Annotated in this window: 55 protein-coding genes and 2 pseudogenes (2 of these 57 only partly in view); 27 read left to right on the forward strand and 30 right to left on the reverse strand. The window is 70.6% G+C overall.

Annotated elements, in window-relative coordinates:
- Positions 1-296, forward strand: partial view of a hypothetical protein gene (locus ABZ928_RS21735; RefSeq protein WP_361521249.1) — the 3' end only. 1,597 nt of this gene lie to the left of the window's left edge; the window shows 296 of its 1,893 coding nt (coding positions 1,598-1,893); its start codon lies off the left edge, out of view; its stop codon occupies positions 294-296.
- A gap of 2 nt (positions 297-298) precedes the next feature.
- Here the strand turns inward: ABZ928_RS21735 and ABZ928_RS21740 are convergent, their stop codons facing one another.
- Positions 299-700 (reverse strand): nuclear transport factor 2 family protein, encoded by a 402-nt coding sequence (locus ABZ928_RS21740; protein WP_361521252.1) that lies wholly within the window; start codon positions 698-700, stop codon positions 299-301.
- 115 nt (positions 701-815) lie between these two features.
- Between ABZ928_RS21740 and ABZ928_RS21745 the strand changes: the two genes are divergently transcribed.
- Positions 816-1,541, forward strand: a complete 726-nt coding sequence (locus tag ABZ928_RS21745) for a class I SAM-dependent methyltransferase (protein WP_361521255.1) — start codon at positions 816-818, stop codon at positions 1,539-1,541.
- A gap of 45 nt (positions 1,542-1,586) precedes the next feature.
- On the opposite strand, the gene ABZ928_RS21750 is transcribed toward ABZ928_RS21745, so the two are convergent.
- Positions 1,587-3,722, reverse strand: coding sequence for an AAA family ATPase (locus ABZ928_RS21750; RefSeq protein ID WP_361521258.1), 2,136 nt, complete (start codon positions 3,720-3,722; stop codon positions 1,587-1,589).
- Between the two features lie 106 nt (positions 3,723-3,828).
- Between ABZ928_RS21750 and ABZ928_RS21755 the strand changes: the two genes are divergently transcribed.
- Both ABZ928_RS21755 and ABZ928_RS21760 read left to right on the forward strand, forming a co-directional pair.
- Positions 3,829-4,710 (forward strand): MEDS domain-containing protein, encoded by an 882-nt coding sequence (locus ABZ928_RS21755; RefSeq protein WP_361521261.1) that lies wholly within the window; start codon positions 3,829-3,831, stop codon positions 4,708-4,710.
- The gene (locus ABZ928_RS21760; protein WP_361521264.1) at positions 4,707-5,639 is read left to right on the forward strand and encodes a sensor histidine kinase; all 933 of its coding nucleotides are present in this window, start codon (positions 4,707-4,709) and stop codon (positions 5,637-5,639) included. Before ABZ928_RS21755 ends, ABZ928_RS21760 begins: the two co-directional genes overlap by 4 nt.
- Before the next feature lie 15 nt (positions 5,640-5,654).
- Here the strand turns inward: ABZ928_RS21760 and ABZ928_RS21765 are convergent, their stop codons facing one another.
- The 5 genes from ABZ928_RS21765 to ABZ928_RS21785 all read right to left on the reverse strand — a co-directional run bounded on the left by ABZ928_RS21765 (position 5,655) and on the right by ABZ928_RS21785 (position 10,107).
- Positions 5,655-6,821 carry a serine hydrolase domain-containing protein gene (locus ABZ928_RS21765; RefSeq protein ID WP_361521266.1) on the reverse strand — a complete coding sequence of 389 codons (1,167 nt, stop codon included), beginning with the start codon at positions 6,819-6,821 and terminating at the stop codon, positions 5,655-5,657.
- A 99-nt stretch (positions 6,822-6,920) separates the two neighbouring features.
- Complete coding sequence (locus tag ABZ928_RS21770) at positions 6,921-7,889, reverse strand: acetylxylan esterase (RefSeq protein WP_361521269.1); 969 nt, start codon at positions 7,887-7,889, stop codon at positions 6,921-6,923.
- Between the two features lie 121 nt (positions 7,890-8,010).
- Positions 8,011-8,604, reverse strand: a complete 594-nt coding sequence (locus ABZ928_RS21775; RefSeq protein ID WP_361521272.1) for a hypothetical protein — start codon at positions 8,602-8,604, stop codon at positions 8,011-8,013.
- A 131-nt stretch (positions 8,605-8,735) separates the two neighbouring features.
- On the reverse strand, positions 8,736-9,494 hold the full coding sequence (locus tag ABZ928_RS21780; RefSeq protein WP_361522240.1) for a ferredoxin reductase: 759 nt from the start codon (positions 9,492-9,494) through the stop codon (positions 8,736-8,738).
- A gap of 7 nt (positions 9,495-9,501) precedes the next feature.
- Positions 9,502-10,107: a sulfite oxidase-like oxidoreductase gene (locus tag ABZ928_RS21785; protein ID WP_361521274.1), complete on the reverse strand. Its 606-nt coding sequence runs from the start codon at positions 10,105-10,107 to the stop codon at positions 9,502-9,504.
- Between the two features lie 152 nt (positions 10,108-10,259).
- Between ABZ928_RS21785 and ABZ928_RS21790 the strand changes: the two genes are divergently transcribed.
- Both ABZ928_RS21790 and ABZ928_RS21795 read left to right on the forward strand, forming a co-directional pair.
- Complete coding sequence (locus ABZ928_RS21790; protein WP_361521277.1) at positions 10,260-11,186, forward strand: NADP-dependent oxidoreductase; 927 nt, start codon at positions 10,260-10,262, stop codon at positions 11,184-11,186.
- Positions 11,183-11,965, forward strand: coding sequence for a GNAT family N-acetyltransferase (locus tag ABZ928_RS21795; RefSeq protein ID WP_361521280.1), 783 nt, complete (start codon positions 11,183-11,185; stop codon positions 11,963-11,965). The genes ABZ928_RS21790 and ABZ928_RS21795 overlap by 4 nt, the downstream gene beginning before the upstream one ends.
- Positions 11,966-11,971: 6 nt before the next feature.
- Here ABZ928_RS21795 and ABZ928_RS21800 read toward each other — a convergent pair whose 3' ends face one another.
- Entirely contained in the window at positions 11,972-12,430 is a 459-nt protein-coding gene (locus tag ABZ928_RS21800) for a MarR family winged helix-turn-helix transcriptional regulator (protein WP_361521283.1), read from the reverse strand.
- 80 nt (positions 12,431-12,510) lie between these two features.
- Between ABZ928_RS21800 and ABZ928_RS21805 the strand changes: the two genes are divergently transcribed.
- Positions 12,511-13,302, forward strand: a complete 792-nt coding sequence (locus tag ABZ928_RS21805; RefSeq protein WP_361521285.1) for a putative protein N(5)-glutamine methyltransferase — start codon at positions 12,511-12,513, stop codon at positions 13,300-13,302.
- Here ABZ928_RS21805 and ABZ928_RS21810 read toward each other — a convergent pair.
- Positions 13,292-14,005, reverse strand: coding sequence for a hypothetical protein (locus tag ABZ928_RS21810; protein ID WP_361521288.1), 714 nt, complete (start codon positions 14,003-14,005; stop codon positions 13,292-13,294). The two genes, ABZ928_RS21805 and ABZ928_RS21810, sit on opposite strands and share 11 nt — an antisense overlap.
- Positions 14,006-14,103: 98 nt before the next feature.
- Entirely contained in the window at positions 14,104-16,182 is a 2,079-nt protein-coding gene (locus tag ABZ928_RS21815; protein ID WP_361521291.1) for a SpoIIE family protein phosphatase, read from the reverse strand.
- A 249-nt stretch (positions 16,183-16,431) separates the two neighbouring features.
- Between ABZ928_RS21815 and ABZ928_RS21820 the strand changes: the two genes are divergently transcribed.
- The 4 genes from ABZ928_RS21820 to ABZ928_RS21835 all read left to right on the forward strand — a co-directional run bounded on the left by ABZ928_RS21820 (position 16,432) and on the right by ABZ928_RS21835 (position 20,473).
- A complete protein-coding gene (locus ABZ928_RS21820) occupies positions 16,432-17,304 on the forward strand; it encodes a hypothetical protein (RefSeq protein WP_361521298.1) in 873 nt (290 codons plus the stop codon).
- A gap of 105 nt (positions 17,305-17,409) precedes the next feature.
- On the forward strand, positions 17,410-17,778 hold the full coding sequence (locus ABZ928_RS21825) for a hypothetical protein (protein WP_361521300.1): 369 nt from the start codon (positions 17,410-17,412) through the stop codon (positions 17,776-17,778).
- Between the two features lie 100 nt (positions 17,779-17,878).
- Positions 17,879-19,894 carry an NADPH-dependent 2,4-dienoyl-CoA reductase gene (locus tag ABZ928_RS21830; protein WP_361521302.1) on the forward strand — a complete coding sequence of 672 codons (2,016 nt, stop codon included), beginning with the start codon at positions 17,879-17,881 and terminating at the stop codon, positions 19,892-19,894.
- Positions 19,895-19,924: 30 nt separating this feature from the next.
- A complete protein-coding gene (locus ABZ928_RS21835) occupies positions 19,925-20,473 on the forward strand; it encodes a PadR family transcriptional regulator (RefSeq protein WP_361521304.1) in 549 nt (182 codons plus the stop codon).
- A gap of 8 nt (positions 20,474-20,481) precedes the next feature.
- Here the strand turns inward: ABZ928_RS21835 and ABZ928_RS21840 are convergent, their stop codons facing one another.
- Positions 20,482-21,009 (reverse strand): hypothetical protein, encoded by a 528-nt coding sequence (locus ABZ928_RS21840; RefSeq protein ID WP_361521307.1) that lies wholly within the window; start codon positions 21,007-21,009, stop codon positions 20,482-20,484.
- Positions 21,010-21,194: 185 nt separating this feature from the next.
- Positions 21,195-22,172, reverse strand: coding sequence for a fibronectin type III domain-containing protein (locus ABZ928_RS21845; protein WP_361521310.1), 978 nt, complete (start codon positions 22,170-22,172; stop codon positions 21,195-21,197).
- Positions 22,173-22,550: 378 nt separating this feature from the next.
- On the opposite strand from ABZ928_RS21845, the gene ABZ928_RS21850 reads away from it, so the two are divergent.
- Positions 22,551-23,246, forward strand: coding sequence for a glycoside hydrolase family 75 protein (locus ABZ928_RS21850; RefSeq protein WP_361521313.1), 696 nt, complete (start codon positions 22,551-22,553; stop codon positions 23,244-23,246).
- A gap of 12 nt (positions 23,247-23,258) precedes the next feature.
- On the opposite strand, the gene ABZ928_RS21855 is transcribed toward ABZ928_RS21850, so the two are convergent.
- Entirely contained in the window at positions 23,259-24,020 is a 762-nt protein-coding gene (locus tag ABZ928_RS21855) for a glucose 1-dehydrogenase (protein WP_361521316.1), read from the reverse strand.
- 132 nt (positions 24,021-24,152) lie between these two features.
- Here ABZ928_RS21855 and ABZ928_RS21860 point away from each other — a divergent pair, with 132 nt between their 5' ends.
- A complete protein-coding gene (locus ABZ928_RS21860; protein WP_361521319.1) occupies positions 24,153-24,791 on the forward strand; it encodes a TetR/AcrR family transcriptional regulator in 639 nt (212 codons plus the stop codon).
- 48 nt (positions 24,792-24,839) lie between these two features.
- Here ABZ928_RS21860 and ABZ928_RS21865 read toward each other — a convergent pair whose 3' ends face one another.
- The 3 genes from ABZ928_RS21865 to dhaK are packed head-to-tail and all read right to left on the reverse strand — an operon-like array spanning position 24,840 to position 26,890.
- Complete coding sequence (locus tag ABZ928_RS21865) at positions 24,840-25,250, reverse strand: PTS fructose transporter subunit IIA (RefSeq protein ID WP_361521322.1); 411 nt, start codon at positions 25,248-25,250, stop codon at positions 24,840-24,842.
- A complete protein-coding gene (gene dhaL / locus ABZ928_RS21870; protein WP_361521325.1) occupies positions 25,243-25,851 on the reverse strand; it encodes a dihydroxyacetone kinase subunit DhaL in 609 nt (202 codons plus the stop codon). Before dhaL ends, ABZ928_RS21865 begins: the two co-directional genes overlap by 8 nt.
- Positions 25,852-25,897: 46 nt before the next feature.
- Positions 25,898-26,890: a dihydroxyacetone kinase subunit DhaK gene (gene dhaK, locus ABZ928_RS21875; RefSeq protein WP_361521328.1), complete on the reverse strand. Its 993-nt coding sequence runs from the start codon at positions 26,888-26,890 to the stop codon at positions 25,898-25,900.
- A 725-nt stretch (positions 26,891-27,615) separates the two neighbouring features.
- Between dhaK and ABZ928_RS21880 the strand changes: the two are divergent.
- Positions 27,616-28,181 (forward strand): annotated as a pseudogene (locus ABZ928_RS21880) (transposase family protein); the annotation flags it as partial.
- 18 nt (positions 28,182-28,199) lie between these two features.
- On the opposite strand, the pseudogene ABZ928_RS21885 reads toward ABZ928_RS21880, so the two are convergent.
- The 8 genes and pseudogenes from ABZ928_RS21885 to ABZ928_RS21920 all read right to left on the reverse strand — a co-directional run.
- Positions 28,200-28,385 (reverse strand): annotated as a pseudogene (locus tag ABZ928_RS21885) (Scr1 family TA system antitoxin-like transcriptional regulator); the annotation flags it as partial.
- A gap of 24 nt (positions 28,386-28,409) precedes the next feature.
- Positions 28,410-29,303 carry an NAD(P)-dependent oxidoreductase gene (locus tag ABZ928_RS21890; protein WP_361521331.1) on the reverse strand — a complete coding sequence of 298 codons (894 nt, stop codon included), beginning with the start codon at positions 29,301-29,303 and terminating at the stop codon, positions 28,410-28,412.
- Positions 29,304-29,621: 318 nt separating this feature from the next.
- Positions 29,622-29,921 carry a Dabb family protein gene (locus ABZ928_RS21895; protein ID WP_361521334.1) on the reverse strand — a complete coding sequence of 100 codons (300 nt, stop codon included), beginning with the start codon at positions 29,919-29,921 and terminating at the stop codon, positions 29,622-29,624.
- Positions 29,922-29,923: 2 nt separating this feature from the next.
- Complete coding sequence (locus tag ABZ928_RS21900; RefSeq protein ID WP_361521336.1) at positions 29,924-31,270, reverse strand: Xaa-Pro peptidase family protein; 1,347 nt, start codon at positions 31,268-31,270, stop codon at positions 29,924-29,926.
- A gap of 68 nt (positions 31,271-31,338) precedes the next feature.
- Positions 31,339-32,343 carry a transketolase C-terminal domain-containing protein gene (locus tag ABZ928_RS21905; protein WP_361521339.1) on the reverse strand — a complete coding sequence of 335 codons (1,005 nt, stop codon included), beginning with the start codon at positions 32,341-32,343 and terminating at the stop codon, positions 31,339-31,341.
- Positions 32,336-33,223 carry a 1-deoxy-D-xylulose-5-phosphate synthase N-terminal domain-containing protein gene (locus ABZ928_RS21910; RefSeq protein WP_361521342.1) on the reverse strand — a complete coding sequence of 296 codons (888 nt, stop codon included), beginning with the start codon at positions 33,221-33,223 and terminating at the stop codon, positions 32,336-32,338. Before ABZ928_RS21910 ends, ABZ928_RS21905 begins: the two co-directional genes overlap by 8 nt.
- Before the next feature lie 2 nt (positions 33,224-33,225).
- On the reverse strand, positions 33,226-33,801 hold the full coding sequence (locus ABZ928_RS21915; protein ID WP_361521345.1) for a flavin reductase family protein: 576 nt from the start codon (positions 33,799-33,801) through the stop codon (positions 33,226-33,228).
- Between the two features lie 59 nt (positions 33,802-33,860).
- Positions 33,861-35,093: an acyl-CoA dehydrogenase family protein gene (locus ABZ928_RS21920; protein WP_361521348.1), complete on the reverse strand. Its 1,233-nt coding sequence runs from the start codon at positions 35,091-35,093 to the stop codon at positions 33,861-33,863.
- A gap of 521 nt (positions 35,094-35,614) precedes the next feature.
- Between ABZ928_RS21920 and ABZ928_RS21925 the strand changes: the two genes are divergently transcribed.
- The 4 genes from ABZ928_RS21925 to ABZ928_RS21940 all read left to right on the forward strand — a co-directional run bounded on the left by ABZ928_RS21925 (position 35,615) and on the right by ABZ928_RS21940 (position 39,017).
- The gene (locus tag ABZ928_RS21925; RefSeq protein WP_361521350.1) at positions 35,615-36,757 is read left to right on the forward strand and encodes a helix-turn-helix domain-containing protein; all 1,143 of its coding nucleotides are present in this window, start codon (positions 35,615-35,617) and stop codon (positions 36,755-36,757) included.
- Positions 36,758-36,928: 171 nt separating this feature from the next.
- Positions 36,929-37,639, forward strand: a complete 711-nt coding sequence (locus ABZ928_RS21930) for an enoyl-CoA hydratase/isomerase family protein (protein WP_361521353.1) — start codon at positions 36,929-36,931, stop codon at positions 37,637-37,639.
- Between the two features lie 147 nt (positions 37,640-37,786).
- On the forward strand, positions 37,787-38,713 hold the full coding sequence (locus ABZ928_RS21935; protein ID WP_361521356.1) for a CocE/NonD family hydrolase: 927 nt from the start codon (positions 37,787-37,789) through the stop codon (positions 38,711-38,713).
- 22 nt (positions 38,714-38,735) lie between these two features.
- Positions 38,736-39,017, forward strand: coding sequence for a CocE/NonD family hydrolase C-terminal non-catalytic domain-containing protein (locus ABZ928_RS21940; protein ID WP_361522243.1), 282 nt, complete (start codon positions 38,736-38,738; stop codon positions 39,015-39,017).
- A 54-nt stretch (positions 39,018-39,071) separates the two neighbouring features.
- On the opposite strand, the gene ABZ928_RS21945 is transcribed toward ABZ928_RS21940, so the two are convergent.
- Both ABZ928_RS21945 and ABZ928_RS21950 read right to left on the reverse strand, forming a co-directional pair.
- Positions 39,072-39,941: an aldo/keto reductase gene (locus ABZ928_RS21945; RefSeq protein ID WP_361521359.1), complete on the reverse strand. Its 870-nt coding sequence runs from the start codon at positions 39,939-39,941 to the stop codon at positions 39,072-39,074.
- 40 nt (positions 39,942-39,981) lie between these two features.
- Entirely contained in the window at positions 39,982-40,749 is a 768-nt protein-coding gene (locus ABZ928_RS21950) for an SDR family NAD(P)-dependent oxidoreductase (RefSeq protein ID WP_361521362.1), read from the reverse strand.
- Between the two features lie 165 nt (positions 40,750-40,914).
- On the opposite strand from ABZ928_RS21950, the gene ABZ928_RS21955 reads away from it, so the two are divergent.
- Together ABZ928_RS21955 and ABZ928_RS21960 are read left to right on the forward strand one after the other, a co-directional pair.
- Positions 40,915-41,502: a TetR family transcriptional regulator gene (locus tag ABZ928_RS21955; protein ID WP_361521365.1), complete on the forward strand. Its 588-nt coding sequence runs from the start codon at positions 40,915-40,917 to the stop codon at positions 41,500-41,502.
- Between the two features lie 253 nt (positions 41,503-41,755).
- Entirely contained in the window at positions 41,756-42,004 is a 249-nt protein-coding gene (locus tag ABZ928_RS21960; RefSeq protein ID WP_361521368.1) for an FCD domain-containing protein, read from the forward strand.
- A 54-nt stretch (positions 42,005-42,058) separates the two neighbouring features.
- On the opposite strand, the gene ABZ928_RS21965 is transcribed toward ABZ928_RS21960, so the two are convergent.
- The 4 genes from ABZ928_RS21965 to ABZ928_RS21980 all read right to left on the reverse strand — a co-directional run bounded on the left by ABZ928_RS21965 (position 42,059) and on the right by ABZ928_RS21980 (position 48,865).
- Complete coding sequence (locus ABZ928_RS21965) at positions 42,059-42,418, reverse strand: antibiotic biosynthesis monooxygenase family protein (protein ID WP_361521371.1); 360 nt, start codon at positions 42,416-42,418, stop codon at positions 42,059-42,061.
- A gap of 1,146 nt (positions 42,419-43,564) precedes the next feature.
- Positions 43,565-44,581, reverse strand: a complete 1,017-nt coding sequence (locus tag ABZ928_RS21970; RefSeq protein ID WP_361521374.1) for an alpha/beta hydrolase — start codon at positions 44,579-44,581, stop codon at positions 43,565-43,567.
- Positions 44,582-45,443: 862 nt separating this feature from the next.
- Positions 45,444-47,816: a SpoIIE family protein phosphatase gene (locus tag ABZ928_RS21975; protein ID WP_361521377.1), complete on the reverse strand. Its 2,373-nt coding sequence runs from the start codon at positions 47,814-47,816 to the stop codon at positions 45,444-45,446.
- 245 nt (positions 47,817-48,061) lie between these two features.
- Positions 48,062-48,865, reverse strand: a complete 804-nt coding sequence (locus tag ABZ928_RS21980) for an SDR family oxidoreductase (protein WP_361521380.1) — start codon at positions 48,863-48,865, stop codon at positions 48,062-48,064.
- Between the two features lie 122 nt (positions 48,866-48,987).
- Between ABZ928_RS21980 and ABZ928_RS21985 the strand changes: the two genes are divergently transcribed.
- The 7 genes from ABZ928_RS21985 to ABZ928_RS22015 all read left to right on the forward strand — a co-directional run.
- On the forward strand, positions 48,988-49,749 hold the full coding sequence (locus ABZ928_RS21985) for an enoyl-CoA hydratase/isomerase family protein (protein WP_361521383.1): 762 nt from the start codon (positions 48,988-48,990) through the stop codon (positions 49,747-49,749).
- Between the two features lie 24 nt (positions 49,750-49,773).
- Positions 49,774-50,553: an enoyl-CoA hydratase-related protein gene (locus ABZ928_RS21990; protein ID WP_361521386.1), complete on the forward strand. Its 780-nt coding sequence runs from the start codon at positions 49,774-49,776 to the stop codon at positions 50,551-50,553.
- Between the two features lie 79 nt (positions 50,554-50,632).
- A complete protein-coding gene (locus tag ABZ928_RS21995; RefSeq protein WP_361521388.1) occupies positions 50,633-52,327 on the forward strand; it encodes a class I adenylate-forming enzyme family protein in 1,695 nt (564 codons plus the stop codon).
- Between the two features lie 26 nt (positions 52,328-52,353).
- Positions 52,354-53,625 (forward strand): aromatic ring-hydroxylating dioxygenase subunit alpha, encoded by a 1,272-nt coding sequence (locus ABZ928_RS22000; RefSeq protein WP_361521391.1) that lies wholly within the window; start codon positions 52,354-52,356, stop codon positions 53,623-53,625.
- On the forward strand, positions 53,622-54,152 hold the full coding sequence (locus ABZ928_RS22005) for an aromatic-ring-hydroxylating dioxygenase subunit beta (protein WP_361521394.1): 531 nt from the start codon (positions 53,622-53,624) through the stop codon (positions 54,150-54,152). The genes ABZ928_RS22000 and ABZ928_RS22005 overlap by 4 nt, the downstream gene beginning before the upstream one ends.
- The gene (locus tag ABZ928_RS22010; RefSeq protein ID WP_361521397.1) at positions 54,152-54,433 is read left to right on the forward strand and encodes a hypothetical protein; all 282 of its coding nucleotides are present in this window, start codon (positions 54,152-54,154) and stop codon (positions 54,431-54,433) included. The genes ABZ928_RS22005 and ABZ928_RS22010 overlap by 1 nt, the downstream gene beginning before the upstream one ends.
- Positions 54,430-54,913, forward strand: partial view of a hydroxymethylglutaryl-CoA synthase gene (locus tag ABZ928_RS22015; RefSeq protein ID WP_361521400.1) — the beginning only. The gene runs 923 nt beyond the window's last position; the window shows 484 of its 1,407 coding nt (coding positions 1-484); the start codon lies at positions 54,430-54,432; its stop codon lies off the right edge, out of view. The genes ABZ928_RS22010 and ABZ928_RS22015 overlap by 4 nt, the downstream gene beginning before the upstream one ends.

The following is a 54,913-nucleotide window of genomic DNA, read 5'->3' on the forward strand; positions in this document are numbered from 1 at the left end:
CCGCGTCGCGCACCCAGCACCGGGTGTCCACGATCGACGCGTCCAACTTCTACGAGCTGGGCATCGTGACCAACACCGCACAGGCCGCCGTCAACAACGGGGTCGTCGTCACCCTCGACAGCGGCTCCACCTGGACGGTCACCGGCACCTCGTACCTGACCTCGCTGACGCTCGCCTCCGACGCGGCGGTGAAGGCGCCGCGCGGGAAGACGGTGACGCTGACGGTCGACGGTACGGAGACGCCACTGGCCGCCGGGACGACGTACACAGGCGCTCTCGTCCTCACCGTGGCGTGATCTCAGGAGGCCGATCCGGCCTCCGCCTCCTTCGCGATCCGCTCGAACTGGGCGCCCATGGCCTCCGCGAGGGCCTGGGCGCCCGACAACGGCCGGACCATGACCGTGAGTTGGTCGATCAGGCCCTCCTCGTTGACGTGGATGAAGTCGCAGCCCGTCAGCGCGCGGTCGCCCACCCGGGCCGCGAACACCAGGGCATGGTCGCGGCCGTCCGCGCCGGCCAGCTCACGCTCGTACCGGAAGTCCTCGAAGACCCGGGAGACACCCCGAAGGATCGCCGCCGTGATCGCCTTGCCCGGGTAGGGCTTGAAGACGACCGGGCTGGTGAAGACGACGTCGTCGGCCAGCAGTGCCTCGACGGCGTCGAAGTCCCACGCCTCGACGGCCTCGCGGAAAGCGCGCATCCGGGCTCACCTCATAGTCAATTAGTTGAGTAGGTGTGGACCACGGTATGCCCCAGCCCGCGGTGTGTCCATGGGGGTGCTCACCTGAAGCGGGGCGCTCACCTAAGCTGACGCGATGTTCAGCCCAGAAGGCCCGAGCCTCCGCGAACTCGCCGTCCAGGCCCTGTCCTCCGTGGAGCGCGGCTACGACCTCCTCGCCCCCAAGTTCGACCACACGCCCTTCCGGACCCCTGACTCCGTCCTCGACGCCGTCGCACGGGCACTGGACGTTACGGGACCTTTCGACACCGGCCTCGACCTGTGCTGCGGGACCGGCGCGGGGGTCGGGGTGCTCGCGCGGCTGTGCCGGGAGAGTGTCACCGGGGTCGATTTCAGCGCCGGGATGCTCGATGTCGCCCGGGAGCGGGTCAGGCCCGACGGGCCGCGCGTCGACTGGGTCCGCGCGGACGCCAGGGCCCTGCCGTTCGGCCCGGTCTTCGACCTGGTGGTGAGCTTCGGGGCGTTCGGGCACTTCCTGCCGGGAGAGCTGCCCGGACTGTTCGGCCAGGTACGTTCCGTCCTGCGGCCCGGCGGCCGTTTCGCCTTCCCCGTCATCGCGCCGCCCCGCCCCGGATCCCTCGGCTACTGGATGCTGCTGGGCTTCGACGTGGTCATGCGGGTGCGCAACGCGGTGTGGCGCCCGCCGTTCGTCATGTACTACCGCGCCTTCCGGCTGGGCGATGTGCGGCGGGAGCTGGAGCGGGCCGGGTTCGGGGTGGAGCTCGTGGCGCTGCCCGAGTTCGGACGGCGGGGCGACGGCAGTCCGCGCGTCCGCATGGTGGTGGCGCGGCTGCCGCACTGAGGGTTCCCGCCCGCGCTGTCACCTCGCGAAGGTCAAACGCCGTCCTCAGACGTCGTCCTCCATGCCGAACCCTCCGAGGGCCAGACCGATCGCCGCCTCCGCCCCCAACTCCTCGCCCTCACGCACCGTTTCAGCGAACCGGGTGTCGCCCAGGGAGGCGCGCAACCGGCGTTCGTACTCCCGGTGGAAGACGGTGGTGTCGGGTCTGCCGAGCTGCGGCAGCCCGGCCGTGCGCCACAGGCGGCGGCTGATGCCCAGCAGACGTGCCGCCAGTTCGTCGTCACCCCGTGCGGCGTGCGCGGCGACCAGAAGATCGGCGACCGCGGCGGCGCCCAGCCGGTCGTGCACCCGCCACTTCGCGGTCAGCGCCGCACGGGCCGACCACAGCGCCTCGTCCGCGTGGCCGAGCCCGATCCCGGCCAGCGACACGAAGAAGTCGCCCCAGGCCCGCATCCACAACTCGCCCCGCTTGGCACAGTCCTGCCGCAGCCGCTCCGCGACCGAGGCGCACCGCTCGAACGCGGCCTGCCCCGCCAGGAGATACGCCTGGAGCGCGAGCGTCATCAACTGGAAGAACTCGGCACCGCCGTCCCCGGCCGGAGCCTGCCGCCCGCCCCCGTACAGCAGCGCCGACCGCGCCGACTCACCCCTCACGGCCAGACTCGCCCCCGTCAACGGCAGCGCGGGGACAGGGAGATGCCGCTCCTCGGCCAGCCACACATAGGCGGCGCTCACCGACTCCGCGGCCTCCAGATCATCCGGTACGACGGTCACGAGCCGGTGCGCCCAGACGGCGAGGGAGTGCTCGGGACTGCCGCCCTCGGCATCGCCGCCGCCGCGAACATGCCCTCCGGGTCCGCCACCCCCCGATCCACCCCTCTCGTGAACCCGTCGCAGCGCCCGCTCCAGATACCCCCGCCCCTCCTCCGCGACCCCGCAGGCGAACCAGAAGTACCAGAGGCTGCCGGTGAGTTCGAGCGCGGTCTCCGGCTCGGGCGCCGCCAGGCACTCCTCGATCGCCAGGCGCAGGTTCGCGTGCTCCGCGGTCAGCCGCTCGGCCCACATCCGCTGGCCAGGGCCGAGCCACTCCGCCTCGCCCTGCCGGGCGATCCACCGGAAGTAGTCCCGGTGGCGGCGCCGGACCGCCGCCTCCTCGCCGAGCCTCGCGAGCCACTCGGCGCCGAACGAGCGGACCGTGTCGAGCATGCGGTAACGGCCCGCCACGCCTTCCCCGTCGCGCGTCACGATCGACTTCTCGGTGAGCGAGGCGAGCAGCGCGAGCACGTCCTCGGCGCTCAACGGCCCGCCGTGGCACACGAATTCGGCGGCCTCGACGTCCCAGCCGCCCGCGAACACCGAGAGCCGCGCCCACAGCAGGCGCTCCAGCGGGGTGCACAGCTCATGGCTCCAGCCGATGGCCGTACGCAGCGTCTGATGCCGGGCCAGGCGCGGCCGGGCGGACGAGACGAGCAGGTCGAACCGGGAGTCCAGCCCCTCCAGGAGCCGGTCGAGCGCCAGGCCCCGCAGCCGCACCGCGGCCAGCTCCAGGGCCAGCGGTATCCCGTCGAGGCGGGCGCACACCGCGGCCACATGCGCCCGGTTCGCGTCGGTGAGCGTGAACGACGGCACCGCGGCGGAGGCCCGGGCGGCGAACAGCTCCACCGCGTCGTCCCGTTCGCCCAGCGGCAGCGGCGCCACCGTCAGCAGATGCTCGCCCGGCACCCCCAGCGCCTGCCGGCTGGTCGCCAGCACCCGCAACTCGGGGATGTGGGCGAGGAGTTCCTGCACGACGTGCGCGCACTCGTCCAGCACATGCTCGCAGGTGTCCAGTACGAGCAGCAGCGGCGCCCCGGCGAGATGCTCGCACAGCGCCTCCAGGAGTGGTCTCAGCGTCTGCTCGGCCAGCCGCGTCGCCTGCGCCACCGTGTTGGTCAGCAGGTCGGGATTCCTGAGGTCCGACAGCTCCACCAGCCAGGTCCCGCCGCGGTAGGCCGACTTGGCGGCATGAGCGGCGCGGAGCGCCAGCCTGGACTTCCCGACACCGCCGGGCCCCGTCAGCGTCACCAGTCGCACACTGCCCAACAGCCCCGCGATCTCCGCGAGTTCGAGCCTTCGGCCGATGAACTCGTTCGCCTCGGCGGGAAGGTTGCCGATCCTTCCGCCCTGCACAGAGGCCGCCATCGTCCCCCCTCACCGGAACCCGACGGTAGGTCACCCTAACCCCTCACGGGAGGCCCGGTTCCGGCGTAGCGTGGATGCGGTCCCACCCTGCTGAGGGAGGCGTGCGATGGCCGTCGTACCAACTGTGACGACCGTGGGACAGATGCGCCACGGTGACCATCTCCTCCTCGGCTACGACACGGACGAGGAGCGCGAGACCGTCCTCGCCGCGTTCCTCCTCGACGGCCTGGCCAGCGGCCACCGCGGGCTGCTGCTGCCGCCCGCCGACATCCCGGCGGGCGTCGCCCTGTCCTTCCTGGAGGCGTACGGCTGCCGCGTCGACGTGGAGATCGCGACCGGCCGGCTGTGCGTCGACCCCCACCTCGCCGCCCCCGAGGGACTGTGGGACCTGGACGAGATGATCCGCCGCGAGACGCGCCGCGCGGTCGGCGACGGCTACCTCGGCCTGCGGGTGTGCGCGGAGATCCTCCGCGCCCAGGCCGGCAAGGGGCTCAAGACGCTGCACGACAGCGAGCTCCTGCTCGACCCGGTCTTCGCCGCCCTGCCCGTGCTCGGCATCTGCCAGTACGACAGCCGGGTCTTCGACGAGTCCGAACTCGCCCCGCTCGCCGGACTCCACCACGGCCGGGTGGGCGCCGACCACATATGGCGCGACGACCTGCTCTCCATCACCCGCACCTTCGCACCGCCCGGTCTCGCCTTCGCCGGAGAGATCGACGACACCAACGTCACCGCCGTTGCCCGCGCCCTGCACGCCGAACGGGCCCGCCCCGCCAACGGTGTCCGCACCCGGCTCGACCTGAGTGAGCTGCACTTCATCGACGTCGGCGCGCTGCGCCTGCTGGTCTTCTCCGCGCTCGCCCTGTCCGCCGCGGGCAGCACCCTCGTCCTGTCGGGGGTCGCCCCGCACATCCAGCGGGTGATGCGGGTGACCGGCTGGGACCGCGTGCCCGGCCTGCACTTCGAATCGAACGGAGAGGTGGCATGACCCGCACCGGCTTCGTGCACCAGGCCCTCCGCTACGGCTCGGACGCCGAGTTCCTCGCCGGCACGGCCGGCTACGTCACCGACGGCCTGGACGCCGGGGACGCCGTCCTCGCGGTGGTGAGCGAGCACAACATCGCCCTGCTGGACGAGGCGCTCGCGCACCGGTCCCGGGACGTCGAGTTCGTGGACGCCCGCGACTGGTACGACTACCCGTCCCGCACCCTGGGCCGCTACCACGACTACTGCGAGCGCCACGGCACCGAGCGGCGGGTGCGCGTCATCGGCGAACCCGTCTGGCAGGACCGCAGCGCCTTCGAGACCCGGGAGTGGATGCGCTACGAGTCCCTCCTCAACGTCGCCTTCGCCGACTCGGCCCACTGGATCCTCTGCCCGTACGACACCCGCGCACTGCCCGCCGACGTCGTCCGTGCCGCGGCCCGCACCCACCCCGAACTCGCCGACGGGGAAGCCGACTTCGCCGACCCGGCGGACTTCTGCGCCGAGTGCGACGAGCGGCGCCCCGACCGGCTGACCGCGGGGCCGGACGACATCCCCTTCGCCCGCGGCGGCTCGGCGGCCGTGCGCCAGGGCCTCACCGCGTACGCCCGTCGCGCCGGTCTGCCCGACCAGCGGACCCACGACCTGGTGACGGCGGTGCACGAGACCGTCGCCAACGCCCTGCGCTACGGCGGCGGCCGGGGCGTCGTACGGCTGCGCAGCACCGCCGAGTACGTGATCTGCGAGGTCCAGGACGAAGGGGCGCAGGCCTCGGCGCCCCGCCCGCCCTTCCCCGGCCATCTGCCGCCCGGGCCCCGCGCCCCGAGCGGCCACGGCATGTGGGTTGTACGGCAGTTGACGGACCTGGTCACCGAGGACCTCACCCCCGCGGGCTCCGCCGTACAACTGCGCTTCCGCCGGCCGCCGACGTGAGGGACGGGCCCGCTCTCACAGCGCGCTGTAGAGCGCGTCGACCAGCGCCATCTTCCGCGGGTCGTCGGCGATATGGGGCCCCATGCGGTTCATGACGTACCCGAGCGACACCCCCGCCTCGGGGTCGGCAAGGCCGCAGGACCCGCCGAACCCGTCGTGCCCGAAGGCCCGCCGATTGGGCCCGTACGAGCCGTTCGGGCCGCTCAGCCACAGGCCGAGCGCGATCTCGGTCTCGCTCTCGAACCCGGCGCCCAGCACCAGGTCACGGCAGCTGCCCTGCCCCTCGCGCACCCGCTCGGCCGCCTCCGGCGACAGGACGCTCCGCCCGTCGTGGGAACCCCGCCCCGCGAACACGGCGTACAGCTGGGCCACCGCCCGCGCGGTGCCGTGACCGTTGGCGGCGGGGATCTCCGCCGCCCGCCACTCCGGGGTGTTGGCCTCGCCGGCTCCCGCGAGCGGATTGGCCAGCGCGGCCAGCGCGAGAGGCGCCAACTGGCTGAAGACCGCGGCCTGTTCACTGCTCGCCGCAGCCGACGGATGGACCAGCTCGGCCGCCCGCCCCCACTCCTTCTCCGGCAGCCCGATGGTGAAGTCGATGCCGAGCGGCCCGGTCACCTCGCGCTCCAGGAAGGCGCCCGGCAGCAGCCCGGACACCCGTCGCACCACCTCGCCGACCAGGAACCCGTACGTCAGCGCGTGATACCCCGACCGCGACCCCGGCTCCCACCAGGGCTCCGTCGCGGCGAGCCGACGGGTCGTCAACTCCCAGTCGTAGAGCTGCTCCAGCGAGTGCGGCTCCCGCAGCCCGGACAGCCCGGCTCGGTGCGAGAGCAGATGCCGTACGAGCACCTTCTCCTTGCCCGCCGCGGCGAACTCGGGCCAGTACGCGGCCACCGGCGCGTCGAAGTCCAGCAGCCCCCGGTCGGCGAGGATGTGCGCGCACAGGGCGACGGGCCCCTTCGAGGTCGACCACACGTTGACCAGGGTGTCCCGCTCCCACGCGCGCGTGCGCCCGGCGTCCGCCCAGCCGCCCCACAGATCCACGACGGTCCGCCCGCCGACCGTGACGGCGACCGCCGCCCCCAGCTCATCGCGGTCCCGGAAGTTCTCCTCGAACGCGCTGCGCACCGCCGCGAACCGCTCGTCGCAGTGGCCATCCACACGGGGTTCGTGCTCGGACATGGTCCGCCTCCGTCGTACGCCGGAACCCCGGGCCGCGACGCTGCGGCCCGGGCCCCATGAACGTACCGACTGGTCGGACTGGAGGGAAGTGCCGGTACCTCAGGCGTACGAGCGCAGCCAGCGCACCTTCGCCGCCTCCTGGTAGGGGCCGCCGCCCTCATGGTCGTTGAAGTCGTAGACCTCGATCCTCTTGTCGTCGTGCGCCCAGGCGTTGAACGCCGCGAACACCGTCGACGGCGGGCAGGTCTGGTCCTCCAGGGCCGCCGAGAAGAGGGCCGGGGCCCGGCCTCGGGCGGCGAAGTGGACGCCGTCGAAGTACGACAGGGTGCGCAGGGCGTCCTCGGTGCGGCCGCGGTGCGTCTTGAGGAACAGGCCGATCTCGCGGTACGGGTGACGGTCCGTCAGAACCGCCGCGCGGGGGAAGTCGCACAGGAACGGCACGTCCGGCGCGATCGCGACCAGGTCCGGGACCAGTCCGCCGACGGCGATCGTGATGCCGCCGCCCTGGCTGGTGCCGAGCGCGACCGTGCGGGAGGCATCGACCGCGGGGTGCGAGCGGGCCGCCTCGACGGCGCGCACCGCGTCCGTGAACACCCGGCGGTAGTAGTAGTTGTCGGGCGCGTCGAGGCCACGGGTCATGAACCCGGGGTAGGCGGGCGCCCCGCCCACCGGATCCGCCGTGCCGCCGCCCCCGCCCCAGGCGCTGCCCTGGCCGCGGGTGTCCATCACGAAGTGCGCCCGGCCCGTGGACGCCCACAGCAGATGCTCGTGCGGCAGTCCGCGCCCGCCGCCGTATCCGAGGAACTCCACGACCAGCGGCGCCGGTTCGGCGGCCCCGGCGGGCAGCGTCAGCCAGCCCTTCACCGGGTGACCGCCGAACCCCGCGAACGTCACGTCGTACACCTCGACCGTGGTCAGACCCGTGTCGACCGGTTCGAAGCGGGCGTCCAGGTCGTGCGCGCGGGCCTCCTGGAGGGTCTTGGACCAGAACGCGTCGAAGTCCTCGGGCTCGGCGGACTCGCTGCGGTACTCGTGGAGCTCGTCGAGGGGGAGGTCGAACAGGGCCATGCAGGACCGCCTTCGGAGAGGAACAGCTCGGATGATCACACCGTACGTGTGAGGCCGGACGACTGGCCAGGCCCTTGCGGAGGCGCCGGGACGGCCGTCACCGGAGGTGCGGGGACGGGTCTCACGCCCACCTTCGTCGCGTCCACACCGGCTCCGTGCGCGTCCACTCCTCCTCCCACTCCGCGAGCCGGTGACGCGTCGAGACCTGACGTGCGACGCAGCGCCCGAGGAGGATCACGCCGGCCGCGCCGCCCGTGCCGCAGACGCCCATGGTGACGGTGTACTGCCAGACGGACAGGGAATTCGGCGGCGGGGCGACGTTCCGGCCCCGGGAGTCGAACCACACCTCGACGACATCGCCGTGGCGGGTACCGGCGGGGACGCGCGCCTCGGCGGTCCGGGCGCCCTCACCGGGCTGGGTCCAGCGGACCGCCGTGGTGTAGGCGTGCGCCCGTCCGCTCCGCACTGTCGGTGTCCGGTCCGGAGTCGCGCCGACGACCTCCGCGCGCACCCGGTGCCGGTCGGCGCGCTGGGCCGCGGCGGTCGCCTGGGCCTCGGAATGGGCCCAGCTGGCGGCGAACACCCCGGCGAGCGGCGCCCCCACCAGCAGCAGAACGGCCACGACCAGCGCCGTCCACGCCTCGACGACGTCGGACCGGCGCCGCAGCGGGTTCTCCCGCCAGCGCCAGCGCCAGCCGCGCACCCGGGTTCGCATCCAGACCTCCTCGCCCTCTCAGGACTGGGCGAGTACCCACATGGGTGCGGTACACGTGCCGCTGGGGCAGGTACGGCGGCAGATACGCGGGGCGGGGACACGGGGCGCGCGCGGGCAGAGGTCCCCGCTTCTCAGCCGAAGCGCTCGATCCGGATCCGGTCCACGGGCTGCCCCGCCTCGACGAGCAGCCGCGAAGCGTGCTCGGCGAAGGCGTTGGAGCCGCACACATAGGCCTCCCACCCACCGGCAGGCTGCTCGGCCAGGAGCGGCGCCACATGTGCGGCCGACATACGTCCCACCGCCACACCCTCCGGCGCGCTCCGCGTGAACACCGGCGTGGTCTCGGCGCCGAACTCGCCCGCGTAGATGAGCTCTTCCGGGCTGCGCGCGGACACCAGCAGCCGCAGCGGCACGGACAGGTCCCGCGCCCGGTGGTGCCGCACCATCGACATCAGCGGTACGACCCCGGAGCCGGCCCCGATCAGCAGCGCGGGCCGGTCCCCGGGCCAGGCGAAGAAGCCGCTCAGCGGGCCCCGCACCTCGACCTGGTCACCGGGTTTCGCCACCGTGTGGAACCAGCCCGACACCTCGCCGCCCTCGACATGGTCCAGGGTCAGCTCGATGTGCCCGGAGTCGTCGGGCGCGGACGCGATCGAGTAGTGGCGCTGGGCCGCATAGCCGTCCTCGGCGGTCAGCCGCAGCATCAGATGCTGACCGGGCAGATGCCCCGCCCAGGCCGGCACCGCGAACCGGAACGTGGCGGCGTACGGGGTCTCACGGCGGATCTCGGTGAGCGTGGCGGTCTGCCACAGCGCGGCTGCCCGGTTGCTCACGGCGATCCGGCCGGGCACGGCGAACCGGGTCGGGGGAGTGAAGGAGGGGGTTTCCATGGCTCGCTCAGTCACCGGAGTACCGCTGCTCCTCCCACGGGTTGCCCCGCGCGTGATAGCCGTTCTGCTCCCAGAAACCCGGCTCGTCGTGGTCGAGGAGCCGCAGGCCCGCGACCCACTTGGCGCTCTTCCAGAAGTACAGATGAGGCACGAGCAGTCGCGCCGGACCCCCGTGTTCCGGGGCCAGCGGCTTGCCGTCGAACTCCCATGCGATCCACGCCTTGCCGCCGGTCACATCGGCCAGCGGCAGGTTGGTGCTGTACCCGGTGTGCGAATAGGCGACCACATGGGTCGCGGACCCATGGGGCCGGACCACATCGAGGAAGGCGTCCAGGGACACGCCCCCGAACCGCACCCCGAACTTCGACCAGCTCGTCACACAGTGGATGTCGCCCTCGTACACCGAACCGGGCAGCGCGTGCGCCTCCTCCCAGTCCCAGGTGCGGGGCTCCTCGACCAGCCCGTCGACGCGGAAGGTCCACTCGGCCGGCGACAGGTCCGGCGTGACCTCCGCGGACAGCACGGGCCAGTCGTCGCCCGCGTCGTACTGGCCGGGTGGCAGCCCCGGGTTGTGGACGCGGTCGCGTCCGGTGAAGCCTCGGGTGACGTTCATGCTTCAACCGTACTGTGTCGTCCTGGGTGCTCCGTCCCTGGTCAGGACGGCGATCATTGCGGCCGTATGAACTCTCCGCCGCCCCGGGAATAGCCGTCCGCCGATCTTCCTTGCCGAGTGGTGCCCGGCGCGAGCGAAGGAGAGTGGGAGCAATGCCCAAGGCGTACGTGTTCACGCGGTACGGCGGCCCGGAGACACAGGCCCTCGTCGAGGTCGAGCGGCCCGTCCCCGGTCCCCGTCAGATCCTGGTCGCGGTGCGGGTCGCGGGCGTGAACCCCGTCGACTGGAAGCTGCGCACCGGCTACCGGCCGCCCAACGACACGCGTGAGCACGCGCTCCCGGCCGTCCTCGGCAGCGAGGTCTCCGGTGTCGTGGCGGCGGTCGGCGACAACGTCGAGGGGTTCGCCGTCGGCGACGAGGTCTTCGGCAACACCCTGACCGGTGGCTACGCCGAGTACACCCTGCTGCCCGCCGCCCTCGCCGCGCACAAGCCCGCAGGCCTGTCCTTCGCCGACGCCGCGACCCTGCCCGTGGCCGCCGCGACCGCCTACGACGGGGTGCGCCAGCTCGACCTGCCCAGCGGGGCGACCCTGCTGGTCACCGGCGCGGGCGGCGGCGTCGGCGCGGCGGCCCTCCAGATCGCCCGGGCGGACGGACTCCGTGTGGTGGGCGTCGCGAGCGCGGGCAAGAAGGACTTCGTCGAGTCGCTGGGCGCGGTCCACGTCCCGTCCGGTCCCGGCTGGACCGAGCGGGCGCAGGCGGCCGCGCCGGACGGCATCGACGGCGTCTACGACCTCGTCGGCGGCGAGGTGCTGACCGAGGCGGCGACCCTGCTGACCGACCGCGCCAAGCTGATCACCGCCGGGGCCCCGGCCGAGGTCGTGGCGGAGCTGGGCGGCGCCCGCGTGACCCGCGCCCGCACGTCGGCCGTCCTGGAGGCCGTCGCGCGGCTGGTGGTCGCCGGAGACCTGGACCCGCATGTCATCCAGAGGTTCCCGCTCGCCGAGGCCGGCGAGGCCCTGCGCACCGTCGAGGACGGTCACGCGCGCGGCAAGGTCGTGATCGAGGTCGCGGCATGAGCGACAGCACGACAACGGGTGTGGGCGCGGATGAGGGCATAGGCGCGGGTGAGGGTGCCGGCGCGGGTGCGCCGCACATCCTCGACAACCCCGCCCTCGCCTCCCTCACCGGCCCGCACGCCCACTTCGCCGAACGCCGGGGCCGCGTCCTGCGCTATCCGGTCGACGTCTCCCCGTGGCTGGCCCTGCCCGACGACCCGGACGCCGACGACTGGGCGGACCTCGCGGCCCTCGCGGGACCCGGAGCCGAGGTGCCGCTGCCGGGGTACCGGGGCGAGGTCCCGGACGGCTGGGAGGTCACGATGCGCATCGACGGCGTCCAGCTCGTCGACGACGGCCTGGTGACCGCCCCCGAGCCGGAAGCGGTCCTCCTCGGCCCCGCCGACGTCCCGGAGATCCTCGACCTGATCGAACGGACCAGGCCGGGCCCCTTCCTGCCACGCACCATAGAGATGGGCACCTACCTGGGCATACGCCGGGAGGGCGCGCTCGTCGCCATGGCGGGGGAGCGGCTCCACCCGCCCGGCTGGACCGAGATCAGCGCGGTCTGCACCGACCCCGCCGTCCGCGGCGAGGGCCTGGCGACCCGCCTGATCCGCGCCGTCGCGCACGGCATCAGGGAGCGCGGCGAGACACCGTTCCTGCACACCGGCGCGGGCAACACCAACGCGATCCGGCTGTACGAGTCCCTCGGCTTCCGCCTGCGCCGCAGGACCACGTTCGCCGCGGCCCGCCCGCCCGCGAGACTCACCGACGGCCAGGCAGTGCCGGTGCCGTAACCCGCCTCAGCCCTCGTTTTGATCCGCGTCGGCGTCCTCGTGCGGTGCAGGCCAGGCGTTGTACCGCACGAGGTACTCCGCGAACCGCGCGAGATCCTCCTCGGGCCACCGGGCCAGCCGCTCCTGAAACGCGGCCCGGCGGCTCTCGGTGACCTGCGCGAGGATCGTCCGTCCGGCCTCCGTCAGATGCAGCACCTGGACGCGATGGTCCTCCGGATCGAGCCGCCGCTCCACGAGCCGGGCGCGCTCCAGCGCCGACACCTGTCGGCTGACGGTGGACTTGTCCAGGGCGTAGTGCGCGGCGAGGTCGGTGGCGCGGCAACCGTCGCGTTCCTCCAGATGCCCGAGCAGCGTGTACGACACCAGCGACAGCTCCGGATGCAGACGTCCCGCCGACGCCCGGGCCCGGCGGGCGAAGATCGTCATCTCACGCTGGATGCTCTCGACGGCCTCGGCTGCGTCCACGGGATCTCTCCTCCACGGTTCTGGTTGCATTGTACAACTCTTATGTGAAGGATGATCACTCGGGTAGGGTTGCTGCTTCCATGCCTCCTTCCTCGATCACCCCGTCCTCGCACGACTCCGTCGTCGCAACCCTGCGTGCCGCCGGCTGTGTCTTCGCCGAGGACGAGGCGCGGTTGATCCTCGCCGTGGCCCGCACCCCGGACGAGCTCGCGGGGATGGTGGAGCGCCGTGCCACCGGCGTCCCCCTCGAACTCGTCGTCGGCTGGGCCGAGTTCCGCGGACTGCGGATCGTGGTGGAGCCCGGTGTGTTCGTGCCCCGCCGACGTACGGAGTTCCTGGTCGAGCAGGCGCTGGCCCAAGTCCCGGGCGCCGCGGTCGTGGTGGACCTGTGCTGCGGGTCGGGCGCCGTCGGAGCCGCCCTCGCGGACGCCCTGACCGGCGCTGTACTGCATGCCGCCGACATCGACCCGGCCGCCGTGCGCTGCGCCCGCCGCAACGTCGCCGCCTTCGACGGTCACGTGCACGCCGGGGATCTCTTCGAGGCCCTGCCCGGTGAACTCCGCGGTCGGATCGACATCCTCGCGGCGAACGTGCCGTACGTCCCCTCCGACGAGGTCGGCCTCCTGCCCGCGGAGGCGCGCGAGCACGAACCGCTCGTCGCCCTGGACGGCGGGAGTGACGGCCTTGACGTGCTGCGCAGGGTCGCCGCCGAGGCGCCCGCGTGGCTCGCGCCCGGCGGCTGTCTGCTCGTCGAGACGAGCGAACGGCAGGCACCGGCGGCCGTCGATGCCTTCGCCCGCGAGGGACTCGCGGCGCGGGTGGCCGTCTCGGAGGAGTGGTACGCCAACGTCGTGCTCGGCGTCAGGTCTTAGCGCCGCTCCCCGACGGGCTCGGCTCGGGCCGCGCGCGGTGGTCGGGGCCCGGCATCCCGCCGAACCCCTCGCCGAGGTCCGGCAGCTTCTCGCGCCACTTGCCCGGGTCCGGCTTCTCCCAGGTGCCGGCGAAGGCGCGGTCGGCGGTCCTGGTGTCGTCGCCGGAGCGGGTGCCGGACAGGGAGACCGTCTCGTCCTGCTTGAGGTCGCCGGCCCCGGAACCCTTGCCGTCGTCCCGCACGACCGGGGTGTCCGCCTTCACGGTCCACGTCCATTCGGCTCCGTCCTCGCTCTTGACGGTCACCTGGTCGCCGTCGATCTTCTCGACGGTGCCGCGCTGCCAGACCCGTACGACCCACTCGCCGGTGTCCCGGTCCTTGACGGTCGCCTCGCCGTGCACGCCCTCGCCGCCGAGCCCGAACGCCCAGCCGTGGCCGTGTCCCTTGCCCGGGCCGTGGCCGTCCGGCGACGGCGACGCGGAACCGGAGGCGGAGGGTGTCGCCCCGCCGTCCGAGCCCGAGGAGGTCGCGGCGTAGGCGACCGCGGCGCCTCCGAGGGCGAGCGCGCCGACCAGGGCGGCCGCGGTCACCGCGCGGGCGCGGACGGACCGGCGGCGCCAGCGGTCCCGTAGCGGAGTGTCCTCGCCCGGCCCGACGAGTACCTCGGGCGGCGGTGTCGCTTCGTGCTCCGGATCGTGCGTCATGGCTCGCTCCCGCCCGGCATTCCGATGCCCTGCCTTGCTGTGATTGTGGTGGGCGGCCGATAAGAAGCGGGTAACGAGTTCCTGTGAGTCCGTGAAGGTCAACTCGGCGTCTGCGCACGGGCGATGAGCAGGGCTACGTCATCGGAGTTGTCCGGCTGATGCAGTGTGCGCAGGAGGAGGTCGCACACCTCCTCCAGAGGGCGGTCGGGGCCGTCGAGGAGTTCCAGGAGCGCGTCGAGGCGTTCGTCGAGGGGGTGCTGGCGGGTCTCGACGAGGCCGTCCGTGTAGAACACCAGGCGGTCACCGGGTTCGAGGTCGACGGTCGTGGTGGAGAAGGCGACCCCGCCCACGCCCAACGGCGCCCCGGTGGGCAGGTCGAGGAGCTCCGGCTTGCGGCCCGCGCGGAGCCGGGCGGGCGGCAGATGCCCCGCGTTGGCGATCCGGACCTGGCGCAGATGCGGGTCGTGGACGGCGTAGACACAGGTGGCGATGGAGGAGTCGAGGTCCTGGGTGATCCGGTCGAGGTGCTCCAGGAGCCGGGCCGGTTCCAGGTCCAGGGAGGCCAGGGTGTTGGTCGCGGTGCGCAGCCGGCCCATGGTCGCGGCCGCGTTGATGCCGCTGCCCATCACATCGCCCACCACCAGCGCGGTGTTGCAGCCGTCCAGGGGGATCACGTCGAACCAGTCGCCGCCGACCTCGGCGGTCGCCCCGGCCGGCTGGTAGCGGGAGGCGACCTCCAGGCCGCCCGTCACCGCCGGATGGCTGGGCAGCAGACTGCGCTGGAGGGTCAGGGCGGTGTCGCGGGCGTTCTGGTACCAGCGGGCGTTGTCGATCTGCACCGCCGCGCGCGCCGCCAGCTCCCGGGCCAGCAGCAGGTCGTCCTCGCTGAACGGCAGCGGATTGCGGGTGCGCTTGAGATCGAGGGCGCCGAGCACCTCGCCGCGCGCGATGAGCGGCACGGCGAGATACGAGTGGACGCCCGCGCGGGCCAGCAGCACCGCCGCCTCGGGGGAGCGGGCGATCCGCGGCAGGTCCGTCTCCGCGACCTCGGCGACCATGACCGGCTGCCCCGTGCGCACGCACTCGGTGACCAGCCGGTCGGCGCCGTACCGGGCGACCTGCCCGGGCGGGTCCGCCGCGCCGAGCGCCTCCGAGTCGTCGGCGGCCTGGACGGCGAGGGCGCGGATCACCGCGGGTTCGGCCGGTCCGAGGCTGCTGCGCCGGCCCGCCACCACCGCGTCCAGCAGGTCCACGGCGGCGACGTCGGCGAGCTCCGGCACCGCGACGTCGGCCAGTTCCCGGGCCGTGCGGTCCAGCTCCAGGGTGGTGCCGATCCGGGCCGAGGCGTCCGCGATGACGGCGAGCCGCCGCCGGGCCGCCTCCGCCTCGACGGCCGCCCGGTGCTGCTCGGTGATGTCCACGACGGAGGCGGCGACGCCGAGCACGGTGCCGACCGCGTCCTCCAGCCGGTACAGCGAGACCGACCAGGCGTGCTCCTCGTCGGGGTCGGCCGGGGTGCGGCCGAAGGTCTGCTGGTCGACCAGCGGACGGCCGGTCTCCAGCACCCGGCGTGCCGCGCCCTCCATGGCGTTCACGTCGATGTCCGGCAGCACCTCGCCCGTCGTCCGGCCGATGTGCTCCTCGGCGGGGACGCCGTTGAGCCGTTCGAGTGCCGGGTTGACGGAGACGTACCGCAGATCGGTGTCGAGGACGGCGAGCCCGATGGGGGACTGGGAGATCATCCGCGTGGACAGCGCCACGTCCCGCTCCACGCTCCGCAGCGTGGTCTGGTCCGCCGCGAGCCCCAGTGCGTACACGTCCCCGTGGTCGTCCAGGAGCCGCATGTTGCGGAACTCCACGAGCCGCGTGCCGCCGTCCTTGCGGCGGATCGGGAACGCCCCGGCCCAGCCCTCGCCGGTCTGCATGACATCGGCGAACAGCTTCACGACCAGGTCCAGATACTGCTCGTGGACCATGATCCGGGCGGCGAACTGCCCCAGCGCCTCACGCGCCGTGTAGCCGAAGAGCTCCTCGGCCTGGGGGCTCCACAGCACGATGCGTCCCTCGGCGTCCAGGACCACCGAGGCGACTCCCAGCACGTCGAGCAGCCCGCTCGGCCGCACCGCCCCGCGCACCGGCCCGCCGCCCTCGGCGACGGGAGACCCGGCTGCACTCATCGCACGCACCGCCTTCGACCGTCCGACACGGCACGTCGTCCCCCGTGCCGACTCCCCTGTTCTACCGCGCTCAACCGTCTCCGGGGACGCGTCCGTCGCGCTCTTCCACCATCTCTCGACACAGCGGAGAACGTCGGGTGACGGTAGCAGGGCCGTTTTCCCGGGAACTCCGCGTTGTCTTGTACATGTCCAGTGGGGCCGCCAGACTGTCCGCCGAGCACGCTCGCCCCCACCGAGGAGTAGCCCGCCATGCCCCTGCGCGCCCGGCAACGTTGTCACGCCCTTCTGACCGGCCTCGTCACCCTCGCCACCACCGCCGTACTCGCCGCCGCCCCGCCCGCCTCGGCCGCCGACACCTGGACCGAGGTGGGCTCCGACCGCGCCGATCCGCTCACCGAGAGCCAGGGTCTGACCTCCGTCGAGGTCCCGGCGGGCAGCGCCAACAGATACACCGGCATCGGCACCATCCCCGTCTCCGTGAGCAGCCGCGGCTGGAACCACGTCGGCGACCCCGACGCCTCCTACGGCGGCTACTACATCGAGCCGTACCAGGCCGACTCCGGCACCGCGAAGATGTTCCGGGTGCAGGCGCCGGGCGGCGCGTGGTCGGAGTACGTCCACACGCTGAGCGGCGGGGAGGCGCTCAACAACTCCTGGGTCGCCATCGCCCCCGCCGGCCAGTGGATGCTCTCGGGCGAGTACGGCACCATGACCCGGCTGCTGGTCTTCCCGACCCCCGGCGTCAACACGAGCACCTCGCCCTCCGCGAACCTCCCGCAGGCATCCACCGTCAACCTCGACCACGCCGTACGCGACGTCCAGGGCTGCGACTTCGTCACCGCGACCCAGCTCCTGTGCTCCTCCGACGACCCGGCCGGCACCCTCTTCGGCATCACCAAGCCGCTGCTCCAGATCGACCTCTCCGCGGAGCCCGGCACGACGGACGTCACCGGCCATGTCACCGCGCTCCGGCAGCTCCCGCTGCGCAGCGGCTGCTCGGGGACCTTCGAGGCGGAGGGCATCGACTACGACCGGCGTACCGGCACCCTGCGGGTGATCGTGATCTCGCCCGGGTTCTGTGTGCTGACCGACAGCAAGACGTACCGCTTCACCAAGAGCTGAGCCCGCCACTGGTCGCGGCCCGGCGGTGGTGCTTTTCTGAAGGTGTGGCGCGGTGCACGGGGGAACTCGTGCGACCGCGCCGTCGCCATGAGAGGAGCGATCACGATGGATCGTGTGCGCATGCACGAGGAACCCGTCTCCCTGGAGATCAGCGGGTGCAACAAGGAGGACGCCCGGATCGTGTTCGACGTGCTCTGCCAGTGCTTCGAGTCCGACCGGTCCGCCGAGGACGTGCCCCAGCAGCTGCACGAGACCCGGCCCATGGTGTGGCTCGGCACCTTCGAGGTCACCGACGCCCACGAGTGCGCGGCCCCGCCCCGGCTCTCGTCCTCCGTCGAGGCCGACGCGCAGGGCGGCTACTGGGCCATCGAGCGGCTGCGCTCCACCCTCGACTCCCTGTTCACGGTGCGGGACCTCTCCTCGGCCTCCGGGGACCAGGAACGGGAACTGCACGTTCTGCTGGAGAGCAGGTGACCTGCGGCACATCACCCCTGGCCTGGTTCTGCAACTAGTTGCATAAACCGTGTGCGGTCCTCTACAACAGGAGGGACGACACCGCGCACGGAGGCCTGCCATGAGCCGTTACCCGCACCTGCTGAGCCCGCTGGACCTGGGCTTCACCACGCTGCCCAACCGCGTCCTGATGGGCTCCATGCATGTGGGCCTGGAGGAGGCCGAGCGCGGCTTCGAGCGGATGGCGGCGTTCTACGCGGCACGCGCGCGTGGCGGTGTCGGCCTGATCGTCACCGGTGGCATCGCGCCCAACGAGGCGGGACGCCCGTACGACGGCGGCGCCAAGCTCACCACCGAGGCGGAGGCCGAGCAGCACCGGACCATCACCGAGGCCGTGCACCGCGAGGGCGGCCGGATCGCGATGCAGATCCTGCACTTCGGCCGGTACGCCTACCACGAGGGCCTGGTCGCGCCGAGCCCGATCCAGGCGCCGATCAGCTGGTTCCCGCCCCGCGAGCTCACCGACGCCGAGGTCGAGCAGACCATCGACGACTACGCCCGCGCCGCCCGCCTCGCCCAGGAGGCCGGCTACGACGGCGTGGAGATCATGGGCTCCGAGGGCTACCTCATCAACGAGTTCATCGCGCGGCAGACCAATCAGCGCACCGACCGCTGGGGCGGCTCCTACGAGAACCGCATGCGCTTCCCCGTCGAGATCGTGCGGCGGGTGCGCGAGGCGGTCGGCACGGACTTCATCATCATCTACCGGCTGTCCATGCTGGACCTGGTCCCCGGCGGCTCCACCCACGACGAGGTCGTCACCCTCGCCAAGGCCGTCGAGGCGGCGGGCGCGACCATCATCAACACCGGCATCGGCTGGCACGAGGCCCGTATCCCCACCATCGCCACCTCGGTGCCGCGCGGCGCCTACACCTGGGTGACGAAGAAGCTGATGGGCGAGGTGTCGATCCCGCTCGTCACCACCAACCGCATCAACACCCCCGAAGTCGCCGAGGAGTTGCTCGCCGACGGGTACGCCGACATGGTCTCGATGGCCCGCCCGATGCTCGCCGACCCCGACTTCGTCACCAAGGCCGCCGCGGGCAAGCCCGAGGCCATCAACACCTGCATCGGCTGCAACCAGGCCTGCCTCGACCACACCTTCAGCGGCCAGATCACCTCCTGCCTGGTCAACCCGCGCGCCTGCCACGAGACCGAGCTGGTGCTCTCCCCGACCCGCCTGAAGAAGCGCGTCGCGGTCGTGGGCGCGGGCCCGGCGGGACTCGCCTGCGCGGTCTCGGCGGCCGAGCGCGGCCACGAGGTGACGCTGTACGACGCCGCGAGTGAGATCGGCGGCCAGCTCAACGTCGCCCGCCAGGTCCCCGGCAAGCAGGAGTTCGACGAGACCCTGCGCTACTTCCGCCACCAGCTCGACTGGCACGGCATCGACGTCCGCCTGAACACCTGGGTCGCCGCCGAGGACCTCTCCGGCTACGACGAGGTCGTCGTCGCCACCGGCGTCACCCCGCGCACCCCCGACATCCCCGGCGTCGACCACCCCAGCGTGGTCGGCTACCTCGACGTCCTGCGCGACAAGGTGCCCGTCGGCGAGCGGGTCGCCGTGCTCGGCGCGGGCGGCATCGGCTTCGACGTCGCCGAGTACCTCACCGACGGCGGCGACAAGGCGCACGAGGACCCGGCGACGTACTTCCGCCTCTGGGGCGTCGACATGGACCACACCGGACCCGGCGGACTGGCGAAGCCCGAGCGCCCCGCCCCGCCGCGCACCGTGCACCTGCTCCAGCGCAAGACCACCAAGGTCGGCGCCGGACTCGGCAAGACCACCGGCTGGATCCACCGCACCGAGCTCAAGCACCGCGGCGTCACCATGGTCCCGGGCGTGCGCTACGACCGCATCGACGACGCCGGACTCCACGTCACCATCGGCGAGGAGAGCACGCTGCTGGAGGTCGACACCATCGTCCTGTGCACCGGTCAGGAGCCGCGCCGCGACCTGTACGAGGAGCTCGCCGCCTCCGGTGTGAGCGTCCACCTCATCGGCGGCGCCGACGTTGCCGCCGAACTGGACGCCAAGCGGGCCATCAAGCAGGGCACCGAGGTCGCGGCAGCCCTCTAGGGGCCGCCCGGCCGTCCCTAGGATGACTCCATGTCACTCCCGCACGCGATCCTCACCGCCCTGCTGGAAAGGCCGTCCTCGGGCCTTGAGCTGACCCGCCGTTTCGACAAGTCGATCGGCTACTTCTGGTCGGCGACGCATCAGCAGATCTACCGCGAGCTGGGAAAACTGGAGGCCGAGGGGCATATCAGGGCACTGCCGAGCGAGCAGCCGGCCCGCGGGCAGAAGAAGGCCTACGAGGTCCTGCCCGCGGGCCGCGCCGAACTGGCCCGCTGGGCGGCCGCGTCCCAGGACCCCAAGCCGTACCGCGACAGCCTGTTCCTGCGGCTGCGGGCGGCGGCCGTGGTCGGCACCGAGGGCATCGAGGCCGACCTGCGCCGCCATCTGGAGCTGCGCCGGGGGCTGCTGGCCGAGTACGAGGAGATCGAGAAGCGCGACTTCCCGCCCGGCAAGGACAGCCCGCAGGACCGGTTGCAGCACCTGATCCTGCGGGCGGGGATCGATCTGGAGACCTTCTGGACGCGGTGGCTCACCCACGCGCTGGAGGAGTTCGCTGAGCTGCCCGACCAGAGCCGGTAGGGCTTGGCTCAGAGCCGGTAGGGCTTGGCGCGGCGGCGCAGGAACCAGGCCGCCGCGATACCGCCGATCCCGACCAGGGCGGCACCGGCGCCCAGGGTGAGCGGACCGTAGTCCTTGATGCCGCCGCCCAGGCCGCCCATGACGCCCCGGGACGGGGAGGCCGTGGCGGAGATGGTGGGCGTGGAGGCGGTCGAGACGATGACCGACTGGGTGCCCGCGGTGTTGTTGTTCGAGCACATGACGATGACGGTGTAGGTGCCGGGGCTCACGCTCGACCAGGCGGCCGACTGGAGCGTGCTGGTCCCCGACAGGGTCACCTGACGCCCCTGCGCGAAGTTCGCCTGGCTGCTGTTGAGGAGTGACGCGGTGCCCCAGTTGCCGCCGCTGTCCTGGGTGCACGCGCTGGTCGTGACGGACACCGTGGATCCGGTGGTGCTCACGGAGATCCCGGAAGCCGCGGCCGCCGGCGAGACGGTCAGCGCGGCGGCGGCAGCCGCGGTCAGGCCGGAGCGGAGGAGAAGCTGACTAGTACGCATGGACTGCCCTCCGGCGGCACGGTTGGCGGTACATCCCTTGCGCCGCCGAGGTCGGGAATCGCCCGTGCGCCTCAGGGGCAGCCAACGTGCCCGCGGCCCGTCCCGCATGCGGACCGCCCCCGGGCAGGTGACGGATTCCTTCGTACGGCTCAGAGATGAGGGCACGGCTCAGAGGTGAGGGACCGTCACGGCCGTCCGCCCCGGGTGCTGACCGTCCGCTCCGCCGAGAACCCGCCCCACGTCCCGTCGGGCAGCCTGGCCCGGATCCGCACCCGCAGGGTGACCCCGGCCTCCCGCCCCACATAGAAGCCGTACGTCGCGCGGTCGCCCGGCGGCTCGCCGCCGAACACCAGCGAGGTCGCCGTCCGGCCGTCCAGCTGGACCTGGTACTCCGTGACCACGCCGTCCGCGCGCGGCGGCACCCAGGAGAGGTCCAGGTAGTACGCCCCGTCGTCGGCGAGCCGGGTGCTCGCGCGGAAGTCGGTGGGCGCGGTGCCGCGCCCGTCGTCGGTGCCCGGCGCGGTGGTGAGCCGGACGGCGCCGCTCGCCGGGGAGAGGTTGTCGGCCGCGTCGCGGGCCCGCACGGTGAAGGAGTAGCGGGTGCCCGGCCGCAGCCCCGTGACGACGGTCGCCGTCTGGCTCCCGCCCACGCTGTGGATCTTCGTGCCGCCCTGGAGGATGTCGTACGACAGCACGCCCCGGTCGTCCGAGGACGCGGACCACGACAGCTGCACGGCCCGGCTGCCGATCACCTTGCCGACCGGATGCCCCGGAGGCGTCGGCGCCGCGCTGTCCGCTTTCCCGGCCGCCGGGGTGGTCGCCCGGACCTCGGCGCTGGGCGGGCCCAGACGTCCGTCGGCGTCCCGGGCGCGCACGGTGAAGACGTACAGGGTGGACGGCCTGAGCCTGGTGACGTCCACCATGTGCGTCGAACCCGGCACCTCCTTCACCAAGGTGGTGCCGCGATACACCTCGTAGACCTCGACGTCCCGCCCGGCGGCATTCCACATGACATGCACGCTGGTCGCGCTGCCGGGCGCGGCGGTCACGCCCACCGGGGCGCCGGGGAGCCGGCCGGTCTCCTCGCCGCCGCTCCAGCCGCAGGAGGCGACCAGCGCGAGCGTCCCGCAGAGCGCTGCACGGAGCGCGAGGACATGGCGCACGGTACGGCCTCCCCGGGACGGAATTGGTCCGGACCAATATGGCGCCGTCGGCGGGAACACATCAAGAGGGCCGTCATTGGTGACCGGACGGAACGGTTACGTATGCTGAAGCTCCTCACGGCCGAACTTCCCTTGAGGGCTAGGGAGTTCGTGCCCTGGCGCGGGCCGCTGTCGTCGCTGTTCCCGCGCCGGACGCGGGCGGCCGGGCCGCCGGAGCCGACGCAGGCTCAGGCGCCCGGCCCCTGTCGGGAGTTCGGGACATCCGCCGACACGCCGGGGGCGTGCACCGTCCGGCCCCCTAACGGTGGCCGGGTCATTGAAACGGCATCAGATTTGGCTGAGTGCCCGTCAATGTCCCCCAGGAGAGGGTCCCTTATCGTGCGTGTCCAGTCACTGACGCTGGCCGCGGCAGGCGCCGCCCTGCTCGCCCCGACGACGCTGCCCGCCGCCGAGCCGCAGGCCTGGCGGGAACCGGTGGTGCGCCACGAGGGCGATGTCCGCGCCGCCGACCTGCTGGCCAAGGTGCGTGACTGCGCCCCCGTCTCGCGCGGCCGCTACCGCAGCGACGACGGCAGGCCCGCGACCATCCCGGTCTGCGGCACCGAGGACGCCGTCTTCTGGAAGGCGGACATGGACATCGACTGCGACGGACAGCCCGGCCGGCGCTGCAACCGCCGCACCGACCCGCTGTTCTCCGACGCCACCGCCTACCAGCAGTCCGACGGCCGGCACCTGAACGCCGAGCGTCTTCCGTACATCGTCGTGCCCACCCCGAGCCGCATCTGGAACTACCGCGCGAGCGACGTCCGCGGCGGCTCGGTCGCGGCCGTGATCTACCGGGACCGGGTGCAGTACGCGGTGGTCGGTGACGTCGGACCGCGCGACATCATCGGCGAGGCCTCCTACGCCAGTGCCCAGGCGCTCGGCATCCGCCCCGACCCGCGCGGCGGCGGCACGGACTCCGGGGTCACCTACATCGTCTTCAAGGACTCGCAGGTGAAACCCATCGAGGACCATGCCGCCGCCGTCGCGACGGGGGAGCGGCTGGCGCGGCTGTTCGTACGCGGCCGCTGAGCTGCGGGAGGGTCAGACGGCCGACCAGCCGTCGTCGACCGGCAGGATCGCGCCGTTGATGTTGCTCGCCGCGTCCGAGGCGAGGAACACGATGGCGGCGGCCTGCTCCTCCGGCTGCGCCAGCCGGCCGACGTTGACGAAGTGCGGGCCGAGCGCGGCCGGGCCGTGCGCCTCGCGGTCGGCGTCCACCACGATGCCGGTGGCGGTGCCGCCCGGCGCGATGGCGTTCGCCCGGATGCCCTGCTTGCGGTACATGACGGCCAGGGACTTCGTCAGGCCGACCACACCGTGCTTCGAGGCCGTGTAGGCGGCGCCCGCCGCGCTGCCGCGCAGCCCGGCCTCGGACGCCGTGTTGATCACTGCGCCCTTGCCCGCCTTGAGCATGTGCGGCAGCACCGCGCGCGTGAGCAGGAACGGGGCGGTCAGGTTGACCCGGATGACCCGCTCCCACTCCGCGTCGTCCACGTCCGCGAGGGCCGACATACGGTCCATGATCCCGGCGTTGTTCACCAGCACGTCCACGCCGCCGAAGCGCTCCACGGCGGTCCCGGCGACCTGGTCCACGACGGCCTGCTCGCTGAGGTCCCCGGTGACGGCGACGGCGGTGCCGCCCGCCTCCTCGATCTCCTTGACGACCGTCTCGGCGCCCTCGGCGTTGAGGTCCGCGACCAGGACCTTGGCGCCCTCGGCGGCGAAGGCCAGGGCGGCGGCGCGCCCGATGCCCGAGCTCGCTCCGGTGACGATGACGCTGCGTCCGTCGAGTCCAGTGGCCATGGCTGTTCCTGTCTGTGCGGTGCGAGGGCGGTGTGCCCGGTGGTGTCTCCACTCTACGACTTAATGTCTGTGAGTGACATAAAGTGGTGGTGGAGAATTCCGGGAGACCGATCACCGGAGCCGGAGGAACACATGACCGCAGCCCGCGGACGTACGGGACGACCCCCGCTGACCGACGAACGCAAGGCCGAGATCCGGCTGGAGATCGCCCGGGCCGCGGTGGACCTGTTCGTCGGCCAGGGCGTCGCGGCGACCACCGGCGAGCAGATCGGGCAGGCCGTGGGCGTCTCCGCGCGCACCGTCTGGCGCTACTTCCCGAGCAAGGAGAGCTGCGTCCAGCCGCTGTTCACGGCCGGCATCGACGTCATCGCGGCCTGTCTGCGCGAATGGGCTCCAGGGCAGCCCCTGGAAGAGCTCTTCGACCGGCGCCTCGCGGCCGACCCCACCTTCGTCGCCGGACCGGAACGGGCCACGGTGGGCTCACTGGTCCGCCTCACCCGCACCGAGCCGGGCCTGCGCGCCGTCTGGCTCCAGACGTACGACGAGGCCGAACCGGCGTTCGCCCGCGCCCTCGCCGAGCGCGCCGGCCTGCCCGCGGACGATCTGCGCCCCACGGTCCAGGCCGCCATGTTCAACGCGGCCCTGCGCTCGGCGGTCGAGCACTACGCCTGGCGCACGGCCGACGCGCCGACCGACCGGGCGAGGGCGGAGGCGGAGCTGGTGACAACCATGCGCTCGGCTCTCGCGGTGGTGGCGGAGGGGCTGGCCTGAGGACGGCGGAGGGGCTGGCCTGAGGACCCCTCGGCCCTGAAGAAGCCCTCACACCTTCCGGTACGTGTACGCCTCCGCGGCCGCCGCCTCCACCGCCGCCAGGTCGGCGCCCGTGGCCGCCGTGACGACCGCCGCGATCGCGCCCTCGACGAACGGGGCGTCCACCAGGCGGGTGCCGGCGGGGAGTTCGTCGCCCTCGGCGAGGAGGGCCTTCACCGTGAGGACCGCGCTGCCGAGGTCGGTGAGGATCGCGACGCCGGCCCCGCGGTCCACCGAGGCGGCCGCCGCCGCGATGAGCTCCGAGCTGGTCCCGAGGCCGCCGCCCTCCGTGCCGCCCGCCGGGGCGACGGGCACCGTGACTCCGCCACCCGTCAGCCCCTTCGCCAGCTCGGCGACCGACGCGGCCACGTCCGCGCTGTGCGAGACCAGCACGATCCCGACGAGCTTGTCCTCACTCACCGTTCGCCTCGGCAGCCTCGGAGAGTCCCGCGATCAGCAGCGCGGACGAGGTGGCGCCCGGATCCTGGTGCCCGATGCTCCGCTCCCCGAGATAACTCGCCCTGCCCTTGCGGGCCTGCAACGGCGTCGTCGCCAGGGCGCCTTCCTCGGCGGCGGCCCGCGCCGCGGCGAACCCGTCACCGAGGGCGTCCACGGCGGGCACCAGCGTGTCGATCATGGTCTTGTCGCCCGGCGCCGCACCGCCCAGCGCCATGACCGCGTCCACCCCCGCACGCAACGCCTCGGCGAACTGCCCTTCGCTCACCTCCGCTTCGTCCCCGAGCGCCTTGCCGGTACGCCGCAGCAGCGTCCCGTACAGCGGCCCGGACGCCCCGCCGACCGTCGAGATGAGCTGCCGCCCGGCGAGGGTCAGCACCCCGCCGGGCGTGCCCGGGGCCTCCTTCTCCAGGATTGCCGCCACGGCCCGGAACCCGCGCTGCAGATTGCTGCCGTGGTCGGCGTCCCCGATGGGCGAGTCGAGTGCGGTGAGCCGTTCCGCCTCCCGGTCGACGGACGCGGCGGTCGCCGTCATCCAACGGCGGAAGAAGTCGGCGTCGAGCATGAAATCCCCTTGCGTGGTAGGTACGTTGACTGCCCGCAGGTCCGGCTCACACGCCCCAGCGCAGCCCCGCCGTCTTCACGGGCGCGTCCCACAGCCGCAGCAGCTCCTCGTCGACCTGGCACAGGGTGACCGAGGCGCCCGCCATGTCGAGGGAGGTCACGTAGTTGCCGACGAGCGTGCGCGCCACGGCGACCCCACGGGCGGTGAGCACCCGCTGCACCTCGGCGTTGAACCCGTACAGCTCCAGCAGCGGTGTCGCACCCATGCCGTTGACGAGCACCAGCACCGGATTGCGCGGATTGAGATCCTCTAGGACCGCGTTCACCGAGAAGTCGGCGATCTCGCCCGAGGTCATCATCGCCCGCCGCTCCCGGCCCGGTTCACCATGGATGCCGATGCCCAGCTCCAGCTCCCCGTCGGGCAGATCGAAGGTGGGGCTGCCCTTGGCGTACGTCGTGCAGGCGCTCAGCGCGACGCCGAAGCTGCGGGAGTTCTCGTTGACCTGACGGGCGATCGACTCCACCCGCTCAAGCGGTTGCCCCTCGTCCGCCGCCGCCCCGGCGATCTTCTCCACGAAGAGCGTGGCGCCCGTGCCGCGCCGGCCGGCCGTGTAGAGGCTGTCGGTGACCGCCACGTCATCGTTGACGAGCACCTTCGCGACCTGGATGCCCTCGTCCTCGGCGAGTTCGGCGGCCATGTCGAAGTTGAGCACGTCACCGGTGTAGTTCTTCACGATGAACAGCACCCCGGCCCCGCTGTCCACGGCCGCCGCCGCCCGCACCATCTGGTCCGGCACCGGGCTCGTGAACACCTCGCCGGGGCACGCCGCCGAGAGCATGCCGGGACCCACGAAGCCACCGTGCAGCGGCTCGTGCCCCGAACCGCCACCGGAGACGAGGGCCACCTTTCCCGCGACGGGAGCGTCCCGCCGTACGATCACCCGGTTCTCGACATCGACGGTGAGCTCGGGATGAGCGGCCGCCAGGCCACGCAACGCGTCCGCGACTACGGTCTCCGGGACGTTGATGAGCATCCTCATGGGTACCTCCTGGTGAGACTAGCAGATGAGCCCATGACCTTTGTTTTTGCAGGTCAATGCGGGTCTTGCTGGTTGTCGATCTTGGCGGTCCGTGGCGATCGGAAGCGGGTTCTGGCGGTACTGATGCTGACTTAATGCTGACTTTGATGACGGGTTGTCAGGTACTGGTGGCGCGGTGGGCGTGTGGCGGCGGGAGTGCTGCTGTCGGCAGTATCGACCTTGCGGCAGCGAAGGTCACGTGGGTGCGCCCAGCCACGTTGTGCGCCTCGGTGGTCGCCGGAGCGGTGGTGTACGGCACGTACGTGCACCCGCGGCAGCCCATGCTGCGGGGCGGAGCCAATGGAGGGTCTGGTCTGTTGGAAACAGCGGGGACTCTCGCGTGCTGCGTGCACGCTGCCGTGTGGTCGATCTCCTGCGAATAGAGCGGCGGTGCCGACCCTGGACGTTGGCCTGATGCTGAAATGACACTCGCTCCGATGGGGGGACGGGCTCATGGGGCCGGGCCCGTGACACGGTGGGACAGGACCTCGACGGATCGAGCTGTTACGGGTGCTCTCCCTGACCTGCTTTGGGAAGGTGCTTGTCTTGATACGGCTGCTGGTGTGGTCCTTGAGCCTTTTCCAAGCTGGCGGTGCTGACCGGGGGTTGGACAGTCCTGCGCAACGACGAAGCTCCTGGTAGACGGGTTCTCGACCAAGATCACCCGTGTCCGCCAGGAGCTTTGCGTGCTTGTCTACCCGTCCTCGATCGATCTGTCCAGCCGCACCTTGCGGTTCCTGTCCGGGCAACTCACGGCCAGGCGGCAGGAGATCGGGACACGCTGGCGACGCCTACCCACGGCACGTCAGGCCCTGCTCGCCTTGGCCCACCTGCGATGCGGCGACACCCCGTACTACTCCGGGAACACAAACGCCACGGCATGAACGTCCAGGTCCTGACCGATCCGTTCGGACGGCTGTTCTTGCCTCACCGGCCCTGCCCGGCTCGACGCACGACCTGACCGCCGCGCGAGAGCACGGCATCCTCGAAGCCCTCACCGACGCCGGACTCAGGTGCTGGGCGGACAAGGCGTATCAAGGCGCCCGTCGGGACCGTCCGGGTTCCGTTCCGGGGCCGACGCCTCAAGAAATGGAAGCGCCGCCACAACACCACCCACGGGAAGATCCGCTGCCTCGGCGAGCAGGCCATGGCCACCCTCAAGAGCTGGCGCCTCCTGCGGAAGCTGCGCTGCAGCACCAACCGCATCACCAACGTCGTGAAGGCCGTCCTTGTCCTTCACCACGCATCAGCGCGAGGTTGGAAAAGGCTCAATGATGCCGATGCTCACCGACGGCAGCGCCATGACGCTGAGCAGATAGCCGAGTTGGCCGGCCATCACATCGGTGCCGCCGATGCGGTACCGCAGCACGCTCTCCTCCGGCAGGATCGCGAATCTGTGGTTCCCGTAGACGACCTGCTGCTTCTCTACGCGCACCTTGACGGTCGCCGGCACATTGGTCGGTGCCCCCCGAACACGGGATCAGTCAGACTGCGTGGCGGCCGGACGGCCCGCGCGGGCTCGGGCCACCTCGGCGAGAGTCGCCCAGTCGCGTTCGGACCATCCGGCGGCCAGGGCCTGGAGCAGAGCGTCCTGGACGAGGCTCGCGGTGGGCAGGGCGAGTTGGTGTTCGTGTGCTGCCGAGAGCGCGAGCCTGGTGTCTTTGAGACCCAGTGGGACGGTGAAGCCGGCGGGCGCGTAGCGGTGCTCGGCCATGAGGGCGCCGTAGCCGGAGTAGACCGGCCCGGGGAACAGCGAGTTGGAGATCAGCTCGATGAACGAACGCGCCTCGATGCCATGGCTCTCGACCAGCGACGTGGCCTCCGCGGTGGCCTCGATGGCGGCACCGAGCAGGAAGTTGACCGCGATCTTGACGACGTTGGCCTGCGCGGGCCGGTCGCCGAAGTCCCAGACACGGGCCGCCAGCTCCGCCAGCACCGGCCGCGCCGTGGCCAGGGCGTCCGGCGGCCCCGCGGCCAGGATGTTGAGCTTTCCGGCGGCGGCGACCCCCGCGCGGCCCAGTACCGGCGCGGCGACGTACCCGATGCCGTGCTCGGCGTGTACCCGTGCCGCGGTGGCGGCCAGGTCGGACGAGACCGTGGCCATATTGACGTGGACCTGGCATTCGGCCGCGGCGAGGACACCGCTGTCCAAGACCTGCTCGTGCACGCTCGCGTCGTCGGCGAGGATGCTCAGCACGACGGGCCGGGCGAAGGCCTCGGCGAGGGCCGCGGCCGGCTTCGCTCCGGCGGCGGCCAGTTCCTCGACGGCGGCTCGTGAACGGTTCCATACCGTCACTTCGTGCCCGGCCTGGAGAAGACGGCGTGCCATGGGCTTGCCCATGGTGCCCAGCCCTACGAATCCGATCTGTGCCATGTGGTCGGCTCCCGGTCATCGGCGGAGCTCACCACGCGGGTGGTGAGCCTGATGGTGTCGGTGTACTACAGACGATCTTCTGGGCCGTCCTCGCGGGTGGCGAAGACGGCAACGGTGGGGCGACCGGACCGTAGGGCTCCACGGCGAGCACCTGGGTATCGCGTGGTGGCCGGCCGCCCACCAAAAGCCGGGTTCGCGCCGGACTCCGGCAAGGTGAGGAGCACCCGGTCGGCTGCCTGGTACGGCAGAACCTCGCCGACCGCGCGGCGCGCGGCTCGGTGCTTGCGAGGACGCGGGTCGGCGAGGCCCGTCAGCGGGTCAGCCGCCGGTGTAGTCCAGGGCGAACCGCTCCGCGCAGATGTCGTCGAGGGCTGCCATGAACCTCTCGTGGGCGGGGTGGTTCCAGTAACGGTCGAAAGCGGCCTTGTCCGTGAACCTGCCCAGACAGCCGTGGGTGTAGCCCCGGGAAAGCCCGGAGACGTTGGTGTTTTCGCCCCAGCTCAGGTCGCTGAGGCCGTCGATGCCGTCGGCGAGCCCGGCCGAGAGGTCGCCCAGCGCCTTGGCTAGATCGCTCTCGCGACCCGGGTGGGGCTTGAAGACGACGTAGTGCTCCAGCATCCTCACACCCCCGAGGCGGTGGTCCGGCCGCCCGCCTGCCCGTTCACGGCGGCGCGGCCGTTGGGGGCGGCGCCGTAGGAGCCGGCGGTGAAGCTGTGGCCGTTCCAGTACCGGTTGCCCGCCACCAGCAGTTCCTCGGCCGGGAACCGGGTGATGACCCGGGGCCCGTCGGCGGTGACGACGACCTCCTCCTCGATCCGGGCCGCGGAGGAGCCGTCCTTGGTGGGCCAGTAGGTCTCCAGGGCGAAGACCATGCCCTCCTCGATCGGCACCGGGTTCTCGAGGGAGTGGTAGCGGCTGATGAGGGGCTGCTCCCAGACCGACAGCCCGACGCCGTGGCAGTACTGGAGTCCGAAGGCCTCCTCCTCGCTGGAGTAGCCGAGGTCCGCGGCGCTGGGCAGGGCGAGGGCGACGTCACGGCTGGAGGCGCCGGGGCGGACCGCGGCGATGGCCTGGTCGATCGCGTCCCGGGCCCGCTGGTAGGCGTCCCGTTGGGCGGCGTTGGCGCTGCCGACGTTCATCGTGCGGTAGTAGCAGGTGCGGTAGCCGTTGAAGGAGTGGATGATGTCGAAGTACGCCGTGTCGCCGGGGCGGGTGATCCGGTCGGAGAACACGTGCGGGTGAGGGCTGCACCGCTCGCCGGAGATGGCGTTGACCGCCTCCACCTCCTCCGAACCGAACTCGTAGAGCACCCGGTTGACGAGCGCGACGGCCTCGTTCTCCTTCATCCCCACGTGCAGGGTGCGGTAGAGCTCGTCGTAGGCGGCGTCGACCATGCCGGCGGCGTGGTCGAGCAGCGCGATCTCGTCGGCGGTCTTGATGCGCCGCGCCTGCTGCATGAGCTCCTGGCCGTTGACGATGTGCAGCCCCTCGGCCTCCAGGGCGCGCAGCACCGGGATCTCCACGACGTCGATCCCGATCGGCTCGCCGGCCAGACCGCGCTCGCGCAGATGGTCGGCGAGGCGTTTGGCGTTGCCGGCCTCGACGCCGACGTCCTCCGGGATGGAGCCGCGCCAGCTGGAGATGCCGGCCTGCCAGCTCGACTCGGGCAGCCACGAGGCGTGCGCCTTGTGCTGGCGGGCGGCCGAGCCGATGTCCCACAGGATCGGGTCGGCGCCGCGCATGAGCAGCACGCAGCGGAAGAGCTTGTCGCGGGCCCAGTTCCCGATGTGGGTGGCGGTGGTGTAGCGGATGTTGTTCTGGTCGAAGAGGATCAGCGCGCCGAGGTCGGAGGACTCCAGCACGGCGCGGGCGCGGGCGAGCCTCTCGGTGCGCAGCCGCGCGAAGTCGACGCGCTCCTCCCAGTCGACGCCGAGGGTGGCGCCCGGTGAGGCGATGGTCGGGGGCATGAGGGGTCTCCTTCGAGTGTGGGCTCAGGCCATGGCCGAGGTGCTGAGTGGCAGCCGGAAAATCGGCTTCAGACGGGGGCGTACTCGCCGGCCTCGGCGGTCGCGGGGGCGACCTGGGGAACGGAGTCGGTGCGGCCCGCGAGTTCCCACGCGCTGCGGATGATCCGCGCGGTCGACAGGCCGTACTTCTCGAACAGGTAGGGGGCGGTCTTGGAGCCCTCGGCGAAGGTGTCGCGCAGGCCGATGCGGCGCAGCGGCGCCGCCACGCCGGCCTCGGCGATGGATTCCGCGACCGCCGATCCGAGACCGCCGATGATGCCGTGGTTCTCCACCGAGACCACCCCGCGGGTTCCACGGGCGGCCGCCACGACGGTGTCGTGGTCGAACGGCTTGAGCGTCGGGGCGTTCACCACCGCGGCGTCGACGCCGTTCTCGCGCAGGACCGCCGCGGCCTGAAGAGTGGCCGCAAGCATCATGCCGCTGGTCACCAGGAGGACCTCCGCCCCGTCCACCAGTCGTTGCGCGGCACCGATCCTGAAGACGTGGTCGTCGTCGAAGACCACCGGGATCTCGCCGCGCTTCAGCCGCAGGTACACCGGCCCGGGCTCGTCGGCGATCAGCGGCACGACCTTGCGGATCTCGACCGCGTCGGCCACGTCGATCACCGTCATGTTCGGCAGCGCGCGCATGATCGCGACGTCATCGATGGCCTGGTGGCTGGGACCGCCCGGGGTGGAGACGCCGGGCATGAACCCGACGATCCGCACGGGCAGGTTCGGGTAGGCGATCGCGTTGACGATCTGGTCGAGGGGCCGGCGGGTGGCGAAGACGCCGAAGGTGTGGACCCACGGCTGCAGGCCCTCACGAGCCAGGGCCCCGGCCATCGACATCATGTTGGCCTCGGCCATGCCGGCGTGGACGAACCGCTCGGGCAGCGCGTCCTGGAACAGGTCGATCTCGCACTGGCGGGTCAGGTCGCCGGAGAGGCAGACGATGTCCTCCCGTTCCCGTGCGAGTCGCACCAGGGCTTCGCCGTAGGGCTTGAGGACGGTGGAGTAGGGCGCTTCACGCATGGGTCTCGTTCTCCGCGAGCTCGTCGGGCACGTCCAGCTCGGCGAGTGCCCGTGCTGCCAGCGGGGCGGGCAGCTTGATGAAGTGGCCGTCCGCGTCCGGCGGCAGGCAGTCGAGCCCGTGGACCGTGGAGGTCCGTGAGATCACGACCGCCGGCCGGTCGTCGTCGCGTGCCCGGTCGAGTGCGGCCCGGATCTGCGCCGGGTCGTGGCCGTCGACCTCCTCGACATGCCAGCCGAAGGCACGCCACTTGTCGCCGAGCGGCTCGATGGTGGTGATCGAGCTGACCGGTCCGTCGACCTGGGAGTCGTTGGCGTCGAGCAGGACGACGACGTCGGACAGCCGGTGGTGGCCGGCGAACAGGGCCGCCTCCCACGTCTGGCCCTCCTCGACCTCGCCGTCACTGACCAGCACGTAGGTCGTGCGCTCGCCCTCGGCTCCGCGGAGCCGGTCGGCCAGCGCGAACCCGACCGCACCGGAGAGGCCCTGCGCGAGCGAGCCGCAGGTCAGTGCCACTCCCGGCGTGCGCTCGGTGCCGATCGCCTCCAGTTCGGCGCCGTCCTGACCGTAGGCGGCGAGCTGTTCGTCGGTCAGCTCACCGGCCTCCCGGGCCACGGCGTAGGCGGCGATGATGTAGTGCCCCGGGGAGCACACGAACCGGTCGGTGCCGCGCCGGAAGAACCCGGTGTGCAGGACGGCCATCTGCTCGGCGCCGGACAGTGCCTGGCCGAGGTAGCCGAAGCCGTGCGGGGCGACCATCTGCACCGCGCGCAGCCGGATACGTCTGGCCAGGTCCACCGCGGGATCCGGCCGACCGGCCGTGCTGTCCCCGGAGTTCGCGGTCGTCGTCGTGCCGTGCCCGGACCGGGCGCCTGTCGTCATGCTCATAGTTCCTCGGTCATGTCGACGTACCAGCGGACGCGCTCGTCGGCGAGCGCGGCCGTGCTGCCGAAGGCTCCCTTGACGAAGACAAGGGGGGTGGTGCTGGTCCCGATGTCGAGCGCCACGACGCGGCCCAGCACCCAGTAGTGGTCACCGACCTCCTCGACCCGCTCGATGGCGCAGTCGATCCAGGCCGCGGAGTTGGCCAGCACCGGGGCTCCGGAGTGGCCGGGCGTCCAGTCGATGCCGTCGAAACGACGCTCGGGCTCGCGGGAGAACGCCTGGCAGTAGTAGTCCTCCCGCGATCCGACGACGTTGACGACGAAGGCACCGTGGTCCCGGATCTCGGCGAACGCGCGCGAGGTCTTCATCGGGTAGAACGTCACCAGCGGCGGGTCGAGGGAGACCGAGCTGAAGGTGCCCACGACCAGGCCCACCGGTTGGCCGTCGCCGCCCAGCCCGGTGACGATGGAAACGCCGGTGGGGTAGTGGGAGAAGACCTTGCGCAGGGCCTTGGGTTCCATGGCCGGCGGTCCGGCCGCCGGGGGCGCCACCCGGGATTCGCCTGGGTCGTTCACCGCTGCTCCTCGCCCCGAGCGTTCGCTCGGATCTGCTCGTGTACTCATCCGTCATCGCCTCACACGTGGGCCGGGATGGGAGTCGAGGAGCCGAGCAGCAGCTTGCCGTAGTTGTCGGTGGCGATGCCCGGGGTGGCATGGACGTGGCTGCCACCGGTGCCCAGGTCGCAGTAGATGCGGCTGAGCGCGTTGTTCTCCATGAAGCTGCTGGAACCGGCGGCCTTGAGCAGGAGATCGACGGCCTCGGTGACGAGGTCGACCACCATGCCGGTGTCGTGGCGGACGCGGGCACGGGTGAGCTCGTCCATGTACCCCTCGCCCGCGAGGGCGTTGGAGTCGATGTCGTACGCCGACCGGCGCACCAGCAGCTCGGCCACGTCGACGAGCCCCGCGGCCCTGGCGACCGACAGCTGGTGGCTCGGGGACTCCTTGCTCTGGGTGTAGCGGGTGCCCGCGACGCCCTTGGTCTTGATCCGCTCCACCGACTGTTCGAAGGCGGCCTTGGCCAGGCCCACCAGCACCGCGCCGAAGATCACGGTGCCGGTGGGCAGGAACGCGGCGCGGGAGCGCGGCTCGCTCTCCTTGAACTCGGTGGCGTACCGGCCCTCCACCAGGTCCTCGAAGTACTGGATGCGGTGCTCGGGCACGAACGCGTCCTCGGCGACGACGGTGTCACTCCCGGTCGCCCGCATGCCGATGGGGAACCAGGACCGCTCGACACTCCACTGACCGGGGCACAGCAGCGCCAGACCGTGCCGCAGGCTGCCGTCGGGCTGCTCGACCAGGACCCCGTGGAACCCGTGGGTGGCCGCGAAGGACCCCGAGGCGTACCCCCAGCGTCCCGAGACCCGGTAGCCGCCCTCGGTACGGGTGGCCTTGCCCTGCGGGGCGAGGACGACACAGGAGGTCGCGTCGGGGTTGTCCCCCCACAGGTCGTCCTGGCCCTGCTTGGCCAGCGTCGAGGCGAACCAGTTGCCGATGTTGAGCAGCATCACCGACCACGCCGTCGAGCCGTCGGCACGGGCGAGCTCGGTGAGGACATCGCTGAACGTGCGCGAGTTCGCCTCGTAGCCGCCGTACCGGCGCGGGACCGTCAGCCTGAGCAGACCTGCCTCACGCAGGGCGGCGATGACGTGGTCGGGCACGTGCCCGATCCGCGCGCCCTCCTCGGCGGCCTCCGAGATGAGGTCCTTCAGCGCGACGGCTCGTTCGATGAGTTCGACGTCGGGGTGAACCGACTCGGCGTCAGCGGCGGCCGGCGCCTCGGCCGGCGTGGGAAACGCTGTGGTCATCGGGTGCTCCGGAGGGGCTAGGCGGTAATCGGTGCAACGCCCTCACCGTGGTACCGGCGCACTTCGCGGTGTAATGGTCAGCACTCACCAGAAACACGCGGAGGCTGCGACCTGTGGCACAACATCCGGGTGTCGCGGAGTCGTCCTGGGTGCATGTTGCACATCGCCTGTACCGCTTTGCACAGACCGTGCGCAGGACGGCGCCGCCGGGGGAGGTCACGGGCGCCCGCACCGACCCAGGGATGCCTGCCCGGTCAGTGTCACAGGGACCTTCGGTCAGGTGTGAACCAGACGCCCGAACCAGGTCTGACCCGCATGTCTTGGCCATTGCCCCGGTGGGGCACTGTGCCTAACATCGGCCCATGTCGTCACCGTTGCTTCTCGATTACAGCTGGGTGCGGCACCTGCACCCCCAGTCAGACGCTCCCACGCACCCTGTGAGCTCGCTGAGCTGCCAGCGTCGCGCCACGGACGTCATCGGTGAGACCGCGACGGCATGGGGAGTCCAGACAGGCGGACGGATGGCGGCCTACATCCTCGACACGCTGATCGAATGGCCGGGCAGCCGCTCGGAGGAGGAACGACAGATCCTCGGCCGGGCCACGGAGGCCACCACCCTCGACACGCTGGCCGCGTTGGTCACGGGCGACGATTCACACCTGACCAACTCCTTCGAGCCCAGCGAGAACGTCACCTATTACATCCGCAACCGGATTCCGTTCCAGGAGGTGATCCGCAACGTCCATACCGGGCAGGAGTTCCTCGTCCAGGAGCTCATCGACGCCATCGCCCGGCTGGTCCCGTCGGAGGACCGCGTCGCCGCCATCAGCCGGATGACGCGTGATGTGACCGCCTGCTGGTCCAACTTCATCACCCAGCTGAGTGCGGACTACCGACGCCAGCACGAGGAATGGAGTCACAGTGCCGAAGGAAACCGTGCCCGCCTGATCCGCAACCTGCTGCACAACAGGAACACCGATCCCGTCGAGGCCGGCAGGATGCTGAAATACGATCTGCAGCAGCCGCACACCGGAGCCCTCGTGTGGTTCTCCGGCCTCGACCCCGAAGCGGTGCGCCTTATCGACCTGCCCTCGCTGGCCCACGAGATCGCCGAAGCCACCGAGTCCGCCTCCCATCTGGCGATGACCTACCCGGGGCAGCGCATCGAGCTGTGGCTCGGAGCACCTCGGCGACCCGCGGCAGAGGTTCTGCGGCAGGGGCCCTGGCCCCAGTCCATGCGTGCGGCCTTCGGTACGCCCCAAGCAGGAGTGGGTGGTTTCGTGGCCACCCACGACGAGGCCATGGCCGCTGGGAGAGTCGCCTGGCACAGTTCCAACCTCGGGCGGGTCGTGAACTACCCCGATATCGAGCTGCTCTCCTTGCTCACGGCGGATCTGGAACTCGCCCGGCGATTTGTGTCCCGCGTCCTGGGGCCCATCGCCGGCACGGATGCCCGGTCCGTCGAGCTGCGGGACACCCTTCGTGCCTGGATCGACTCGTCCCAGAGCATCGCGGCCACCTCGCAGGCGCTCTATCTGCACCGCAACACTGTCAACTACCGGCTGAAACAGATCAACGAGCTGCTGGGCGACGACCTGAATCCCACCTCACTGCGCTGTGCACTGGTCATCGTCGACTCGCTGCCCGACCTCATGGCGAACTGATCCACCACCGGTCGCCGAGGGCATCCTCCCCTCTCACGGAATCTGTCCGAGGGCGAGTGCGGTGACCCGCGGCCGATGCACTGTGTACAAAGGCGATGCGTCTTTCTAGCGGACATGCACCTAGGTTCCGACGGTGGCCGTAGCCGAGACTTCACGTGTTGACAGCCGTACATGTGGAGGCGTGTAGCCGTGACGCACCAGTCCACCATCGACTTCCGAGAACGATCGGTCTGGATCACTCTCGCCCGCGGGGCTCGTAACATGCTCGACGCGGAAATGACCGCCTGGCTGTGTGACGCGGTTCGATCCGCGGACGAGCACGAGTCGTCGGCGATCGTCATCACAGGCGCCGGCACGGTCTTCTGCGGTGGTGCGGACGGGGCCCACCTGCGTGAGACGGGCACGGCCAAGCAGTTCGCCGACGCTGTGGTCCAGCTGTTCGAACTGCTTCACTCGGCATCTACTCCCGTCATCGCCGCGATCAACGGAGATGCCCTCGCCGGAGGATTCGGGCTGGCGTGCATGGCCGACATCGCGGTGGCGGCGGACGGTGCCCGTCTCGGCACGATCGAGGCGTCCCTCGGGACCTGGGCGATGATCGCTCAGGCTCCCGCCCTGGCTCGGGTGCCACCGAAAGCGGCGATGACGAACCTCCTCACCGGTGTGCCCTTCTCCGCCCAGGAGGCGCTGCGGTTCGGCATCGTCGACGCCGTGGTCGACTCCGAGGAAGTGCGCGGCTCTGTCGACCGGTACTTGGATCTGCTGGAACCCGGGAAATCGGCGGCCCGGTTGGGCCGGCCGCTGATGCGCCGCGTGGTGAATCCCCACCTCGGTCGCGATCTGCGCGAGGGAGCCGACGCGTTCGTCGCGATGTTCGGATGAGACCGGAGCGTACGCAGTGCTGTCAAGAAATCCGCAACGGGTAGTTTCGGAAATCCGCGAGAATCAGGATCTGAAATGGACAAGTTCATCGAAAACATTGGGCTCGACGTCGCCTTCCGTGCGGCGAATCCAGTTTCCGATTCTGAGGTGCCGATCCCGGACGTACACCCGGAAACCGTTGTGTTCCGCAAGGGGAGCGTCAACGGAGAGGGATCCTACCCGCTGCCCTGTGACATCGTCGTGGAACGGGACCTCGGCATCCCGATGCGTGACGGCGTCACACTGCTGGCAGACCTCTACCGCCCGGACACCACGGCCGAGCTTCCGACGATCCTCGTGTACACCATGTACGTGAAGCGTGGCGGCTTCTGGAACAAGCATTTCTCCGCCACAGCCGTCGGCGTCCCGGCGAGCCTCCTCTCGGGACTGCAGGCGTTCGAAGCGCCGGACCCGGGTTTCTGGTGCGACAACGGATACGCGGTCCTCTACGTAGACGCGCGCGGAACGGCTCATTCCGGCGGGGACTACGCCTTCCAGGGCACCGCCACCGGCCGCGACATCTACGACGCCGTCGAATGGGCTGCCGAACAGTCGTGGTCCAACGGCAAGATCGGCATGAACGGGAACTCCTATCTCGCGGCCACCCAGTGGGCGGCTGCCGCACTCAACCCCCCGCACCTCGCGGCGATCGCGCCGTGGGAAGGGCTCATCGACTCCTATCGGGAAATCGTGGTCCGTGGCGGAATCCCTGACGTGGCCGACTTCTGGGAGAAGGACATCTACGGCCACATCTACGGCGAGAACCTCACCGAGGACGCTCTCGGCGAGAACGTACGGAGGTTCCCCACCTTCAACGCGTACTGGGCCGACAAACGGGCGGAGTTCTCGCAGATCTCGGTGCCGGCCTATGTCGTCGCGAGCTGGACCAGCCCGCTCCACACGCACGGCACCCTGCAGGCCTTCCGGGAAATCGGCACGGACAAGAAGTGGCTCCGCGTCCACAACAACCAGGAATGGGTCGACATCGCCGATCCCGACAGCCAGGCGGACCTCCTGAAGTTCTTCGACCGCTAGGCACCGAGCCCTCGACCCCGTCCTGTCCACGCCCAGTGAGCCCTACCTCACCCATGAGCGCGAGGACCTCATCGAGCCGAACACGGCCTACCCGGTGGAGCTGTCCCTGTGGCCGACCTCGATGGTTCTCCACGCCGGTGAGCGACTCGTGGTCGAGATCGCGGGGCATCCGGTAGGCCCGTGGGCGCCTGACGGTCTTCCCGGCGGGGACATCGATCTCGCTACGCGCAATCAGGGGGTACAGCGCGTCCTCACCGGCGGGGCGTACGACTCGCACCTCCTCCTCCCCGTCGTTCCCGAATAGGCCGGGCGAGGCTGCCCTGCCTTCCGCGTCCTCGGCACCGACCGAGGGCGAAGGTCATGCGGGCGGCGGGGTGCCAGGTCCGTTCAGACCGGGCTGGATGACATCGGAGTCGGCCGGTTGGTGGACTCCGGTGTCCAGCGCTGTGATCGAGTCGACCTCCGCCGGGGTGAGCGCGAAGTCGAAGACGTCGATGTTCCGCCTGATGCGTTCCGGATCCCCGGACTTGGGCACGGCGGACAGGCCCAGGTCCATGTGCCAGCGCAGCACGATCTGTCCGGGAGTCCTGGCGTACTTCGAGGACAGCCCGGTGATCACGGGATGGTCGAGCAGGTCCGTGCCCTTGCCCAGCGGACTCCATGACTGCGTCACGATGCCGAGCCGGCGGTGGTGGTCGCGCAGTTCGGTCTGGGCGGTCAAGGGGGAGAGCTGGATCTGGTTGACCGCGGGCACGGTGCCCGTCTCGTCGATGATCCGGTCGAGGTGCGCGGGCTTGAAGTTCGACACCCCGATCGCCCGCGCGCGTCCGTCGGCCAGCATCTTGGCGAACGCCTGCCAGGTGGGGACGCACAGGTCTCGTGCGGGGACCGGCCAGTGGATGAGGAAGAGGTCGACGTAGTCGACGCCGAGCGCGGCGAGGGAGGTATCCACCGCCCGCAGCGCGTTGTCGTAGCCGTGGTGGGCGCCTTGAAGCTTGGTGGTGACGAACACCTCCTGGCGGTCGAGGCCGGAGTCGCGGATGCCGCGCCCGACGGCGTCCTCGTTGCCGTAGGCGGCGGCGGTGTCGATGAGGCGATAGCCGTCGGCCAGGGCGGTGGTGACGGCGCGCTGTGCTTCCTCGTCCTTCAACGGCCAGGTACCAAAGCCGAGTTGAGGCATGGTGACGCCGTTGTTGAGAGTGAGGACGGGGGATGCGGAACTGGTCATGACGCTCGATTTCCTGGTGCGGGAAGAGAGGCGGGGCGGTTCAGTTCGGGTAGAGGCCGCCGTCGAGAGTGATCACCTTGTTGGTGAGATAGCCGTTCGTCAGCATCGACACCGCCATGGCCGCGACCTCACCGGGTTCGCCCAGGCGGCCGACGGGGATGGGGGCAGGCAGCTTCCCGCCCTGGCCTGCGTCGGCCGGCAGGATGCGGGTGCCGCCGATGAGTGCCGGGGCCAGCGCGTTGACGGTGACGCCGTCGCCCGCCACGCTCGCGGCCAGGGAGTGGGTCAGGCCGTGCAGGGCCGCCTTGCTCGCGGCGTAGTGCGGGCCGATGATGCCGCCGTTGAGGGCGGCCACGGAGGAGACGAACAGGATGCGGCCCCAGCCTCGCTCGACCATGTCCGGAAGTACCGCCTGCGCGAGCTGGAACGGCGCGCGGACGTTGACGGCCATGGTCAGGTCCCAGGCGTCGGTGTCCAGTTCACGCCAGCCGGTCCGGGCGCCGATGCCGGCCCCGGCGAAGAGCACATCGACCGAGCCGAACAGCCGCCGGGCATCCTGAGAGAGCACCGCGGCGGCCTGCGGTTCGGCGAGGTCGGCGTGCAGTACGGCCGCCCGTCCTGCGCCGTAGCGGGAGTTGACGGCCGCGGCGGTCGCCTCCGCGTCCTCGCCATGGCTGCTGTAGGCAAGGGCCAATCGGGCTCCTGCCTCGGCCAGGCGCAGGGCGGTCGCTGATCCGATGCCCCCGGAAGCGCCGGTGACCAGCGCCGTACGGCCCGCGAGAGGCGCTTCCTGCGTGTCGTCGTGCATGGCAATGTCCTTACACCGTGCGGCGCATGCGTGGAGCCGCCCGTACCGGGCGGCCGCTGTTCCTGCGGAACGGCTGTTCACGCGCGCCTCTTTGCAACGCTTCGGTTACATCGCCATCCTCGGGCGGGCCGAGCGCATTGTCAACCGAAGCGTTACATTGGTGCCATGCCGTACGACTCCGACGCCACCAGAGCCCGCATCTTCGACGCCGCGGTGGCCGAGTTCGCCGCCGTCGGGATCGGAGGCGCGCGCGTGGAGCGCATCGCGGAACGGGCCAAGGCCAACAAGTCGCTCATCTACCGCTACTTCGGCGGCAAGGAGCAGCTGTTCGCGGCCGTCCTCATGAGCGAGCTCGAGCAGCTCGCCGCCAGTGTCTCGATCGACCCCGACCGTGTTTCCGAGTACGTGGGAGAGCTCTTCGACTACCACGTGGCCCATCCGAACCTGATCCGGCTCATGACGGCCGAGGGCTTCCAGTACGGTGCCTCGGACGTGCCCGGCCAGAAGTCCCGCACCGCTTACTACCGGAGCAAGACCCAGGCCGTCCGCACGGCCCAGGAACAGGGGGGTGTGGACGGCTCCCTGGACGCCCGCAGCCTGGTTCTCGCACTGGTCGGCCTCGTCGGCTGGTATTTCGCCGCACCGCAGATCTCCCGCATGGTGATGGACCAAGACCCCTACGATCCCGACGTGCTCGCCGCGCACCGGTCGGCACTGACCGAGGCCGCGCGCCGGATCGTGACCGCGGGCTGACGGCCGACACCGGCGGCTGTGGCGCGAGCCGCCTGCCGAGCGTGGTCCCTGGTCCCCGAGCCCGCTCGGCGCCGGAGTCCAGCGTCGCCGACGTATGGGGGGAGAGGTGAATCCCGTTCCAGAAGAGCGGTCGGAGTTCGGTGTGCAGGACCCCGTCGATTCGGTGTCCGCCAGGGCCAGATGCTCGGTGACGGTATGCGCGTCCGTCCCGCGCAGGTCGATCTCCAGCGGCAGTGCAGTGTCCTGACCGCGGGTGGCGGCGAAGACGGTCACGGCGCCGGTCTCGTCGGCTACGGCGGTAGCGTGCAGCAGCGGTACGTCGTCGAAGCGGGCGGTGTCATGGGCGAAGCGGCGCACCTCCACCGTCGAGCGGCGCGGCGAATGCCTCCAGCAGCACTGCCGCATCGTCGACGCGCTGGCGGACCGGGACTCCGCGCAGGTTGAGGCCGCCATGCGCGCACACCCGAGTGACGTCTCCGAGAACATGCTCGGGCGGCACTGACCACCGGTAGCCCGAAGCCGTTCGGCTTGCCTCGCCGCTGTGGCTGCGGGACGGTCAGTCGGTCAACAGGATCGCGTGCTCGATACGGGAGGCGACCCGCAAGGGCCGCAAGCGGTCGATCCGAATCGGTGTGCGCCAGGACCCGCGGTGCGCTTCGACGCCGTCGAAGTCGTGGAACAACTCGTTCGTCATGAAGACGTTCGGCATTGGCCTGCCGTCCTCGTCCGTCGCTTGCAGGATCTCGAACCTCTCGCAGCTGGGCTCTTCGGCGAGCGCGTAGCGCGCCGTCTCGAGAAGGATCTCCCGCAGTTCGTCCTCGCATCCCGGCTTGGCTTCGAAACGCGCGATGATCGTGTACTTGGGCCCCGCCGTGTTCGAGGTCTCCGCACCCTTCTGCTCGTCGCTCTCGGACATCTCTCACTGCCTCCGTTGTTCTTCACTCGGTTTGGCTGGTGTTCTTCCGGATCTCGGCCAGTCGCGGTGCGTACCAGGCCACCGAGCCTCGGTCATCGGTCCCATTGACCTTGAGGTCGTCGGCTGTGAGTTCGAAGTCGAACACGTCGAGATGCGCCCGAATCCGCTCAGCCTATGCGGACTTCGGGACGGGGGAGGCCGTTCTGGAGATGCCGGCGAAGTGGGACCTGGGCTGGAGCCCGGTCATGGCGCTGCGCCGCTTCGGGACGTCGGGCCTTGTCAACAGATCTGGCCGGGCGCGAGCGGTGGCCAGGCCGTGACGGTCGTCCCGCGGCCGACGCGGGCTGCCCGCGGCTCCTCGTGGTGTACGAGCGGATTCACCCCGTGCTGCGATGAGGGTGCGGGCCGTGCTGTGCGGAGCGGCCTCGGCTGTCTCCTGCTCGACGGAGGTCTGGGCGCTCCAGCTCGACTGCGGCAACTTCTCCGCTGTCCGCTGGGTGACGGCGTCGCCCGCACGGGGAGTCCGGGATCGGGGAGCACGGCATGAAAGTTCCGCCCGGACTCGTGGTTGGCGTTCCCGTCGTCGCCGAGTGTCCCGGCTTCCGGTGGCGATCGGCCGGCCGCCTTCGAGGCGGTGCCGGAGCGGAGTCGGTCGGGGTGGCCGGTGAGGTGACGGAGGCAGGCATCGATGCCGTCCGGCTTGATTCTCGCCGGCTCTCGTCCGTCGGCCCGAGTGGTCATACCGGTGACGGGGCGGTCGGCTTGGGCGTGCAGGATCGTCCGAGACTGCCGACGACCCATGCTTCGGCGTCGGGCTTGTGGCAGCCGTGCGTCGGGGTCTTCCCGGCGAGCGTTCTGCCGGCTCGGTATTTTCCCGGAGAACAGCTGCACCCGAGGGAGTGTCCGTTGTGACGTTGCCCTACTCGTACTCAGCCGCATCCAGCGACCGCGGAACGGCCTCGTCCGTCTCGATGAGCAAGCACACCGAGACGGACGAATGAGCGGGGCCGTGGCCCATGCGCCGCCACGGCCGGCGCCTGGACCTGTCCAAGGACCGCCTCGGACTACATCACCACTGCTGGGTGATCCGGTCCAGGGCCGCTGACCGCGGTCCGGTCGAGTGCTGCCCGACGGGACCGCGTGGCTTCAGCACGAATTCTTGGCGAGCCAGGCGATGACGGCGTCGAGTACCTGGTCGTTGTTCCGCTCGATCATCATCAGGTGCCCGTTGCCATGAATGCCGAGTTCACCCAACCGGACGTGCTCGACATGAAGGCATCCGGCCTGCCTGAGGAACGCGACGGTGCCGACATCCATCGCGGCGGCGACGGACTGCTCGCCGGTGACGATGGCGATCGGGACATCGGCGAGGTGGGGCAGGCTCCGTACCGGCTCCGCCTGCAGCCGCAGGGGCGGGCCGCCCGCCTCGGTCGGCGCATCGACCAGCTCAAGGCCGCCGAGCTCGGTGGCCGGCGGCTCGAAGGTGAGCGGGCTGGCGGAAATGCCCCACGGCAGCGGGAGCGGCCCGGTGGGGCCAAGGGGCTCCAGCGCCACGACGGCGCGCACGAGATCGGGCCGCTCGTCCGCCATCAGCCACCCTGTCGGGCCGCCCGCCGAGTTGGTGACGACGATCGCCGGCCCGATGATGTCCAGCAACTGGGCACCGCGGCGCCGCATCACGTCGTGGTGCGCACTCAGGTCGCCGGGCATCGGGCTCATCGAGGCGAGCAACTGGGCAAGGGCCGGGTCGTCCGCCAGCCCCGTCCCGGGCCACTGCGTGTGGGCGGGATTGACCGCTCCGGCGAACATCGGACCGATGGTCTCGACAGACGGCTGCAGGCCCGCCGGGCCGTCCCCACTCGGCCGGACGGGCGAGCGACCGAAACCCGGCCGATCCACGACGTAGACCGCGTAACCGCGCTGAAGCAGCAAGGTCCGCCATCCCGGTCGGCCATCCGGCGTCCCCAGCCAGTCCAGCCCCTGGCCACCGCCGCCGTGGACCAGAACCACGGGGTAAGGCTGCGTCTGCTCTTCCGGCTTCTGGAACTCGACGTACAGCTGGCTGCCGTCGACCACGGTCTGGCCGTCGCGCTCCTCATATGTCGCGCCCACCCAGAAGTAGCCCTGTTCGGCGAGGCGGACCGCGCTCGTGGTCTTCGTCACCGTTGTACCGCCCTCCGGTGCCACAGAGTCAGTTGGCCTTTCCATTTCTTGCTCCTTCGGTAGCGGGATCGCTTCTCGGGCGAACGCAGTTAAGGGTCTTGATAAGCGGACGGCGAACGTCCGTGGCACCGATGGCCCGTTGCCAGGGGGCGGGCGGTCTGGCCGGGGGCGCCCGAGTTCGCGATAGCGGCCGATTCCTCCGCGCCGCACCGCGGTCGATTGCGAACTCGCCCTCGCGAGTCGAGCACCCCCGCCTCTCCCGAGCCTGGTCGGGCCGTGAACCGCCAGAGCCGTCATCGCTGGGATCCCTGGATCCCTCCAAGCGCGCTCATGGGCTCTGGCCTCCACTCTGAGGGTGCGTGCTGGAAGGAGGGTAGGTCGGTCGGAGCGCTCTGCCGATCCGTTGGACGACCCGCCGATCCACTTTGCGACCCCATTTTCGGGAAGGCGGACACGCGCCCTGGAAGAACCTCCTCAGAGGGTGTTCAGGAATGGATCATGGCGCTAAGTTGCTTCTGCGGTCAATGGTCTTTGGGCTGACTTGCACCTTACGTGCGCCTTCGCGACCTTCCGGAAGCCGACCCGTGTGACCGTTTTACCCACTTCTATCCATTGAATTCCGTCTGGTTTAGCAATGAGGCGGAAGATTCCTATCGCGCCGGTCTTCCAGGCGTTTCAGGCTGTGCGCGTTGGTGATGAACGCGGCAAAGCCGGTCGAAATGCCTATCGCGAATTGACATCAAACGCCCACTCAAGTCCCTCCTGCGCGTCTGAGACGGTCAGCAGGCAGGATCACGCGCCGGATGCAGTGGCTCGCCACTCGTCCTCGACCATGTCCCCGCGTTCGTCTCGGACGGCTTGCTCACCGAGACGAACCGATGGGCTGTTCCGCCCAGATCGTCTTGCCTGTGCGGGTATGACGCGTGCCCCAGCGCCGGGTCAGTTCGGCGACCATGAACAGGCCGCGCCCGCCCTCGTCGCTCAGCCGGGCCCGGCGCAGGTGGGGGCTGGTGCTGCTGCCGTCGGAGACCTCGCAGATCAACGTCTTGTCCTTGATGATCCGCAGGCGGATCGGGCCCTTGGCGTGGCGGATGGCGTTGGTCACCAGTTCACTGACGACCAGCTCCGTGACGAACGCGGATTCCTCCAGTCCCCAGGTGGTCAGCTGATCGGAGGCACGTCTGCGCATGTCGGCAACGGCCGCGGGGTCGACCGGCACGTCCCAGGAGGCCACGCGGTCCTCTCCAAGGATCCGGGTGCGGGCCAGGAGCAGCGCGACGTCGTCGGCGTGGGGTTTGGGGCTCATGATCGCCAGGACGGTGTCGCCCAGCGCTTCGAGTGAGGGGGCGGGCCGGCTGAGGACGTTGCGCAGGGTGTCCACCGCCTTGTCGAGGTCCTGGTCGCCGGTGGCGAGGAGGCCGTCGGTGAAAAGCGCGAGCAGGCTCCCTTCGGGCATGGTGACCTCGACCGCCTCGAAGGGCAGGCTTCCCAGGCCGAGTGGCGGACCAGCCGGGAGATCGATGACCGTGCTGGTGCCGTCCGGATGGACCAGGATCGGAGCCGGGTGGCCGGCCCGGGCCAGGGTGCAGGTGCCGGCGAGCGGGTCGTAGACGGCGTACAGGCAGCTGGCGCCGATGTCGCCGGGGATCTCGCCGTCGGCGTCGTCCGGCTCGCCCTCGGCGTGGGTGACGATGTCGTCGAGGTGGGTGAGGAGCTCGTCGGGCGGCAGGTCGATGTCGGCGAGGGTGCGGACCGCGGTACGGAGCCGGCCCATGGTCGCCGAGGCGGAGACCCCGTGGCCCACGACATCGCCCACCACGAGCCCCACCCGTGCGCCGGGCAGCGGGATCACGTCGAACCAGTCGCCGCCCGCTTGAGCACCGTCGCCCGCGGGCAGGTAGCGGGCGGACGTTTCCACGGCCGGGTGCACGGTCCGCCCGCGCGGCAGCAGCGTGCGCTGCAGGGCCAGCGCGATACCGCGTTCGCGGGCGAACCGGCGCGCGTTGTCCAGGCAGACGGCGGCTCGCGCGACCAGATCCTCGGTGACTGCCAGATCATCGGTGGTGAAGGGTTCACGGAACCCGGCGCCCCTGGTGAAGAGGACCGCTCCCAGCAGGGTCTCGCGGGCGCGGATGGGCATCGCGATCAGCGACTGCACCCCACCCGCGCGAAACAGTTCCGCCTGGTCAGGGTCGTCGGCGAACCAGCGGGTGATGTCCGGAGCGGTGATGTGGTGCAGCTCCGCCTGCCCGCTGATCAGACAGCGGGCGATGGGCGAGGAGGGGGAGTGGCGGCGGACCTCGTCGGGGACCGCAGGTTCGCGGAGCGGGGACGCTGCCCGAAACGCTGCCCGTCGCAGCAGGACAGGGCCTGAAAGGACGGGCGCGGGCAGCTCGCCGTGGAAGACGGGATCCAGCAGTTCCACCGTGACCACGTTGGCGAACCGGGGCACGACGACCTCGGCGAGTTCAGTGGCGGTGCCCGCCACGTCCAGGCTGCCCCCGATGCGGGACCGAGCCTCGCTCATCAGCGCCAGCCGCTCCCGGGAGTCGTACTGCTGGGAGTAGTCGTACGCCGAGACGCCGGCGCCCTGCACGCGACCGAACGCGTCCCTGAGAGGAAAAATGTCCAGGGCCCAGGCGTGCATGCGTGTCTCGCCCGGCAGTCTGACGAGGTGCTCGTAGAACTCTTGCTCGCCACTCAGGAGAGACCGGCGGATCCGCTGCGTGAGTTCTTCGTACGGAGTGCCGTGGAAGTACTCGCTGGGTAGCCGGCCGCGGACATCGTCTTCCGAGAGTCCGGTCACCTGCTGCATCGTCTCGTTGCCGAAGACCGCGCGTGCGTCGCGATCGAAGATCCCCAGAGGGACGGGGTACTGGTCGAACAGCAACTGCTTCAGTGCGTCGTCCCCGGACGCGGCTGTCATCGACCCGGGCAGGGCTGTCAAGAGGAATCCGGCCGCCCGCCCGCTGTCCTGCAGCGGAGTCAGACGCACCCGGGCGTCCACTGGGCGGCCGTCACGATGCCGGACCTGACCGCCGGCGGAAGTGAAGAGACCGGCGAGCGGCATGCCGACGGCCTCTTTTGACGCGTAACCCCACAGAGCCTGCGCGCCCTGGCTCCAGAGCGTCACCCGGCCGTCGGTGTCCGTGACCGCGAGGGCAGCCGTCGTCTCGACGATGGCACCGGGGGGCGCCGCAGGGAGATGGTAGGGCGGCTCGTCTGACTTCGTCATGTGGTGTACCGGTCCCATATACCGCTTCGACGGCTATGCCTCATGGTGCTCCGCGGCCTGGGCGGGTAGCAACCCGAATGGCCCGTCACAGGCGAGGGCCTTGCCGTCCCTGTGCGTGCTCGATATGAAGACGGACGTCGCCCGCTGCCCGGCGCGCGACGATGCCGTGGCGAGGCCACGGCCGCTCATTCTCGTTCCGCCGTCAGGCCCGGTAGGCCGGTTCGGTCCGGTCGGCACATCCGGAGTCATGGCATGGTGTAGCCGCCACTGACGGCGATGAGCTGTCCGGTGACTTGTCGCGCAGCACGATCGGACGACAGCCACACAACGGTGTTCGCCACGTCTTCCGCGGTGGTGAGGCGCTGCAGCGGTGTCCCGGCGAGCATGTAGTCGACCTGCTTGCGGTCGAAGATCGCGTCTTCGCCGGCGGCCCAGACGCTGGTCTCGCCCACGGCATCCGGGCTGTCCGGCAGCACCAGCCCCGGGCACACGATGTTGGACCGGATCCCGTGCCGTCCGTGCTCCCGGGCGACGGTTCGCGCGAGTGCGACCTGGGCGGCCTTCGTGGCCCCGTAGACCCCCTGGCGGATCTGACCGAACGCGGCCTCACTGGAGACGAACACGATCGCTCCGCCGTCTGTCTGGTCGGCGCGCATCGCGGCCACGGCGGCACGTGAGATCGCGACCACGGCAAGTATGTTGACGTCCGTCAGGCGCTGCCAACGGTCGCGATCGTCGTCCCGTGCCAGGAAATCGCCTGCGCTCCAGCCGGCGTTGTTGACGAGGACGTCCAGACCGCCCCAGGCGCGTACCGCCGCGTCGACTGCCCGTTCCGCCGCACCGGGGGCGGTGAGATCACCCTCACAAACGACGACGTCGTCGGCGCCGAGGTCCATGGCCTCCTTGCGGACTACCTGCGCCTGGGTGCCGTCCAAGTCCGCGATGACCACACGGCTTTGTTCGCGTGCGAACGCATGTACGATCGCGCGCCCGATGTTGGCGGCTCCACCGGTGACGATCACCCGGGCGCCGTGCAAGCCGAGATCCATGGATCCTCCTCTTGACTCTGCCGGAATTTAATCTACTTTCAATTAGAAAACCAGCAGGACAAGGGAGTCCTCTTGACACAGTTCCACTGGACCGAAGCCGCCAAGGGTCCGGGGGCGGGCAGATGACGAGCGTTCGCGTCATCAAGGACGCGTCAGTCGGATGGGTCATTCTCGATCGACCCGAGAGCATGAACGCCCTCACGGTTGAGACGGGGCGCGAGCTGGAGGAGGCTCTCCGGTCGCTCGGCCGGGACGCGAGCATCAACGTCATCGCCATCAGGGGCGCTGGGGGAAACTTCTGCGCGGGTGGCGACTTCCGTGAGGTCGAACGCCTCCGTGAGGGCGGCGCCGAGGGACTGCGCCCGCTGTTCGAGGCTTTCGCCGCCGCCTGTGGGGCGGTCGCGCAGGTTGAAATGCCTGTCGTGGCCGTTGTGGAAGGGGTTGCCGCGGCAGGCGGCTTCGAACTGATGCAGGCCGTCGATCTCGTCGTCGTCAGCGACAACGCACGGCTGTCCGACAGTCACATCCGGTTCGGGCAGGTCCCTGGAGGAGGCAGTACCCAGCGCCTTCCACGCCTGCTCGGTCGGCAACAGGCGTTCGGACTTCTGGTCAGCGGTGACGTCCTCAGCGGTGCCGAAGCGGTGACTTTGGGACTTGCCTACCGCTCTTTCCCGGCGCCGACGTTCGAAGAGGAGGCCACCGCGTTTCTGCGGACCCTGGCTTCCCGTCACCGAGACGCACTCGTACGGATCAAGCGACTCGTCTACGCCGGCCAGCGGACCGACCTGGAAAACGGCCTTGACCTCGAGTTGTCCACAGTCCTCGAGCACATCGCCGGCGAGGCCGGAGGCACCGGCGTCGAGGCATTCAAGACACGGAGGTAGGAGATGACAGCGACGAGCAAGCCCGTGCTGCTCGACATGGACGACGACGGGGTCGCCCGCATCAGGCTGAACCGGCCTGACGCGGCGAACGGACTGGACGTCGAGCTGCTTCGCGCGCTCAACGACGCCATTCTGACCTGCCATTCGGACCCGCGCACGCGCGTTGTCGTGCTCACGGGTGAAGGCAAGAACTTCTGTGCCGGAGGAGACGTCAAGACCTTCGCCTCCAAGGGCACGGCGCTTCCAGACTATCTGCGGGAGGCGACCGCGTGGCTGCAGATCGCCACCGCGTCTCTGCTGCGGCTGAAGACTCCCGTCATCGTCGGGATCCACGGATTCGCGGCCGGCGGTGGCGGACTCGGCCTGGTGTGCGCCGCGGACATCGTCGTCGCCGCTCGCTCGGCCCGGATCTTCTCCGGTGCGGTCCGGGTCGGCATGGCACCGGACGGGGGCAGTTCCGTCACGCTCGCCCAGATCGTCGGGGCGCGAAAGGCGATGGAACTCCTGCTGTTCAACCCCACCCTCACGGCGGAGGAAGCGCAGGAGATCGGCCTCGTCAACACCGTCGTCGATGACGCCGACCTCGAGGAGCGGCTGCTGCGGATGGCCCGAGCCCTCGCGGTGCTGCCTCCGCTTGCCCTTGCCGCCACGAAACGGCTGGTCTGGGATGGTATCGGCGCCAGCGTCGAGGCACGACTCGGCGAGGAAGCGCGTGTGGTGTCAGAGCTGTCCGGGACTCCGGACGCCCGCGAGGGGCTCGCGGCGGTCATCGAGCGCCGCCCCCCGAACTACTCCAGAGCGTGATCTTTCCCCGGGGCGGCCACCGCCTTGGGCACCTCTCCCGGCGAACCATCGGCTCCAGCTGTCGATGTAGGAGGATGAGATGAAGAGCATCGAGGACAGGCGCAACGCGCTCCGGTCGCGCTTCACCACGTGGACGAGCCACACATTGGACAGCTGGCTGGACGTGTGCGCGGCGGCCTATCCCGACCGGCCGTTCGTGATCACCGACGATGTGACGCTGACCTACGGGGACGTGGCCGAACAGTCTCGTGTCCTGGCCGACGCGCTTGCCGCGCTCGGCGTCGGGCCCGGCGATCGGGTCGGCATGCTGATGGCCAACTACCCGGAGTTCGTGCCCTTCAAGTTCGCGATCGCGCGCACGGGGGCCACGGCGATCCCGTTCAACTACCTCTACCGACAGGAGGAGTTGAGGTACGTCCTGGCGCAGTCCCGATGTTCGGTGCTGCTGACCATGACGGGATTCGCGAAGCTCGACTACCTGGCGATGCTGGACGCGATCGCCCCGGGGTGGGAGAGCGGTCCGGACCACGGCGCGTTGAAGCAGATCGTGGTCCTTTCCACGGACGGGCGAACGCGGGCGAACGCCATGACCTACCAGGACCTGTTCGATCTCGGAGACCGGCACGCCGGGGCCGCCGACGGCCTGGATCACATGCCGACCGACGCCGGTGACATGCTGTACACCTCCGGCAGTACGGGCTCGCCCAAGGGCGTCCTGGTCACCCATGACGCGGTCCTGCGCACCGCCTACGCGTCGGCGCTCACCCGCGCCTACGACGAGAGCCGGCGGATCCTCTTCTCGCTGCCGTGTTACCACATGTTCGGATACATCGAGGGGCTTCTCTCCGCGATGTTCGTGGGTGGCGCCGTCGTTCTGCAAACCTCGTTCTCGGCAGAGGGATACTTCGGCGCGATCGAGCGCCATCGGGTGGATGACATGCTCTGTGTGCCCACCATGGCCGTGGCCCTGGTGGAGAGCCCGAGTCGCGACCGTTACGACCTGTCGTCACTGTCGGCCATCGTGTGCGGGTCCGCGCCCGCCCCGATCTGGCTGTGGGAGAAGGTCCGGTCGCTGTTCGGTGTCAGCGAAACCGTGACGGGATACGGCTCGACCGAGTGCGGCGGCGCGATGACCCTCTCCCTGCCGGAGGACCCGATCGTCATGATCAGTACCACGGTCGGGCGGCCCAAGCTGGCCGGAGCCGCCGGTGCGGAGGGCACCGATGCCGTGACGGTGTACTCCACGGTGGATCCCCAGACGGGGCGTCCGCTGCCGGCCGGGGAGGTGGGCGAACTCGTCTCACGCGGGCCGACCACGATGCTGGGCTACTTCGACAAACCCGAGGAGACGGCGGCCGTGCTCGAAGAGAACGGCCTGCTCCACTCGGGCGACATCGGGCGCGTGCGCTCCGACGGTTACATCGAGCTCACGGGCCGGACCAAGGAGCTGTACAAGAGCGGCGGAGAACTCGTCATGCCCAAGGAGGTCGAGGACGTACTGGCGGCACATGACGAGATCAGCCAGGTGTTCTCGATCGGCTTGAGGGACGACCGCTGGGGCGAGATCGGATGCGCCGTGGTGGTGCGCACCCCGGGGTCGACTCTGACCGAAGAAGCCGTCATCGGCTACTGCAAGGAACGGCTCGCACGTTTCAAGGTGCCGAAGAAGGTCGTCTTCCTCGATCCGGCGGAGCTTCCGCTGACCCCCACGGGGAAGGTGCAGAAATTCAGACTCGTCGATCTTGTCTCCCGGGACCCCGACCAGATAATCTAATCTAGATTAGAAAATGAGGAGGTGTGATGACCTCAGTGATGCCGGCGAACGATCTCGACGCTCGCCTCGATCATCTGATCCAGCCGGACAGGGTGCACGGCTCCCTGTACACGGATCCCGCGCTCTTCGCGGAGGAACTGCGCAAGATCTGGGCCACGACATGGGTGTTCGTGGGCCACGAGAGCGAGGTTCCGGAACCCAACGACTACGTCCGCAAGAAGCTCGCCACGCAGGACGTCATCATGACCCGGGACCGCGACGGTGAAGTGCACCTGCTCTTCAACCGCTGCGCCCACCGCGGTCTCCAGCTGTGCGGCGACGCGAAGGGCAACTCCAGCTCGTTCCGCTGCCCCTACCACGGCTGGACCTACCGCAACACCGGAGAGCTGCTGGGCTTCCCCTACAGCAAGGGGTACGGCGGCAAGGACAGGCTCGCCGGGCTCCGCATGGAGAGCGTGCCGCGGGTGGCCTCCTACCAGGGGTTCGTCTTCGGCAGCCTCGCCGCCGAGGGACCCACGCTGGAGGAGCACCTCGGTGCGGCGGCGGGGGAGATCGACCGGCTGGTCGGACTGTCGCCGCAGGGCAAGGTCAGGCTCGACGCCGGATGGCTGGCCCACCGTACACAGGCGAACTGGAAACTCCTCCTGGAGAACGAGACCGACGGCTACCACCCGCAGTTCGTGCACGGTTCGATCTTCAGCGTGACCGGAAGCCCGATCGGTGCCCTGTACAGCGACGCCTCGACGGCCGTGACCCGCGTCCTCGGCAACGGACACACGGAGAACGACCTCAGGCCGGAGTTCCGTCGGGCCGGTGAACCGATGCGCTGGTTCGGCACGCCCGCCGAGCGTCTGCCGCGCTATGTGGCCGCCATGCGGGAGGCCTACGGCGAGGACGCGCAGCGGCGTCTGGTCGAGGGCGCGCCGCACGTGATGATCTTCCCGAACCTGTTCATCGCCGAGATCCAGGTCTTCAACATCCAGCCCGTCGCGGTCGGCGAGTGCGTCCAGTACTCGACCGCGGTCCAGTTCGAGGGCGGCGAGGAGATCAACAGGCGCATGCTCTCGCAGTCGATCGGCTCCGTCGGCCCTGCCGGGATGCTGCTGGCCGACGACACCGAGATGTACGAGCGCAACCAGCGCGGTGCGGAGCTGCTCAGCCCCGAGTGGCTCGACCTGCGCCGCGGAGTGGGCCGGGAGGAGGTCGACGCCAACGGCTTCACCGTGGGTGCCGCGACCGACGAGACCGGTATGCGCGGATTCTGGCGGCACTACAAGTCGATGATGGGTGTGTCATGACCGTGGTCGATGTGCGGGGCGAACTGCTGGCCGTTCCCGCCGGCTGGGAGTACGCGGAGGTGGCGCAGTTCGTCTACCGCGAGGCCCGGCTGGCCGACGAGAGCGACTACGACGCGTGGGAGGCGCTGTGGACCGACGACGCCCTGTACTGGGTTCCCGCCAACGGCGCCGACTCGGACCCTGAGACCTCTGTCGCGGTCATCTACGACAACCGCAGCCGTATCTCGACGCGGCTGAACCAGGCTCGCACAGGCAAGCGGTACGCCCAGTCGCCGCCGTCCAACCTGCGCCGGGTGATCGGCAACATCGAGTTGCTCGGCGGCCGGGCGAACCCGTCCGGAGGCATCGACCTGGAGGCCGGCGCCAACTTCATCGCGTACGAGTCGCGCGCGCGTGGCAACGCGATCTGGGGCGGCCGGGTGACCTACCGGCTGCGCAGGGTCGACGGCGAGATCCGCCTGGCCTACAAGAAGGTCGTGCTCGTCGACAACGACCAGCCCATTCCGACGCTTGCCTTCCTCATCTGATGAGCACCGGTTCCGCCGCGGGCGACGTGAACGGCATCCGGATGGGTGACCGCGGACCCTACCGGACTCCAGGAGGTGGCTCAGTGGTCGGCAACGAGTTCGCCGAAGTCTCCGTCGACATCGACGTCGAGGGGAACTCCACTCGACTACGGCTGGAGGACCTGCGCACCGGACGAGTGCGTTTCCTCGACGCGCTGGAGCTGGAGACCGTCATCTGGCTCGCGGACGGACACCTGGCCAGCCTGCTGGACCCGTCCGCCGACCGCTGGCGTGACAAATGACCACATCGGCAACGGCCCACCAGGCCTCGGTGCAGGAGGCGACCGGCAGGATGAAGGTTCTGGGCTACGCGTCCTACCTGCCCGCTTGGCGGCTCGGTCCGGCACGGACCGTCGCCGCGTTCGACGAGGACAGCACGACGATGGCCGTCGAGGCGGGGCGCCAGCTCGCCGGCGGCCGGCCGGCCGCGCTCTGGCTCGCCACCACCTCGCCCGCCTACATGGACAAGACGAACGCCACCGCCGTGCACGCCGCGCTCAGCCTGCCGCCGGACATACCGGCGTCGGACCTGATCGGCACCGCCCGGTCGACGATGGCCGGTTTCCGGGCGGCGGCCCAGACGGGCGGCCTGCTCCTGGCCGCCGACGTCCGGGTCGGCCGGCCGGGCTCGGCCGACGAGAAGGGCGGGGCGGACGGTGCCGGCGCGGTCCTGCTCGGTGAGCCGACGCAGGAGACTCCCGCCATCGCCGAGGTGCTCAGCC

The sequence above is a fragment of the Streptomyces sp. NPDC046909 genome, assembly GCF_040644695.1.
Taxonomy (GTDB): domain Bacteria; phylum Actinomycetota; class Actinomycetes; order Streptomycetales; family Streptomycetaceae; genus Streptomyces.

Coding starts and splice junctions, on each gene's coding strand:
- ABZ928_RS21740 (WP_361521252.1), bottom strand. CDS start 700: ATGCGCGCTTTCCGCGAGGCCGTCGAGGCGTGGGACTTCGACGCCGTC.
- ABZ928_RS21745 (WP_361521255.1), top strand. CDS start 816: ATGTTCAGCCCAGAAGGCCCGAGCCTCCGCGAACTCGCCGTCCAGGCC.
- ABZ928_RS21750 (WP_361521258.1), bottom strand. CDS start 3,722: ATGGCGGCCTCTGTGCAGGGCGGAAGGATCGGCAACCTTCCCGCCGAG.
- ABZ928_RS21755 (WP_361521261.1), top strand. CDS start 3,829: ATGGCCGTCGTACCAACTGTGACGACCGTGGGACAGATGCGCCACGGT.
- ABZ928_RS21760 (WP_361521264.1), top strand. CDS start 4,707: ATGACCCGCACCGGCTTCGTGCACCAGGCCCTCCGCTACGGCTCGGAC.
- ABZ928_RS21765 (WP_361521266.1), bottom strand. CDS start 6,821: ATGTCCGAGCACGAACCCCGTGTGGATGGCCACTGCGACGAGCGGTTC.
- ABZ928_RS21770 (WP_361521269.1), bottom strand. CDS start 7,889: ATGGCCCTGTTCGACCTCCCCCTCGACGAGCTCCACGAGTACCGCAGC.
- ABZ928_RS21775 (WP_361521272.1), bottom strand. CDS start 8,604: ATGCGAACCCGGGTGCGCGGCTGGCGCTGGCGCTGGCGGGAGAACCCG.
- ABZ928_RS21780 (WP_361522240.1), bottom strand. CDS start 9,494: ATGGAAACCCCCTCCTTCACTCCCCCGACCCGGTTCGCCGTGCCCGGC.
- ABZ928_RS21785 (WP_361521274.1), bottom strand. CDS start 10,107: ATGAACGTCACCCGAGGCTTCACCGGACGCGACCGCGTCCACAACCCG.
- ABZ928_RS21790 (WP_361521277.1), top strand. CDS start 10,260: ATGCCCAAGGCGTACGTGTTCACGCGGTACGGCGGCCCGGAGACACAG.
- ABZ928_RS21795 (WP_361521280.1), top strand. CDS start 11,183: ATGAGCGACAGCACGACAACGGGTGTGGGCGCGGATGAGGGCATAGGC.
- ABZ928_RS21805 (WP_361521285.1), top strand. CDS start 12,511: ATGCCTCCTTCCTCGATCACCCCGTCCTCGCACGACTCCGTCGTCGCA.
- ABZ928_RS21810 (WP_361521288.1), bottom strand. CDS start 14,005: ATGACGCACGATCCGGAGCACGAAGCGACACCGCCGCCCGAGGTACTC.
- ABZ928_RS21815 (WP_361521291.1), bottom strand. CDS start 16,182: ATGAGTGCAGCCGGGTCTCCCGTCGCCGAGGGCGGCGGGCCGGTGCGC.
- ABZ928_RS21820 (WP_361521298.1), top strand. CDS start 16,432: ATGCCCCTGCGCGCCCGGCAACGTTGTCACGCCCTTCTGACCGGCCTC.
- ABZ928_RS21825 (WP_361521300.1), top strand. CDS start 17,410: ATGGATCGTGTGCGCATGCACGAGGAACCCGTCTCCCTGGAGATCAGC.
- ABZ928_RS21830 (WP_361521302.1), top strand. CDS start 17,879: ATGAGCCGTTACCCGCACCTGCTGAGCCCGCTGGACCTGGGCTTCACC.
- ABZ928_RS21835 (WP_361521304.1), top strand. CDS start 19,925: ATGTCACTCCCGCACGCGATCCTCACCGCCCTGCTGGAAAGGCCGTCC.
- ABZ928_RS21840 (WP_361521307.1), bottom strand. CDS start 21,009: ATGCGTACTAGTCAGCTTCTCCTCCGCTCCGGCCTGACCGCGGCTGCC.
- ABZ928_RS21855 (WP_361521316.1), bottom strand. CDS start 24,020: ATGGCCACTGGACTCGACGGACGCAGCGTCATCGTCACCGGAGCGAGC.
- ABZ928_RS21860 (WP_361521319.1), top strand. CDS start 24,153: ATGACCGCAGCCCGCGGACGTACGGGACGACCCCCGCTGACCGACGAA.
- dhaL (WP_361521325.1), bottom strand. CDS start 25,851: ATGCTCGACGCCGACTTCTTCCGCCGTTGGATGACGGCGACCGCCGCG.
- dhaK (WP_361521328.1), bottom strand. CDS start 26,890: ATGAGGATGCTCATCAACGTCCCGGAGACCGTAGTCGCGGACGCGTTG.
- ABZ928_RS21890 (WP_361521331.1), bottom strand. CDS start 29,303: ATGGCACAGATCGGATTCGTAGGGCTGGGCACCATGGGCAAGCCCATG.
- ABZ928_RS21895 (WP_361521334.1), bottom strand. CDS start 29,921: ATGCTGGAGCACTACGTCGTCTTCAAGCCCCACCCGGGTCGCGAGAGC.
- ABZ928_RS21900 (WP_361521336.1), bottom strand. CDS start 31,270: ATGCCCCCGACCATCGCCTCACCGGGCGCCACCCTCGGCGTCGACTGG.
- ABZ928_RS21905 (WP_361521339.1), bottom strand. CDS start 32,343: ATGCGTGAAGCGCCCTACTCCACCGTCCTCAAGCCCTACGGCGAAGCC.
- ABZ928_RS21910 (WP_361521342.1), bottom strand. CDS start 33,223: ATGACGACAGGCGCCCGGTCCGGGCACGGCACGACGACGACCGCGAAC.
- ABZ928_RS21920 (WP_361521348.1), bottom strand. CDS start 35,093: ATGACCACAGCGTTTCCCACGCCGGCCGAGGCGCCGGCCGCCGCTGAC.
- ABZ928_RS21925 (WP_361521350.1), top strand. CDS start 35,615: ATGGCGGCCTACATCCTCGACACGCTGATCGAATGGCCGGGCAGCCGC.
- ABZ928_RS21930 (WP_361521353.1), top strand. CDS start 36,929: ATGTGGAGGCGTGTAGCCGTGACGCACCAGTCCACCATCGACTTCCGA.
- ABZ928_RS21945 (WP_361521359.1), bottom strand. CDS start 39,941: ATGACCAGTTCCGCATCCCCCGTCCTCACTCTCAACAACGGCGTCACC.
- ABZ928_RS21950 (WP_361521362.1), bottom strand. CDS start 40,749: ATGCACGACGACACGCAGGAAGCGCCTCTCGCGGGCCGTACGGCGCTG.
- ABZ928_RS21955 (WP_361521365.1), top strand. CDS start 40,915: ATGCCGTACGACTCCGACGCCACCAGAGCCCGCATCTTCGACGCCGCG.
- ABZ928_RS21965 (WP_361521371.1), bottom strand. CDS start 42,418: ATGTCCGAGAGCGACGAGCAGAAGGGTGCGGAGACCTCGAACACGGCG.
- ABZ928_RS21975 (WP_361521377.1), bottom strand. CDS start 47,816: ATGACGAAGTCAGACGAGCCGCCCTACCATCTCCCTGCGGCGCCCCCC.
- ABZ928_RS21980 (WP_361521380.1), bottom strand. CDS start 48,865: ATGGATCTCGGCTTGCACGGCGCCCGGGTGATCGTCACCGGTGGAGCC.
- ABZ928_RS21985 (WP_361521383.1), top strand. CDS start 48,988: ATGACGAGCGTTCGCGTCATCAAGGACGCGTCAGTCGGATGGGTCATT.
- ABZ928_RS21995 (WP_361521388.1), top strand. CDS start 50,633: ATGAAGAGCATCGAGGACAGGCGCAACGCGCTCCGGTCGCGCTTCACC.
- ABZ928_RS22000 (WP_361521391.1), top strand. CDS start 52,354: ATGACCTCAGTGATGCCGGCGAACGATCTCGACGCTCGCCTCGATCAT.
- ABZ928_RS22005 (WP_361521394.1), top strand. CDS start 53,622: ATGACCGTGGTCGATGTGCGGGGCGAACTGCTGGCCGTTCCCGCCGGC.
- ABZ928_RS22010 (WP_361521397.1), top strand. CDS start 54,152: ATGAGCACCGGTTCCGCCGCGGGCGACGTGAACGGCATCCGGATGGGT.